General features: G+C 56.9%; 51 protein-coding genes and 1 pseudogene (1 of these 52 cut by a window edge). 29 read left to right on the top strand and 23 right to left on the bottom strand.

The annotated features are described in order from the left end of the window. Window positions 1–583 carry the 3' portion of a hypothetical protein gene (locus IFT80_RS07875; protein ID WP_122477975.1) on the top strand. 119 nt of this gene lie to the left of the window's left edge, so the window shows 583 of its 702 coding nt (coding positions 120–702); its start codon lies beyond the left edge, outside the window; it ends in the stop codon at window positions 581–583. 92 nt (window positions 584–675) lie between these two features. Then, window positions 676–1,230, top strand: coding sequence for a hypothetical protein (locus tag IFT80_RS07870; protein ID WP_244652368.1), 555 nt, complete (start codon window positions 676–678; stop codon window positions 1,228–1,230). Between the two features lie 40 nt (window positions 1,231–1,270). Here the strand turns inward: IFT80_RS07870 and IFT80_RS07865 are convergent, their stop codons facing one another. Beyond that, window positions 1,271–3,199, bottom strand: coding sequence for a sigma 54-interacting transcriptional regulator (locus IFT80_RS07865; protein ID WP_192137186.1), 1,929 nt, complete (start codon window positions 3,197–3,199; stop codon window positions 1,271–1,273). A gap of 229 nt (window positions 3,200–3,428) precedes the next feature. Here IFT80_RS07865 and IFT80_RS07860 point away from each other — a divergent pair, with 229 nt between their 5' ends. The 4 genes from IFT80_RS07860 (at window position 3,429) to IFT80_RS07845 (ending at window position 7,078) form a co-directional block, all read left to right on the top strand. Next, a complete protein-coding gene (locus IFT80_RS07860; protein WP_192137184.1) occupies window positions 3,429–4,310 on the top strand; it encodes a DUF1932 domain-containing protein in 882 nt (293 codons plus the stop codon). 10 nt (window positions 4,311–4,320) lie between these two features. Continuing rightward, complete coding sequence (locus IFT80_RS07855) at window positions 4,321–5,025, top strand: RraA family protein (RefSeq protein WP_192137182.1); 705 nt, start codon at window positions 4,321–4,323, stop codon at window positions 5,023–5,025. 84 nt (window positions 5,026–5,109) lie between these two features. Then, window positions 5,110–6,471: a CitMHS family transporter gene (locus IFT80_RS07850; RefSeq protein WP_122477984.1), complete on the top strand. Its 1,362-nt coding sequence runs from the start codon at window positions 5,110–5,112 to the stop codon at window positions 6,469–6,471. Between the two features lie 214 nt (window positions 6,472–6,685). Beyond that, complete coding sequence (locus IFT80_RS07845) at window positions 6,686–7,078, top strand: VOC family protein (protein WP_192137181.1); 393 nt, start codon at window positions 6,686–6,688, stop codon at window positions 7,076–7,078. A 199-nt stretch (window positions 7,079–7,277) separates the two neighbouring features. On the opposite strand, the gene IFT80_RS07840 is transcribed toward IFT80_RS07845, so the two are convergent. Both IFT80_RS07840 and IFT80_RS07835 read right to left on the bottom strand, forming a co-directional pair. Further along, window positions 7,278–8,174: a carbohydrate kinase family protein gene (locus tag IFT80_RS07840; RefSeq protein ID WP_192137179.1), complete on the bottom strand. Its 897-nt coding sequence runs from the start codon at window positions 8,172–8,174 to the stop codon at window positions 7,278–7,280. A 23-nt stretch (window positions 8,175–8,197) separates the two neighbouring features. Continuing rightward, window positions 8,198–9,094 (bottom strand): AraC family transcriptional regulator, encoded by an 897-nt coding sequence (locus IFT80_RS07835; RefSeq protein WP_192137177.1) that lies wholly within the window; start codon window positions 9,092–9,094, stop codon window positions 8,198–8,200. A gap of 287 nt (window positions 9,095–9,381) precedes the next feature. Here IFT80_RS07835 and IFT80_RS07830 point away from each other — a divergent pair, with 287 nt between their 5' ends. Continuing rightward, a complete protein-coding gene (locus IFT80_RS07830) occupies window positions 9,382–10,692 on the top strand; it encodes an ABC transporter substrate-binding protein (RefSeq protein WP_192137175.1) in 1,311 nt (436 codons plus the stop codon). A 34-nt stretch (window positions 10,693–10,726) separates the two neighbouring features. After that, window positions 10,727–11,500, top strand: coding sequence for an L-iditol 2-dehydrogenase (locus tag IFT80_RS07825; protein WP_192057054.1), 774 nt, complete (start codon window positions 10,727–10,729; stop codon window positions 11,498–11,500). Between the two features lie 31 nt (window positions 11,501–11,531). Here IFT80_RS07825 and IFT80_RS07820 read toward each other — a convergent pair whose 3' ends face one another. The 3 genes from IFT80_RS07820 to IFT80_RS07810 all read right to left on the bottom strand — a co-directional run bounded on the left by IFT80_RS07820 (window position 11,532) and on the right by IFT80_RS07810 (window position 15,453). Beyond that, entirely contained in the window at window positions 11,532–13,658 is a 2,127-nt protein-coding gene (locus IFT80_RS07820) for a TonB-dependent siderophore receptor (RefSeq protein WP_192137173.1), read from the bottom strand. Window positions 13,659–13,754: 96 nt separating this feature from the next. Beyond that, on the bottom strand, window positions 13,755–14,069 hold the full coding sequence (locus tag IFT80_RS07815; RefSeq protein WP_192137171.1) for a DUF7693 family protein: 315 nt from the start codon (window positions 14,067–14,069) through the stop codon (window positions 13,755–13,757). 421 nt (window positions 14,070–14,490) lie between these two features. Next, entirely contained in the window at window positions 14,491–15,453 is a 963-nt protein-coding gene (locus tag IFT80_RS07810; protein ID WP_192137169.1) for a DNA replication terminus site-binding protein, read from the bottom strand. A gap of 112 nt (window positions 15,454–15,565) precedes the next feature. Here IFT80_RS07810 and IFT80_RS07805 point away from each other — a divergent pair, with 112 nt between their 5' ends. Further along, window positions 15,566–15,712 carry a DUF2256 domain-containing protein gene (locus IFT80_RS07805; protein ID WP_122478264.1) on the top strand — a complete coding sequence of 49 codons (147 nt, stop codon included), beginning with the start codon at window positions 15,566–15,568 and terminating at the stop codon, window positions 15,710–15,712. A gap of 20 nt (window positions 15,713–15,732) precedes the next feature. Here the strand turns inward: IFT80_RS07805 and IFT80_RS07800 are convergent, their stop codons facing one another. Further along, window positions 15,733–16,752, bottom strand: a complete 1,020-nt coding sequence (locus IFT80_RS07800; protein ID WP_122478000.1) for a substrate-binding domain-containing protein — start codon at window positions 16,750–16,752, stop codon at window positions 15,733–15,735. Between the two features lie 205 nt (window positions 16,753–16,957). Between IFT80_RS07800 and IFT80_RS07795 the strand changes: the two genes are divergently transcribed. From IFT80_RS07795 to IFT80_RS07785, 3 genes are read left to right on the top strand one after another with little or no spacing between them, the layout of a single operon-like run. After that, complete coding sequence (locus IFT80_RS07795; protein WP_244652366.1) at window positions 16,958–18,133, top strand: Gfo/Idh/MocA family protein; 1,176 nt, start codon at window positions 16,958–16,960, stop codon at window positions 18,131–18,133. Further along, window positions 18,130–19,206: a sugar phosphate isomerase/epimerase family protein gene (locus tag IFT80_RS07790; protein WP_192137167.1), complete on the top strand. Its 1,077-nt coding sequence runs from the start codon at window positions 18,130–18,132 to the stop codon at window positions 19,204–19,206. Before IFT80_RS07795 ends, IFT80_RS07790 begins: the two co-directional genes overlap by 4 nt. A 52-nt stretch (window positions 19,207–19,258) precedes the next feature. Beyond that, on the top strand, window positions 19,259–20,470 hold the full coding sequence (locus tag IFT80_RS07785) for a nucleoside permease (RefSeq protein ID WP_192137165.1): 1,212 nt from the start codon (window positions 19,259–19,261) through the stop codon (window positions 20,468–20,470). Between the two features lie 34 nt (window positions 20,471–20,504). Here the strand turns inward: IFT80_RS07785 and IFT80_RS07780 are convergent, their stop codons facing one another. From IFT80_RS07780 to IFT80_RS07760, 5 genes are read right to left on the bottom strand one after another with little or no spacing between them, the layout of a single operon-like run. Further along, window positions 20,505–22,118 carry an ABC transporter ATP-binding protein gene (locus IFT80_RS07780; RefSeq protein WP_192137163.1) on the bottom strand — a complete coding sequence of 538 codons (1,614 nt, stop codon included), beginning with the start codon at window positions 22,116–22,118 and terminating at the stop codon, window positions 20,505–20,507. Then, window positions 22,111–22,932 carry an ABC transporter permease gene (locus IFT80_RS07775; protein ID WP_192057061.1) on the bottom strand — a complete coding sequence of 274 codons (822 nt, stop codon included), beginning with the start codon at window positions 22,930–22,932 and terminating at the stop codon, window positions 22,111–22,113. Before IFT80_RS07775 ends, IFT80_RS07780 begins: the two co-directional genes overlap by 8 nt. A 3-nt stretch (window positions 22,933–22,935) precedes the next feature. Further along, the gene (locus tag IFT80_RS07770; RefSeq protein WP_192057062.1) at window positions 22,936–23,931 is read right to left on the bottom strand and encodes an ABC transporter permease; all 996 of its coding nucleotides are present in this window, start codon (window positions 23,929–23,931) and stop codon (window positions 22,936–22,938) included. Window positions 23,932–23,936: 5 nt separating this feature from the next. After that, complete coding sequence (locus IFT80_RS07765) at window positions 23,937–25,484, bottom strand: ABC transporter substrate-binding protein (RefSeq protein ID WP_192137161.1); 1,548 nt, start codon at window positions 25,482–25,484, stop codon at window positions 23,937–23,939. Beyond that, window positions 25,477–26,403: a homocysteine S-methyltransferase family protein gene (locus IFT80_RS07760; RefSeq protein WP_192137159.1), complete on the bottom strand. Its 927-nt coding sequence runs from the start codon at window positions 26,401–26,403 to the stop codon at window positions 25,477–25,479. Before IFT80_RS07760 ends, IFT80_RS07765 begins: the two co-directional genes overlap by 8 nt. Before the next feature lie 339 nt (window positions 26,404–26,742). Here IFT80_RS07760 and IFT80_RS07755 point away from each other — a divergent pair, with 339 nt between their 5' ends. Then, complete coding sequence (locus IFT80_RS07755) at window positions 26,743–27,375, top strand: dTMP kinase (protein WP_192137157.1); 633 nt, start codon at window positions 26,743–26,745, stop codon at window positions 27,373–27,375. An 80-nt stretch (window positions 27,376–27,455) separates the two neighbouring features. Here the strand turns inward: IFT80_RS07755 and IFT80_RS07750 are convergent, their stop codons facing one another. The 5 genes from IFT80_RS07750 to paoA form a co-directional block, all read right to left on the bottom strand. Beyond that, a complete protein-coding gene (locus IFT80_RS07750) occupies window positions 27,456–28,616 on the bottom strand; it encodes an acyltransferase family protein (protein ID WP_192057066.1) in 1,161 nt (386 codons plus the stop codon). Window positions 28,617–28,971: 355 nt separating this feature from the next. Further along, on the bottom strand, window positions 28,972–29,886 hold the full coding sequence (locus IFT80_RS07745) for a LysR family transcriptional regulator (RefSeq protein ID WP_122478024.1): 915 nt from the start codon (window positions 29,884–29,886) through the stop codon (window positions 28,972–28,974). 28 nt (window positions 29,887–29,914) lie between these two features. Then, a complete protein-coding gene (paoC, locus tag IFT80_RS07740; RefSeq protein ID WP_192101977.1) occupies window positions 29,915–32,125 on the bottom strand; it encodes an aldehyde oxidoreductase molybdenum-binding subunit PaoC in 2,211 nt (736 codons plus the stop codon). 15 nt (window positions 32,126–32,140) lie between these two features. Further along, complete coding sequence (locus IFT80_RS07735) at window positions 32,141–33,121, bottom strand: FAD binding domain-containing protein (RefSeq protein WP_192137155.1); 981 nt, start codon at window positions 33,119–33,121, stop codon at window positions 32,141–32,143. After that, a complete protein-coding gene (gene paoA / locus IFT80_RS07730) occupies window positions 33,118–33,786 on the bottom strand; it encodes an aldehyde dehydrogenase iron-sulfur subunit PaoA (RefSeq protein WP_185793322.1) in 669 nt (222 codons plus the stop codon). Before paoA ends, IFT80_RS07735 begins: the two co-directional genes overlap by 4 nt. Window positions 33,787–34,088: 302 nt before the next feature. Here paoA and IFT80_RS21575 point away from each other — a divergent pair, with 302 nt between their 5' ends. After that, window positions 34,089–34,382 (top strand): hypothetical protein, encoded by a 294-nt coding sequence (locus IFT80_RS21575; RefSeq protein WP_197975798.1) that lies wholly within the window; start codon window positions 34,089–34,091, stop codon window positions 34,380–34,382. A gap of 211 nt (window positions 34,383–34,593) precedes the next feature. Then, window positions 34,594–34,989, top strand: coding sequence for a DUF1330 domain-containing protein (locus IFT80_RS07720; protein ID WP_192057070.1), 396 nt, complete (start codon window positions 34,594–34,596; stop codon window positions 34,987–34,989). 212 nt (window positions 34,990–35,201) lie between these two features. On the opposite strand, the gene IFT80_RS07715 is transcribed toward IFT80_RS07720, so the two are convergent. After that, window positions 35,202–36,008, bottom strand: coding sequence for a carboxymuconolactone decarboxylase family protein (locus IFT80_RS07715; RefSeq protein ID WP_192137153.1), 807 nt, complete (start codon window positions 36,006–36,008; stop codon window positions 35,202–35,204). Further along, window positions 36,005–36,457, bottom strand: a complete 453-nt coding sequence (locus tag IFT80_RS07710; protein WP_446730985.1) for a (R)-mandelonitrile lyase — start codon at window positions 36,455–36,457, stop codon at window positions 36,005–36,007. The genes IFT80_RS07715 and IFT80_RS07710 overlap by 4 nt, the downstream gene beginning before the upstream one ends. 436 nt (window positions 36,458–36,893) lie before the next feature. Between IFT80_RS07710 and IFT80_RS07705 the strand changes: the two genes are divergently transcribed. The 3 genes and pseudogenes from IFT80_RS07705 (at window position 36,894) to IFT80_RS07695 (ending at window position 41,135) form a co-directional block, all read left to right on the top strand. Next, a complete protein-coding gene (locus IFT80_RS07705; protein WP_192137149.1) occupies window positions 36,894–37,274 on the top strand; it encodes a DUF2255 family protein in 381 nt (126 codons plus the stop codon). Between the two features lie 11 nt (window positions 37,275–37,285). Then, window positions 37,286–38,518 carry a multidrug effflux MFS transporter gene (locus IFT80_RS07700; protein ID WP_192101982.1) on the top strand — a complete coding sequence of 411 codons (1,233 nt, stop codon included), beginning with the start codon at window positions 37,286–37,288 and terminating at the stop codon, window positions 38,516–38,518. A 235-nt stretch (window positions 38,519–38,753) separates the two neighbouring features. Next, window positions 38,754–41,135: pseudogene (locus IFT80_RS07695) on the top strand (membrane-bound PQQ-dependent dehydrogenase, glucose/quinate/shikimate family). A gap of 73 nt (window positions 41,136–41,208) precedes the next feature. Here the strand turns inward: IFT80_RS07695 and IFT80_RS07690 are convergent. Further along, window positions 41,209–42,102, bottom strand: a complete 894-nt coding sequence (locus tag IFT80_RS07690) for a LysR family transcriptional regulator (RefSeq protein WP_192057074.1) — start codon at window positions 42,100–42,102, stop codon at window positions 41,209–41,211. Window positions 42,103–42,235: 133 nt separating this feature from the next. Between IFT80_RS07690 and IFT80_RS07685 the strand changes: the two genes are divergently transcribed. From IFT80_RS07685 to IFT80_RS07665, 5 genes are all read left to right on the top strand, one after another. Continuing rightward, entirely contained in the window at window positions 42,236–43,216 is a 981-nt protein-coding gene (locus IFT80_RS07685; RefSeq protein WP_192137147.1) for an aldo/keto reductase, read from the top strand. Window positions 43,217–44,893: 1,677 nt separating this feature from the next. Then, the gene (locus tag IFT80_RS21760) at window positions 44,894–46,636 is read left to right on the top strand and encodes a Mu transposase C-terminal domain-containing protein (protein ID WP_192137145.1); all 1,743 of its coding nucleotides are present in this window, start codon (window positions 44,894–44,896) and stop codon (window positions 46,634–46,636) included. A 108-nt stretch (window positions 46,637–46,744) separates the two neighbouring features. After that, a complete protein-coding gene (locus tag IFT80_RS07675; protein ID WP_240034066.1) occupies window positions 46,745–47,632 on the top strand; it encodes a TniB family NTP-binding protein in 888 nt (295 codons plus the stop codon). After that, window positions 47,625–48,419, top strand: coding sequence for a hypothetical protein (locus IFT80_RS07670; RefSeq protein ID WP_192137143.1), 795 nt, complete (start codon window positions 47,625–47,627; stop codon window positions 48,417–48,419). Before IFT80_RS07675 ends, IFT80_RS07670 begins: the two co-directional genes overlap by 8 nt. Further along, entirely contained in the window at window positions 48,376–49,368 is a 993-nt protein-coding gene (locus IFT80_RS07665; protein WP_192137141.1) for a hypothetical protein, read from the top strand. The genes IFT80_RS07670 and IFT80_RS07665 overlap by 44 nt, the downstream gene beginning before the upstream one ends. A gap of 597 nt (window positions 49,369–49,965) precedes the next feature. Here the strand turns inward: IFT80_RS07665 and IFT80_RS07660 are convergent. Continuing rightward, the gene (locus IFT80_RS07660; RefSeq protein ID WP_122590096.1) at window positions 49,966–50,460 is read right to left on the bottom strand and encodes a helix-turn-helix domain-containing protein; all 495 of its coding nucleotides are present in this window, start codon (window positions 50,458–50,460) and stop codon (window positions 49,966–49,968) included. Between the two features lie 183 nt (window positions 50,461–50,643). Here IFT80_RS07660 and IFT80_RS07655 point away from each other — a divergent pair, with 183 nt between their 5' ends. From IFT80_RS07655 to IFT80_RS07645, 3 genes are all read left to right on the top strand, one after another. Further along, complete coding sequence (locus IFT80_RS07655; protein ID WP_192137139.1) at window positions 50,644–51,036, top strand: DUF6957 family protein; 393 nt, start codon at window positions 50,644–50,646, stop codon at window positions 51,034–51,036. Window positions 51,037–51,246: 210 nt separating this feature from the next. Continuing rightward, window positions 51,247–51,537 carry a hypothetical protein gene (locus IFT80_RS07650; RefSeq protein WP_244652364.1) on the top strand — a complete coding sequence of 97 codons (291 nt, stop codon included), beginning with the start codon at window positions 51,247–51,249 and terminating at the stop codon, window positions 51,535–51,537. A 91-nt stretch (window positions 51,538–51,628) separates the two neighbouring features. Further along, a complete protein-coding gene (locus tag IFT80_RS07645) occupies window positions 51,629–52,009 on the top strand; it encodes a hypothetical protein (RefSeq protein WP_044392286.1) in 381 nt (126 codons plus the stop codon). Window positions 52,010–52,206: 197 nt separating this feature from the next. Here the strand turns inward: IFT80_RS07645 and IFT80_RS07640 are convergent, their stop codons facing one another. Then, entirely contained in the window at window positions 52,207–53,139 is a 933-nt protein-coding gene (locus IFT80_RS07640; protein WP_192137135.1) for a hypothetical protein, read from the bottom strand. 196 nt (window positions 53,140–53,335) lie between these two features. Here IFT80_RS07640 and IFT80_RS07635 point away from each other — a divergent pair, with 196 nt between their 5' ends. From IFT80_RS07635 to IFT80_RS07625, 3 genes are all read left to right on the top strand, one after another. After that, window positions 53,336–55,171 (top strand): DUF4209 domain-containing protein, encoded by a 1,836-nt coding sequence (locus IFT80_RS07635; RefSeq protein WP_342214336.1) that lies wholly within the window; start codon window positions 53,336–53,338, stop codon window positions 55,169–55,171. A 191-nt stretch (window positions 55,172–55,362) separates the two neighbouring features. Beyond that, entirely contained in the window at window positions 55,363–56,001 is a 639-nt protein-coding gene (locus IFT80_RS07630; protein WP_054069992.1) for a hypothetical protein, read from the top strand. A gap of 324 nt (window positions 56,002–56,325) precedes the next feature. Then, complete coding sequence (locus IFT80_RS07625) at window positions 56,326–56,973, top strand: hypothetical protein (RefSeq protein ID WP_054069993.1); 648 nt, start codon at window positions 56,326–56,328, stop codon at window positions 56,971–56,973. A gap of 95 nt (window positions 56,974–57,068) precedes the next feature. Here IFT80_RS07625 and IFT80_RS07620 read toward each other — a convergent pair. Then, window positions 57,069–57,364, bottom strand: a 296-nt coding sequence (locus tag IFT80_RS07620) for a hypothetical protein (protein WP_244652362.1), incomplete at its 5' end; no start/stop codon positions are given.

Below are 57,364 nucleotides of genomic sequence, written 5' to 3'. Positions count from 1 at the left end.
GGTCGTGGAGAACGTCCTGGCCGGCTATGCCCTGGTCGACGAATACGTGGCAGCAGGGGTTGACCTGTTCGACCTGCAACAGGTCAACCTGATGCTGGAAATCAATGCCACGGTGCTGTGCGGGCGTGACCCGGCGCGGCGTGTGGAGTTTGCTCAGCACCTGGCCGCCACCGAAGAGCATTTCTTCAACAACACCGAAGGTGGCATCAAGGATCTGTACAACTGGTACTGCACGTACCGCAGCGAGTCGGTGTGGAAGCGCGCCGCCGGCGTCTACGTGCGCATCCTCAGCAAGCCGCAGCTGTTCATCGAAGGCAACAACCGCACCGGTTCGCTGATCGTCAGCTATCTGCTGATCCGCGCCGGGCTTCCGCCTTTCGTGCTGTCGTTGGATAATGCGCAGGGTTATTTCAACCCTTCGTCGGTGATCCGCAACTCCGCCAAGCATGGCGTCAAGGCGCTCTACGAATTGCCCAAGATCAAGAAGAAATACGCCGCCTTCCTCGAAGAGCAGGCACCGGACCCGAAGAAGTTCTTCCTCAGCCACAAGCAGCTGGCCATGCACGAGGGCAGGGGTCGATGAACCAGACACAGCGCGCTGACCGATGCGAGCACAGCGCTTCAATTCAACCGTGGCCCAAAACGATGTGGCAAGCGATCACAGGTCTTACTCCGATGAATCCGTTCAACCGTCCGCGCGTGCGTATCTCATTCGACATCGACGACACCCTGGCCTGCCTGCCCCATCACAGCGAAGCCGAACAGAACTGGCTGCCGGGCTTCGTGCACCGCTGGCTGGGCGAGCCGCTGCGCATCGGTACCCGCTCGCTGACGCGGGAACTGCGTCGTCAGGGCTGCAGCATCTGGGTGTATACCTCTTCCGGGCGCACACCGGCCTATATCAAGCGCTGGCTGTTGCTGCACGGTATCCGCGTGGACGGCGTGGTCAACAGCGAAGTCCATAGCCGCGCCCTGGCCAGCCATGGCATGAGCCTCTCGCCGTCGAAGTTTCCGCCGGCCTTCGACATCGACCTGCACGTCGACGACTCCGAGGGCGTGCAGAGCGAAGGCCACGAGCATGGTTTTCGCGTGGTCGTGGTGCGCCCGGATGACCAGAGCTGGACGCACCGCGTGCTCGAGGCGGTCGCCACGGTCCAGGCGCAGCTCGCGCGACAGCAGACGCTGCGCCACAAACAGCCGGTGGGGCAGATTTCCCAAGCCTACTCCTGAGCTATTCCAGCGCCGCAACCTAGCGCTAGGCAGATGCATCCTAGGACCCGCATAGACGGGTCACCGCGAATGCATCCGGGTCCAGGTCCTGGTACTTCTTCATCCGCCGCCACAGCGTGGTGGTACTGATCTGCAACAAGCGGGCGGCCTGTTCGCGGTTGCCCCGCACGCTGTGCAACGCCTCGAGCAGGACCTGCCGTTCGCTGCGGCTCAGCATTGGGGGCGCTTGAGGCAGGGACTGGGCGGGCGAGGGCAGGTCTTCCAGCGCTTCTTCCACCCACGCTCCGGTCATTTCGCGGCCCTGGCCCATGACCGCCAGGCGCTCGACGATGTTGCCCAGCTGGCGAATGTTGCCTGGCCACTCATGCTCGCTAAGGCGCGCCAGCAGGGCTGCTCCAGGAACGGCGGCTGGCATGCCGAAGCTGACCAGCAAGTGGGCCACCAGTTCGGGAATGTCCTGGCGCCGTTCGCGCAGGGCAGGCAGCTGCAGCTTGAGTACGCAGATGCGGTAGAAGAAATCCTCGCGGAACAGCCCCTGCGCCACCAACTGCGGCAAGCGCTTGTTGCTGGCCGTAATGATGCGAATGTCCACTGGCGTGACCTTGTCGTCGCCGATACGCACTACCTTGCGCTCCTGCAGCGTGCGCAACAGCTTGAGCTGGATTTCCGCCGAGGTTTCGCTGATCTCGTCGAGAAAGATCGTCCCGGTGTGGGCCAGCTCGAATACCCCGGCCTTGCCCTCGGTCAAGGCGCCGGTGAACGCCCCCTTCACGTAGCCGAACAGCTCGCTCTCCAGCACGCCGGGGGCGAAGGCGGCGCAGTTGATCGCCACGAACGGGCCATGGCGCCGCTTCGAGGCGTTGTGGATACTCTGGGCGAACAACTCCTTGCCGGTACCGGTTTCGCCTTCGATCATTACCGTACTGTCCACCGCAGCGAAGGTCTGCGCCAGGCGCTTGGCCTTGGCCAGTGCCGGGCTGCTGCCGATGATCGATGCGAAGGTATTCTCGGCCACGTGCTGGCGCGCCAGCTGACGGCGCATCTTCTGCTCGATGGCCTTGATTTCGGTCTGCTTCTGCAGGGTCGCGACGGCGCCGATCACCTGGTCGCCCAAGGTGATCGGCGCGATGCTCAGGGTCAGTGACAGGCGCCCCAGGTTGATCAAGGCACCGCGCACCGCTTCGGCCTTGCCCAGCACACGGCCGAAGTAGTCCTGCGCCAGCAGGCCGGCCACATTGTCGCCACAACGCACGCTGCCCAGGTAGTGGGTGGCAACGCTGTTCATGTTGGTAATCACGCCGTGGCTGTCGATGCTGAAGATGCCTTCGGAGACACAGTCGAGGATGGACCGGATCATCTCGTAGCGTCCCTGCAGCTCCAGACGCTTGTGCAGTCGTTCCTGCTCGATGCGCAGCAGGTGCAGGGCTTCGTCGATGGCATCGAAGGCGGCGTCGGCATCGGCGTCGGACATGATGTAGTGCAGGCCGCGAGCTTTGACGGCCTGCTCCAGGGACAAGCCGCCGATAGCCACCTCGATACCCTGTTCCTGCAAGCGGTCCAGTTGCGCGTCGGTGCTTTGCGCGCTGCCGAAAGGTTCGATCGGGCAGATGGTCACCGCTGGCATGAACGGGCTTGCCTTCGCAAGGATCGCAGCATAGCCGTCGGAGGTGGCCAGGAAGGCGATGCGGTCCGACACCACCAAGGCTTTATGGTAGGCATTGATGCAGTCGAAGAACGTATGGCGCACCTCCACGATCGGTACCTGAAAGTGCTCGCGCAGCACGCTGGCGGTCTTGCCACGGCTGATCAGGACGCTGGCACCTTCGTCGATCACCCGTTGCGCCATCAGTACCGCCTGATGTTGCGCGGCTTCCACCACGGCCACGTGCAGTCCACGTTTCTCCAGCACCTGATTCATCACCGCGGTAAGGGTCGTGGACGGAGAGATGACAGCCAGTTTGCCGAGCATGGAATCGCTCCTGGTGGATGGGCAGTTGTTGGAGCGTAGTCATTGCACGCTAAAGGCTGATGAAAGCTTTTGCAATGAAATGCAATGGATTTGCAATCCGATGGCTAAATAGTGTTCGCGCTTTGTTTCTGCAAGTCATTGATTGCACTGTGTAAAAAGGCTCTCCTCAGAAATTGGCACAGGCCTTGCTCCAGCCCCATCAATAACAATACAAACAAGGAACACGCTGATGGAACTGCTTTTCATCGGGTTTGGCGAAGCGGCCTACCACCTTGCCACCGGCTTGCGCACTCAGGGCGATCTGCAGATTGGCGCCTTCGATGCCCAGGCAGATGACCCCCAGCGCGGCGCGACGATCCGCCAGCGCGCCGAGCACACTCGCGTCACACTCTTCGATTCGCTGGAAAGCGCCTGCCAGGGCGCACGTTTCGTGGCCTGCCTGACCAGTGCCAGCAGCGCACTGGCCGTGGCCGAGCGCGTGTTGCCGCTGCTGTTGGCCGGGCAGACCTATGTCGACATGAACTCGGCCGCGCCCACCGTCAAGCAAGCCATCGCCGCGCTGCCCAGGGCCCCTGGCGTGGCCTTCTGCGACGCTGCGGTGATGGGTACGGTGCCCGGCAACAACCATCGGGTACCCATGCTGCTGGCCGGCGACGGTGCACGTGCGTTCGCCGACGCGTTCACTCCCTATGGCATGCACCTGACCGTGCTGGACGCCGAGGCCGGCGCCGCGTCGGCGATCAAGATGCTCAAAAGCGTGGTGATGAAAGGCCTGCCGCAACTGCTGCTCGAAGCCTTCCAGGCAGGGGAGAAGTTCGGTGTGCTCGACACCCTGGTCGATTCTCTCGGCGAATCGCTCAACGGCAAGACCGTCGAGCAGCTGGCCAACACCTTCACAGCGCGCACGCTGATCCACGCCAAGCGGCGCAGCGCCGAGATGGACGACGTGGTCACCACCCTCGAAGACGCCGGGGTCGACGCCACCATGTCCAGGGCCAGCCACCAGCAGCTGGAAAAGCTCGCCGCCACCGACTGGCAAACCCTGCTGGGCGCCGATGGCAGCGATCTCGGTTACCGCGACGCCATTCGCCAGATGGTCAAACACTCCTGAGGAAGACGCCATGAATACCGAACACTACCTGCCCCTGCCCGAGCTGATTCCCCAGGACCTGCTCGACCGATTCCGCAAGCTCAGCCCCGCACAGCTGTGCGATGGCATGGCCAAGCTCGGCATTGCCCGCAACGGCGCCATGGACGCCGATCTGATGCCGCTGGACGACCGCAAGGTCATGCTCGGCACCGCCTACACCGTGGACACCGAAGATGGCGACAACTTTCCGATCCACGTGGCGGTGTACCAGGGGCAGCCTGGCTATGTTCTGGTGGTCGCTGGCAAGGGTTATCCCGGGCGTGCGTACATCGGTGATCTGATGGCGGGGGCGGCGCAGGCCGTTGGCCTTGCCGGGCTGGTCATCGATGGTTGCGTGCGTGACAAGCTGCCGCTGGCCGAGCTCGACATTCCTGTGTATGCCAAGGGTTTCATGCAGCGCAGCCCCGGCAAGCAGGGGCCAGGCAAGATCAACACCACCGTCACCTGTGCCGGTGTGGAGGTGGCCGCCGGTGACCTAGTGTTCGGTGACTACGACGGTGTCACCGTGGTACCCCGTGCGCGGCTGCTGGAAGTGCTGGAAGCGTCGGAAAAGAAAGGCATCTATGAAGAACAGCGTCGCGAGGTGATCGACCAGTACGTCCGCTGCCGCGACAACGGCGAGCCACTGCCGGAGCTGGCCCCTGACTGGGTCACCCAGTTGTTGCAGGGCCGGTAGGGCCCCGCAGGCTCGGTGGCCAAGACCGAGCCTGCGCAACAGACGCTGCCTCTCTCGATAAAAATAATATGTGGAGACGTTCGGATGCTGACCATTCTGGGCTATACGTTGATCACCTCGTTCCTGCTGCTGGTGATCAAGCAAAAACTTTCGCCCTTTACCGGCCTGATCGTGGTTTCGCTGGCGGTCGGCGTGCTGGTGTGCCTGCTCAGCGGCGTGCCGCTGGACATGATCATCAAGTGGATCAAGGAAGGCCTGTTCTATTCCCAGGGAGCGGACGGCAAGATCTCCCTGGGGACCGTGAACCCTACAGTGATGATTCTGTTCGCGGTGCTGTACTTCAGCCTGATGATGAACGTGGGGCTGTTCGATCCGTTGTGTACCTACCTGATCCGCAAGGCCAACGGCGACCCGCTGAAGATCATTCTGGTGACCGCGTTCACCTCGTCGGTAGTGACCCTGGATGGCGACGGCACCACCACCATCCTGATCATCACCACCGCCTTTCTGCCCCTGTACAAACAGATGGGCATGAAGCTGTCCAACCTGGCCATGCTGATCATCCTGCCTTGCGGGCTGGGCAATTGCCTGCCGTGGGGCGGGCCGCTGGCGCGCGCTGCCGCAGTGCTCAACCTTGAGGTGAACACGCTGTTCGTGGCGATCCTGCCGATTCTCGGGGTGTCGTTCATCTATGTGTTCGGCATGGCGTACCTGATGGGCATCAAGGAGCGCAAGCGCCTGGGCTTCGTCGCTGGCGAGAAAGTCATCGTTACCCCGCAACAGATTGCCGAGATGGTCACGGTCATCGAAGACCACGACAAAGAGCTCAAGCGGCCCAAGCTGTTTCTCTTCAACCTGGCGCTGACGGTGGGCATGCTGGTGATCCTGATCGCCGGCTGGGCCAGTGGCGCGGTGGTGTTCATGCTGGGCACGGCGCTGGCGCTGACCGTCAACTACACCGCGGTGGAACAGCGTGAGCGGATCACTGCCAATGGCGGCGATGCGGTGGCAGTGGCTTCGATCATTCTGGCGGCAGGGTGTTTTCTTGGGATCTTCAATGGCAGCGGGATGGCCGCTGCGGTGGCCGAGCACATGGCCAGCCTGATTCCCGAGTCGATGGGCAGCCACACGGCGCTGATCTTTGCGTTCCTCGGCGCGCTGGCCTGCTATGCGTTGCCGGTGGACGCCTATTACTTCGGCATCCTGCCGGTGGTTGCGCCCATTGCCTACAGCTTCGGCATCACGCCCACTGAAATCGGCGTCGCCTCGTTCATGGGCCAGGCGCTGCGCTACGCCAGCCCTACGGTGGCCTGGCTGTTCCTGCTGATGAACCGCACCGAAATGACCTTCGGCGAATACCAGAAGGAGTTCTTCAAGTGGTCGTTGCCGATGTTCGGGATCTTCCTGGTCACGGCCATCGTCACCGGTCAATTGCCAATCGGTTGAGGCTGCCCATGGACGTTCACCGCGCCGACGGTGAACGTCGATTAAACGGCTGTGGCGGGCGATGGTCTATTGGTAGACATCAAGTGCAGGGATGTAACCTGCGCACTGACTTTGCACGGGTTCGACGCGTTCGGCATGATTGACCAATCGCGGGCCAGCGTAGCGCGATGCGCTGGATCGTTGAGTCAGGTACCGTAAATGAAAAGGGCCCCAGATGATCGATCACCTCGACCACATCGTCCTTACCACCATCGATCTTGAGGCCTGCAAGGGTTTCTACATCGACGTGCTGGGCATGCGACTGGAAAGCTTTGGGGAAGGGCGCGTGGCGTTTGTCTTCGGCCATCAGAAAATCAACGTGCATGTGCGTGGGCATGAGTTCGAGCCCAAGGCGCACTTGCCTGTGCCCGGTGCACTGGACCTGTGTTTCATCGCCAGTTGCAGCCTGGAGCAGGTGATCGAACGGCTTGAGGGTCATCCGTGGCCCATCCTCGAAGGGCCGGTCAAGCGCACCGGTGCCACCGGCCCCATTCGCTCGGTGTACGTCCGCGATCCGGACCTGAACCTCGTCGAGATATCCGAATACCTTCAAGCGCCTTCAGCCTGATACACCGCGCCGGCCTTTTCGCGGCCACAGACCGCTCCTACATGCACACCGTGCATGTGCCCCGTGGGTGTGCCTCCCTGTAGGAGCGGTCATGGACCGCGAAGGGCGCACCCCAATTACCCTGACACACCACGCCGCCCTCCTGTAGGAGCGGCCCGTGGCCGCGAAGCGCGCACCCCGGTCTACCTGACACACCGCTTCAACGCGACAGCAGCTGCTCAACTTCTGCGCGGCTGGGCGCATAGGCCCCGGCATTGGCGCAGGACACCGAGGCACAGGCCGCAGCAAACGCCAGCCGGGCTTGGGGGGCTTCGATACCCAGCAGGCTCGACGCCAGCCAGCCGGCCATGCTCGCGTCGCCGGCGCCAACGGTGTCGGCTACTTCGACGGCGATAGCCGCCTGTTCGACCTTGCTGTCGAGCGTAAACAGCACCATGCCCTCGGCGCCGCGGGTAAACAGAACCTGTGCCCCTTCATTCATCTCGCGCAACTGCTGCAGGGCCTGCTCTTCGCTCAAGCCAGGATAGATCTGCCGCAGATCCTCATCCGACAGCTTGATGATGTCCGCCAGCGCGACCATCGCGGGGAACGTCACCTCGCGGTATCGAGCATCCATCAGGTTGCGCCAGTTGGGGTCATAGCTGATCAGCTTGCCATGCCGCTTCGCCTCCCGCGCCACCTCGACCAGCTTGTCAGCCAACGGCTGCCGGGCCAGGCTGATGCAGCTGAAATGACACAATTGCGCAGCCGCCAGCCACCCCGAGGGCAGCAGCTGCACATCGAAATGCAGATCGGCCTCACCGGCGAAAAAATAACGGGGAGGGTGGCTGGACGGCACGATCGCCACCAGTGGATCGGCCTCGACGCGCTGCAGGTAACGCAGGTCCAGCCCGGCAGCTTCGGACTGTCGGTACAGCTCATCGCCCAGCGAATCGGTACTGATCGACCCCGCGAACGCCGTCGATACCCCCAATCGGCTCATCGCCCGCGCCACGTTCCACGGCGCGCCGCCTGGATAGCCTTGCCAGCGACCGGGCGTGGTCTGGACCAGATCGGTGAGTGCTTCACCGAACACCACCACTGAAGGTAACTGCATGTCGATTCTTGCTCCTGTATGGGTCAGACGGCTGTAAGACGTCGATACTCGCTGGGCGTCTGCTGCATCTCGTGGCGAAAGTGCCGGTTGAAGTTGGACAAGTTCTCGTAGCCGACTTCGAAGCAGATATCGGCCACCGATCGCTGGGTCTGGGCGAGCAGCCTGCAGGCTCGCTGGACCCGCAGCTTGCGCATAAGGTCGATGAAACCATGGCCGGTCATGCGTTTGAAAAAACGCGAGAAACCCGCCTCGCTCATGCCCAGCTGCGCGGCGATCACCGACATGCGTACCTCGGCAGTCAGTTGCCGGGTGAGGTAGTCGAACGCCTGATTGATACGCTGTGTGCTGTATTCGTCGAGGGACGGGGAATAACAGGCGCTGGCCAGAACGCGGAATTCACTGGCCGGCGCGTTTGCCAAGGTATCGATGAGCTGCAGGAACAGCGTCAGGCGCCTGAGGCCATTCGCTTGCCCTATACGTTCCAGCAGGTCCGCTGCCTCGACCGCTGTCGCCGCGTGAAACTCGATTCCGCGCTGAGCTCGGTCGAACAGGCCTTTGAGCTCCGCCAGTTCGGGCCACACACTACGACACTCCAGCAGCGTGGTGCCGTCGAACTGCAGTACGACGTCGCGAGCGACCAACCGTTCACCCGTTGCCAGATCGCCCATCCAGTCGTGGGGCAAACCGGGGCCGATCAGTGCGACGTGACCGGGTCCGAAGGGGCCGATGTAATCACCTGCCACTAGCTTGCCGCTGCCTTGCCGGATCAAATGAATTTCGAACTCGGGATGATGGTTCCAGCGTGCCAGGGAATAGGGGTAGTCATGCTCGTACCAGCGAAAGGTCTGGTCTGGTCGTGCCAGGATCACTTCCAGATCTGGCTGACGGTACTCGAACACAGTGGCGCGGTCATCAGGCATCGAGTGCCCCTTTTATCGTTGTTTTTTTCATGATTCTGCAGGTCGACGGGTTCAACCATACTCTGAAATCCCGCTCCATCGGTAGCCCGTCAATGACAGCGTTCCGATACTTTTTTGCCTCGAAACCCAACGGTGCAAAAGATCAAAAAAGTACCGATCGCCCATTCGCCGTTCGTTTGAGTACAGATCGGGCAGCTGCTTTACTCGACCTGTCGCTGATCCAACGGCTCGGCGCACCAGAACAATAACAACGGCTCCGGTCGAACCGGCTGGACGCGGAGAACTTCATGAAGATTACCAATGCGTTGATCCTGTCCGCGAGTGTTTCATTTGCCGTCGCCGGACAGGCCGCTGAGACGTTGACCATTGCCACCGTCAACAACGGTGACATGATCCGCATGCAGCGGCTGTCCAAGTTCTTCGAACAACAGCACCCCGACATCACGCTTAACTGGGTCGTGCTCGAGGAGAACGTGTTGCGGCAACGCTTGACGACCGATATCGCGACGCAGGGTGGCCAGTTCGACGTGCTCACGATCGGTACTTACGAGACGCCACTGTGGGGCGCAAAAAACTGGTTGGAACCGATGAAGGATCTGCCAGCCGACTACGATGTAGACGACATCTTTCCCGCCGTCCGCCAAGGCCTCTCGGTGAACGGCACGCTGTACGCGTTGCCGTTCTACGGCGAAAGTACGGTCACCTACTACCGGACCGACCTGTTCAAGGCCGCCGGGCTGACCATGCCGCCAGTGCCAACCTGGTCACAGCTAGGCGGTTTCGCGGCCAGGTTGACCGATGCATCCAAGGGCCAATACGGTATGTGCCTGCGCGGCAAGGCTGGCTGGGGCGAGAATATGGCCTTGCTCAGTACCATGGCCAATGCCTTCGGTGCGCGTTGGTTCAACGAGCAATGGCAGCCTCAACTCGACAGTCCCGAGTGGAAGGCGGCTGCTACGTTCTATGTCGAAACGCTGAAGAAGTACGGGCCGCCCGGCGCTTCGAGCAATGGGTTCAACGAGACGTTGGCGTTGTTCAACAGCGGCAAGTGCGCGATCTGGGTCGACGCCAGCGTGGCCGGTTCCTTCACCACCGACAAAGCGCAGAGCAGGGTAGTGGACAGTGTTGGTTTCGCTGCGGCGCCCACTGAGGTGACCGACAAGGGCTCATCGTGGTTGTACGCTTGGTCGTTGGCGATTCCCGCCACCTCTCGGCACAAGGACGCGGCGAAGGCGTTCGTCACCTGGGCGACGTCCAAACAGTACATCCAGCTGGTCACCGACAAGGACGGTATCACCAACGTTCCGCCGGGCACTCGCATGTCGACCTACAGCGACGCCTACCTGGCAGCGGCGCCGTTTGCTCAGGTCACCTTGCAGATGATGCAGCATGCCGATCCTTCGCAGCCTTCCGCCCAGCCTGTTCCATACGTGGGCATTCAGTATGTGGTAATTCCCGAGTTCCAGTCGATCGGTACATCGGTCGGCAAGCTGTTCTCCGCCGCGCTCACCGGACAGATGTCCGTGGATCAGGCCTTGGCGTCCGCTCAGTCAACGACCGAGCGCGACATGAAGCGAGCCGGTTATCCCAAGCCCTGAAGCCCTTGTTTCCACGAACTCGAAGGTTGACTCGATGAACCGACTAAACGGTAAAAGTGCACTGATCACTGGCTCTGCGCGAGGCATTGGTCGCTCGTTCGCGCAAGCGTACATACGTGAAGGTGCCATTGTCGCGATCGCCGACATTGATCTGGACCGAGCCCAGGCAACGGCTATCGAACTCGGCCCCCAGGCTTACGCGGTGGAAATGGACGTCACCCAACAAGCTTCCATCGACCGAGCGATCGCCAGTGTGGTGACACACGCGGGCAAGCTGGACATTCTCGTCAACAACGCGGCGCTATTCGACCTGGCGCCCATCACCGAAATCACCCGGGCGAGCTACGACAGGCTGTTTGCGATCAACGTCGGGGGAACGCTGTTTACCCTGCAGGCGGCCGCGAGGCAGATGATCGGCCAGGGGCACGGGGGCAAGATCATCAACATGGCCAGTCAGGCAGGACGGCGAGGTGAGGCTCTTGTAGGTGTGTACTGTGCGACCAAGGCGGCTGTGATCAGCCTGACCCAGTCCGCCGGCCTCAATCTCATCAAGGAGCGGATCAACGTCAATGCCATCGCCCCGGGGGTGGTCGAGGGTGAACACTGGGATGGCGTCGACGCGTTGTTCGCCAAGTACGAAAGTCGCCCACTGGGCGAGAAAAAGCGTCTGGTCAGCCAGGAAGTCCCCTTCGGTCGCATGGGCACGGCCGAGGACCTGGTGGGCATGGCGCTCTTTCTGGCAAGCGACGAAAGCGACTACGTCGTGGCCCAGACCTATAATGTCGATGGCGGCAATTGGATGAGCTGAAAATCTCGCCCTGGGCAGTCATCGCTCTTGGTCAGAACGTATACGCCACGCCCGCCTGAACCGTACGCGGTGCGCCAGGATACGCGTACGTGTTGAACGCGCCTTCGTCGTAGCCCTTGTTGAACACATTCTGCAGTTCCAAATTCAGGCGAACGTGATCGTTCACCTGATAGAAACTCAGCAGATCGACCACGCTGTAGCGGTCCATGGTGTAGGTCTGGGCTGCGGTCTGTCCGGCGCGGTCATCGATGTATTTCAAACCTACGCCCAGGCCCAGGCCTTTGGCTGCGCCGTCCTGGAACTCGTAGGTGTTGAGCAGGCTGAAGCTGTTGCGCGGAATGTTGGCAAGGCGGGTGCCGTTGGGCAGGTTGTTGTCGTCGGTCACCCTCGCATCGACGTAGGCGTAGCCGCCGATCATCCGCCATTGTGGCGTGAGGTTGCCGGCGATGGTGATGTCCAGGCCACGGCTGGTGACTTCGCCGGCCGCGACGCTGTAGGTCGGGTCGACCGGATCACGGGTGAGCACGTTTTCCTTGACGATGTGGTAGACGGCGCCGTCGATGCTCAGCTGCTGATCGAGGGCTTCCCACTTCATGCCCAACTCGTAAGACTTGCCTTGTTCCGGATCGAAGCCGCCGCCATCGCGGCTTGCACCGCTATTGGGTTTGAACGACCGCGCGGTGTTGGCATACAGCGCCAGCGTATCGGTAAGGTCGTAGATCAAGCCCAGCCGTGGTGTTGCCGAGGTCTGCGAGGCCTTCCAGTCCACAGAGCTTGGCAAGCGGTTGTCGTAGTCCTGTTCGAAGCGCTCCAGACGCACGCCTGCGAGCACTTTGAAGCGCTCGGTCAATGCGACCTGATCTTGAATGAACGCGGCCCAGGTTTTCAGGTTTTCCGTGTCGTGGGTGGTGGTGCGGGTGAGGGCCGGGCGTGGCTGACCGAGCACCGGGTTGTAGAGGTCGATGGGGTAGGTGCCGGTCGCCGCGGACGAGCGCTGGATGATCGAGCGGTAGTCATAATCTTCATACTCTACGCCGGCCAGCAAAGTGTGGGAAAACCCTGCGGTATCAAAATGGCCGGTAAGGTTCAGCTGATAGTCGCGGTCGGTCCATTCCAGCTTGCGGTAGTTGAAGTTGCGCTGCAGGGTACGTCCATCCAGCGGCGCTGCGTTGGCCTCGACCGCATTGCCCTTGAGGCTGCCGTCAAGCCACTGCATCCCGCCGGCCAGGGTCCAGTCGTCATCGAGGCGGTGCTCGAACCTGAGTTGGGCCATGTCGTTGTCGTTGTGCAGCAGGTTGTCACGGCCTTGCTCCCAAACATTGGTGTCGCGCGAAGCGCTGCCCCGCTGGGTAGCGTAGCGCGTCAGGCCGCGATCGAGCGGATGGTTGTTGCGCATGAAATCGCCTTCGAAGACGATTTTGGTAGCGTCGCTGGCTTGCCAGCTGAGCACGGGCGCGATGTCGTAGCGTTCGGTTTCCACATGGTCACGAAAGCTCTCGCCGCCTTCGCCCAACACGTTCAGCCGATAGGCCAGGCGCCCATCCTCGCTGAGCGGCCCGCCGGCATCCAGCGTGGCGCGGTGCATGCCCTGATCGCTCAGCTGGCTGCCAATCGTCACCTTGCGCTCGGCCAGCGGTTGCTTGCTGACGACGTTGAAAGTGCCGCCCGGATCACCGCGGCCATACAGGCTCGTCGCCGGGCCGCGGATCACTTCCAGGCGTTCCACGGTATTGGCGTCCGGCGCATTGGGGTAGCCGCGATTGATTGGAAAACCGTTGCGGTAGAACTCGCCCGTGGTGAAGCCGCGTACGGTGAAAGTGGTCAGGCCCTGACCACCGAAGTTGTTGGCGCGGCCGACACCCCCTGCGTAATCCAGCGCGTCCTGCAAGCGAGTGGAGGCGGTGTCTTCCAATACGTCACGGGGCACGACGCTGATCGACTGCGGCGTCTCGTGCAGGGCCGTGTCGGTGCGCGTCGCACTCATCGAACGGGTGGCTTTGTAACCCGTGACCGGACCGTCCGCGCGCTCATAGTCACTGTTGGCCTCGATGTTCACCGCTTCGAGCTGGAGGTTTCCGCTGGCTTCGACGGGTTCAGAGGCCCAGGCAGACACCGGGGCAGCTTGCAGCAGGCACAGCGAAAGTAACGTGCGACGCATGGGTTCATCGTTCCAGGCAGGGGAGGCTAGCGAAATGGCAGCGGATTCTATCCGCAAACGATTCGCATTGACAGTTGCCGCTATCGAACCCTTGATTTAAACAGTCGCCAGTATTTCCGCCAGCCTGGTGTGCTCCCAGGTACTTAGAAGCTCGATAGGGTCGGTGCCGTAGTGGTGGGATGAATCGAAGAGGTAGGTGCGGCCGTCCGGGCTTTCACAACGCTCGCAATGAAAGCGCCCGTTTTCATGGTTGTGAAAGGTGATGATCCAGCCGTCGGCGCCGACGGTCATCGCTGTGCCGTAGGGATCGGCCCAATCCGTTTCGTCGAGACGGTGCAAGGTGCGAATACCTAGAGCGACGTCACGAAGCAGTTGGCAAGTTTCTCGTGCAGAGAGGGCGGCGGCGGACACTTGAAGAGCCTGATCAAAGTGAAGAGCAGCTTTATAGGCGATGCAGAAGGGGCCGGCAACCTCGTTGAATTAACCGTAAAACCATAGATAACATCATGACGCGCCGTCGCACATGGTTTCCTCCGTGAATCTTCCACAAAGGTGATCAGCTAGGAGCACCAAGCTGCTTTGCTGCGTTCACCAGGATGCCTTTAGCCATAATTAATAACATCATGATGAGGCCCCGCTACGAGTTGCTTTCATTTCCGTATTACCAACCTAGTGATCACCAAGTGGGGCAGGGTGCCAGGCGTAGGTTTTAATTCAATGTGGTTAGGTCGAGAGGGAAGGGGTTAAGTGAACATCTTTACCATATCATGATGTTATTAATAGACAGCACGGCGTCAGCCTTCCTTGCTAGCTGGCTTTAACCATCAACTCCCTAGCCCTCTTCAGCTGACTTTTTTTGCAGAGGCCCATAAACCCGATGCTTATCCTTGTAACGATAGAGATTCATTGCCTCCACATAAGGCTCTTCCTCCAGCAACGCCAAGCGGGTGTTCTTGCGGATCACTACTTTGGGTTCGTAACTCGAGAGCCGCTTTATCTTGGGCGGTGCAATACCCGTTTCATACACGAAGGGCACTGGCGCGATGATGGGTTTGACCTTCGAGTCGCCGTTCCTGACCCGTGCACGAATATGAGGCTGCACCAGGCGGCGAATGGCGACCTGTTCCTGCGGGTCCAGCTTGCCCAGCATGTCGATGCCGTAGACGAGAGCATTCTCGGCAGCCGCTTCCGAGGAGTGGTGCACCGTTGCCTGTTTGTCATGGTATTGGTCGAGTAGCTCGTGCCACTCTTGCAGCAGATCACCAGCCATCTTGCGGGCGCCGGACGAACCGGTGTCATCCCAGTAAAAGTTGATGTTCGACGGCGCAGTGAGCACGTTGGTCAGACGCAGGGCTTGCTTGGGCACGATGCCATTTCCGCTGCCTTTGAAGCGGTTCCACACGTTGCGACGGTCGTTGGTTTTGTCGATGGCACCGATCAACTTGCCCAGTTCGACACGCGTCGCATTGGTCTGCAGGATCTTGTCGATGGCAGTGCGGGGCAGGGCGATGGCACCAGGCACGCGCAATGTTTCCCGCGGGTGCTGACCCACTTTGACCCAGATACTGGTCAAGGCCTCGAACGCCGCCTGTACCGCCTCGTCACCTTCCAGTACACGCACTTCTATGGGTTCGTTGCGCACCGCATCCTCGGGCCTGAAATCCAGACCAAACATGGCATCGACACGTACGTGGTCTGCTGCAGTTCGCAATACTTCGCCCAAATCGGTCAGTTCGGCCTGAAGCCTGTTGACCATAGCGATAGCTGCGCTGGTCTGGCTGAGATGAAGATCCATGCGTATGTCCGGATAATGGGCAGGTGCGCTATTCTAGCTGAGCACTGTATCTTTATACAGCTCTGTCGGTTGGCTACCCAGTTAGTCCGTGAACGTTGCCATGGAGAGGGTCTTGAAGAAAAGTGAGTTACCGGTAAAGCACTGCGTCACCTGTGGTCTTGCGTTCACTTGGCGCAAGAAATGGGCGCGCTGTTGGGACGAGGTCCGCTACTGTTCGGAACGTTGCAGGCGGCAGAAGAAGCCGGTTTCCGGTGGTTGATATTTCAAAGCCCGTGTCTGTCACCCGCTAGCGATATCACCATTGGGCACGCCAGCGGTGCTCTGCCGAACAACCAGGCTGTGGGGCAGCGTTACGTGCCGCACTTCAAGAGGGCGTTTCTCGATCAAACTGATCAGCATGTCCACCGCGTGCTGGCCGAAGCACTCGGCTGGCTGAGCGATGGTCGTCAGCGGTGGGTCGCAATAGGCAGCCAGTTCGATGTCGTCGAAGCCGGCCAGGGAAACATCCTGGGGAACTCGCAGGCCCATTTCCTTGATGCGCTTCAATGCGCCAATGGCCATCTCATCGCTTTCACAGAACAATGCAGTAGGGCGCTCGGGCATGCCGAGCAACTGCAGTGCTCCGTTATAGCCTGCTTTCAGGCTGAAATCCCCTGGGCAAATCAACTTGGCATCGGGTGTGATGCCCGCTGCACGCAAGGCTGCCTCGTAGCCCGCACGCCGATCACGGGTCAACGGGCTGGTGGCAGGCCCGTTGATCAAACCCACACGTCGGTGGCCCAGGGCAAGCAGGTGTTCTGTGACCGCTCGCGCAGCGCCATGGTTATCCAGACTGACGGTGGGATGACGGCCCCCCTCGAGTATTTCGCAGGCGTTTACGATAGGGGGCAGATCGGCTGCGTCGGTAGTCGACGCGAATGGATCATAGGCGCGCAGTTGCAGCACACCGTCGGCTTGATGGGCGTGCACTAGGTCGGCATATTCGCGCTCGGTTGCTTCGCAGCCCAACGTGTCGCACAGCAATACGCGATACCCCGCCGACTGGGCAGCTTTCTGCGCGCCGCTGATGACACGAGCAAAAAAACTGTTGGCAATATGCGGCACGAGGATGACCAGGTTGAACGTGCGTCGCGAACGGAACTGCACGGCCATCAGGTTTGGCCGGTAACCGGCCTGTTCCACTGCAGCATTGACCCGCTCGCGCGTTGCGAGCAGTACCCGTTCGGGCGACTTCAGCGCCCGCGATACCGTAGCCACCGAAACGCCGGCCAGCCGCGCCACTTCACGAATATTCGACACGCCTACCTCGTCCCCGGTAATCCCGACGCAAAGCTTACCTCAGTTTGCCGCTGCCTCCGGTACCGCGATGATCCGCCCGATGGTGTTTGACAGGGGACGCGCTGGCGCCTAGATTCCTTGAATGAATGTAACCGGTTACATCGCCAGGTCATTGATTGCTGATCTGACCAGTGCTGAGCCGATAAGAATCTAGAGGCTGGATGTCATGCAAAAAACCAGAATGGGTTTCGTCGGTGGCGGGGAAGGGTCGTTCATTGCCCTGGCACATCGGCAGGCGGCGGCGCTGGATGGGCGATTCGATCTGGTGTGCGGTGCTTTCAGCCGCGATTCGCTGAACAATCAGCGTACTGGAAACGCGTTGGGGCTCGCGCCACAGCGCGTCTATGGCGACTGGCGGGAGATGATCGACGCCGAAGCGCGCCTCCCCGAAGACCAGCGCATGCAGTTGCTGGTCAACGTCACGCCCAATCATCTGCATGCGCCCGTTGCACAGCGCGCGATCCAGTCAGGCTTCCATGTGTTCAGCGAAAAACCCGCCGCTTTGAACTTGGCCGAGCTGCAGGCACTGGACCAAACCCTGGCCGGCAGTGACCGGCTCTATGGCCTTGCCCACGTGTACCTCGGTTACCCCATGGTCTGGGAAGCCCGCGAGCTGGTGCGCAATGGCCTCATCGGTGCCGTGCGTAAAGTCATCGTCGAATACCCGCAAGGCTGGCTCAGCCAGGACATCGCCAGCCAGGGCAACAAGCAGGCCGACTGGCGCGACGACCCGGAACAATCCGGCATTGGCGGCTGCATCGGCGACATCGGTACGCATGCGTTTAGTTTGGCTGAATTCGTTGCCGACCAGCAGGTGTACTGCCTCAGCGCCATGCTCGGCTCCCATGTCGAAGGTCGCCAACTGGACGACGACGTCAGTGTGCTGATCAAGATGAGCGGCGGGGCCAGCGGAGTTCTGATCGCCAGCCAGGTCTGCGCCGGCGAAGAGAATCCGTTGAAGATCCGCGTCTATGGCGAGTTGGGCGGGCTGGAATGGCGGCAGGAAGAACCGTCCAGTCTGATCCACCGTTCGCTGGACCAGCCCATGCGCATCCTGCGTTCAGGTCTTGGCCAACCTTGGCTCAGCGACGCCGCCACACGCCGGATGCGTTTGCCCGCAGGGCATCCCGAAGGTTACCTGGAGGCGATGGCCAATCTGTACGTGGATTTTGCCGACGCCATCCAGGCGGGTGTGGCCGGCAACCAGGTGCCGGGCGTACCCGGCATGCACATCGGCCTGCGCGGGATGGCCTTCATCGAGGCCGCACTCATCAACCACCGCGGCGACGCCAAGTGGACCGAACTGATCTGCCCATCTTCCTCACGGAGTACCGCACAATGAACCTTCCTGCCGAGACGGGGCTGCGTGGCCCAGGTATATTCCTGGCGCAGTTCATGTCGCCCGAAGCGCCCTTCGACAACCTGGCCAACATCGCTGGCTGGGCTGCGTCACAAGGTTACAAGTCGATCCAACTGCCCACGCTAGGCACGCGCTACATCGACCTGGAGCGTGCAGCGCAAAGCCAGGCGTACTGCGACGAGCTCAATGCCGTCTGCGCCAAAGCCGGCGTGCAGATCAGCGAGCTGTCGACCCACCTGCAGGGTCAACTGGTCGCCGTGCATCCTGCCTTCGACGCGGTGTTCGACGAGTTCGCCCCGGTGCATTTGCGTAATGCTCCACAAGCCCGCACCGAGTGGGCCATCGAGCAGCTCAAGCTTGCCGCACAAGCCAGCCAACGCCTGGGCCTGACCGCCCACGCGACCTTTTCCGGCGCCTTGCTCTGGCCCTATGTCTACCCGTGGCCGCAGCGGCCCAATGGTCTGGTCGAGCAGGGTTTTGCCGAGCTGGCCAGGCGCTGGTTGCCGATTCTCGATTGTTTCGAAGAGGCCGGTGTCGACCTGTGCTACGAGATTCACCCCGGTGAGGATCTGCACGACGGTGCCTCGTTCGAGCGCTTCCTGCAGGCAGTCGACCACCATCCGCGTGCCGGCATCCTGTATGACCCCAGCCACCTGCTGCTGCAGCAGATGGACTACCTGGGTTTCATCGATCGTTACCACGCGCGCATCCGCATGTTCCACGTCAAGGACGCCGAGTTCCGTCCCGATGCCCGCTCCGGCGTGTATGGCGGCTACCAGGACTGGGTCGATCGGCCGGGCCGCTTCCGCTCGCTGGGTGACGGCCAGGTGGACTTCAAATCGATCTTCAGCAAGTTGACCCAGTACGGCTTCAACGGTTGGGCCGTGCTCGAGTGGGAATGCTGCCTGAAGGATTCGGCGCAAGGCGCAGGTGAGGGTGCTGCCTTCATCGAGCGACACATGATCAAGCGCACGCAACGCGCTTTCGATGATTTCGCCGGCGTATCCGCCGACGTGCAATCCAACCGAAGATTACTGGGTTTGCTCGAAGACTGAACCGCCCAAGCTTTCGACCGACACCTGCCATAACAATAAAACGGTGAGCGCAATGAAAACGATGAACGCCCGACTGAGCGTGATGATGTTCCTGCAGTTCTTCATCTGGGGTGGCTGGTTCGTCACCCTGGGAACATTCCTGGCGACGGGCCTGGGCGCCAGCGGCAGCCAGATCGGGCTGGCATTCTCGACGCAATCCTGGGGAGCGATCATTGCGCCCTTCGTCATCGGTCTGATCGCCGACCGCTGGTTCAACGCCGAACGTATCCTTGCCGTGCTGCACTTGCTGGGCGCGGTGCTGTTGTATCAACTCTATCGAGCAGCGGATTTCGCCGCGTTCTATCCCTATGTCCTGGCCTACATGGTGGCCTACATGCCGACCCTGGCCTTGGTGAACTCGGTTGCCTTCCGCCAGATGAAAGAACCGGCTCGCGAGTTTTCCCGCATCCGGGTATGGGGCACCATCGGCTGGATCGTCGCCGGCGTGGTGATCAGTATGGTTTTCGCCTGGGATTCTGCTCAAGGTATCGCCGGTGGCGCACTGCGTAATACTTTCCTGATGTCGGCCGTCGCTTCGCTGCTTCTTGGGCTGTACAGCTTCACCCTGCCCAGCACGGCACCTTTGCAGGCCACCAGCGAGCGCAAGGGACTGAGTCAAGTGCTGGGCCTGGATGCTTTGGGGCTTCTGAAGGACCGCAGCTACCTGATCTTCTTCCTGGCCTCGATCCTGATCTGCATACCACTGGCTTTCTACTACCAGAACGCCAACCCGTTCCTGGCCGAGATCGGCATCGCGAATCCCACCGCGAAGATGGCCATCGGGCAAGTGTCCGAAGTACTGTTCATGCTCCTGCTGCCGCTGTTCATTGCCCGCTTCGGCATCAAGATCGCGCTGCTGGTCGGCATGTTCGCCTGGGTGCTGCGCTACGTGCTGTTCGCCTATGGCAGCGGCGGGGAAGAAGTCGCCATGCTGCTGATCGGCATCGCGTTGCATGGTGTCTGTTACGACTTCTTTTTCGTCTGCGGGCAGATCTACACCGACGCCAAGACGCCTGAACGCTTCCGCAGCTCGGCACAGGGCCTGATCACCCTGGCCACCTATGGGTTGGGCATGTTGATTGGCTTCTGGGTAGCGGGGCAGGTGACCGATCACTATGCAACGGGCATGCAACATGACTGGAAAAGTATCTGGCTGTTCCCGGCGGGCTTCGCCGGGGTGGTGTTGCTGGGCTTTGCGTTGACGTTCAAAGCCAGGCCCAGCTGAACACCTGGCGCACTCTGGGAAAAACGACGCGCTATCAACCGGTCATCTGCGCCAACCAGTCTTGCCGCATTTGCGGTACCGATTCGACAAGGCTCTGTGTGTAGTCATCAAACGGTGCGCTGAGTGCTTCAGCAGTGGGTCCTCGGTGAACGATACGGCCGTTGCGCAACACCGCCACCTCATGGGCAATCTGCTTGGCGACGTGCAGGTCGTGGGTGATGAACAGGTACGACATGCCCGTTTCGGCTTGCAGATGCCGCAGCAACGCCAGAATCTCCTGGGCAACCAGCGGATCCAGCGCCGAAGTGGGTTCATCACAAATGATCAGTGCAGGCTCGGCAGCCAGCGCGCGTGCAATGCATACGCGCTGTTTCTGCCCCCCGGAAAGCGTGTGCGGCAGTCGCTTTGCGATGTCTGCAGGCAGGCCCACCTGGCCCAGCAATGCGATCACCCGTTGTTGCCGCAGCTGTCGGCTTGACCCGGTAAATTTCTGCACGGCGCGATCGAGCTGATCGCCGATCGACAGTCTGGGATTGAGCGCACTATCGGGAATCTGATGGACCAGCTGGACCTGCTGCAGGTGCTGGTGGGCACGCTGGCCGAGCGTCAACGGCAGCGCCTTGCCGTTCAGCGTCATCGACCCGCCAACGTCCGTGAGCAATCCGCAAATGGCTCTACCCAAGGTCGACTTACCTGATCCTGATTCGCCGATGAGCGCCAGCGTGCAGCCTTGCCACAGACGCAGGGAAACGTCGTCCAATACCGGCCGATGGTGATACCTGGCGCTCAGTGAGCGGATGGTCAGCAGTTCTTTCTGCACCGATGGAACAACGCCTGGACCGCGAGAAGTGCATCCGGCATCGAGCAGATCCCGGGTGTAGCGCTGCGTCGGCCTTTGCAGAATCTGCTGCGTCGTCCCGTGCTCCACGCATTGGCCATGACGCAACACCATGATGCGGTCGGCCAGTTGTGCAACCACGGCTAGGTCGTGGCTGATGTAGATGGCGGCTACACCTGCCCGGCGGATGACCTGTGCAATGGCCTGAAGAATGCCCAGTTGGGTGACGACATCCAATGCGGTTGTCGGCTCGTCGAAGACGATCAGCTCGGGCGAACTGCACAGCGCCATGGCAATCATCGCCCGCTGCAACTGCCCACCCGACACCTGGTGCGGATAGCGTGTATAGAAAGTTTCAGGCTCCGGCAGACTGAACTCGGTGAACAGCTGCAGTGCCCGCGCCTTGGCCGTGGCCGCATCCATTGGCCCGTGCAACTTCGCAGCTTCGATCACCTGGGCACCGATGGTCAGGGCCGGGTTGAAGGCCGATCCAGCCGATTGTGCGACGTACGCGATGCGCCTGCCGCGTATCCGTCGCAAGCCAGGTTCGGCAAGGCGCAGCAGGTCCTGCCCATGGAACAGGACACCTCCGCCTGCCAGCGTCATACCTTCACGCAGGTGACCCAGGGTCGCCTGGCCGACAGTGGATTTTCCCGCACCGGACTCGCCGATCAGACCCAGCACTTCTCCGGCATTGAGCGTGAAGGACAGGTTATCGACCAGCATCTGCCCAGGCTCGCCTCTGGCGGCAATTCGTAACTGGTCGACGCACAACAGTGGAGGTGCAGAGGCGTGGGTCAAATCAGTCATGGTTGCGCGCTCCCCACTGGCGTGTGTTGCCGTTCAGCAGCCAATCAGCCAGCGCATTGATGCACAGCGCCAACACGGCAATCGCTGCACCCGGTATCAATGCGGCCCACACACCGAACAACACGCCGTCCTTGTTATCCCGGGCCAATCCGCCCCAGTCTGCCGTAGGGGGCTGAATGCCCAGCCCGAGGAAAGACAACGCGGACAGAAACAGCAGAATGAAAACGAAGCGCAGGGCGAATTCCGCGATCAGGATGGGCAGGGCATTGGGCAGAATTTCCCGCAGCAGAATCCAGGCCATGCTTTCTCCGCGCATGCGCGCCACGTCGATGAACTCCATGGCGGCAATATCCGCCGCCAAGGCACGCGCCACGCGCAGAATGCGAGTGGCCTCCAGCAGCCCGAGCACCAGAATGATCACAGCCAGGGTCTTGGGCAGCGTTGCCAGAATCACCAGCGCCAGTATCAACGTCGGTATCGCCATCAGCACGTCGTTGATACGCGAGATCAGTTGGTCGATCCAGCCCCCGGCAGCTCCAGCGATGAAGCCCAGCGTCGTTCCCCCGACGAACGCCACCAGAGCTGCGGCGGCAGTCACCGACAGCGACGTGCGCGTGCCCCAGATCAGCCGCGACAGCAGGTCGCGGCCCAGATTGTCGGTGCCCAGAGGCGCCAGCGTCGACGGGACATCCCAGGCTGTGCCAATCACCTGGTCGGGAGCATGGGGCGCCAGCCAAGGCGCGAACAAGGCGACGGCCACGAACAGAACCAGACCGACGATGCCGGGCAGGTGAACGATTTTCGGTGCGGGCATGGATTATTTTCCGTGGCGTAGACGGGGGTTGGTCAACAAAGCGATCACGTCGGCGAACAGATTCAGCAGGATGTAGATGGCTGCCAGCACCAGCGCGCACCCCTGGACCACAGGCACGTCCCGTTTGCCGATGCTGTCGACCAGGTATTGGCCCAGGCCGGGATAGACAAAAACGTTTTCCACGATCACCACGCCCACCATCAGGTAGGCCATGTTCAACACGATGACGTTGATGATCGGGCCCCAGGCATTGGGCAAGACGTGCCGCCACAAAACCCGCATGGGTGAAAGCCCCTTGAGCACGGCGGTATCGACGTAGCTGCTGCGCTGGGCATTGAGCAGCGCCGCTCGGGTCATGTTGCTCATGTGGCCCAGCACGGCGAGTACCAGCGTGGCCATGGGAAGTGCGATGGCTGTCAATCGGTCCGAGAACGGCATCCCTGCCTGCACGCTGCTGTTGCTGGGCAACCACGCGAGGGTCATCGAAAAGATGAAGATCAGCAGGTAGCCGGAAAAAAATTCGGGCAAGGCCACTGTGGTGCGACTTGCCAGGCTCAACAGGCCATCGACCCAGCCGCCATGGAAACGTACCGAAACGAACCCCATGATCAGCGCCAGCGGTACCGCGACCAACGCGGTGATGCCTGCCAGGAACAGGGTGTTTTGCAGCCGTTCCAAGAGGGCCGTAGAGATGGTTTCCCGAGAGCTCAGGCTGACGCCGAACTCACCTTGCAGCACCCCACCCAGCCACTGCACATAACGCCACCCGGCCGGCTGATCCAGGCCCAGTTGCAGCTTCAGGGCCTGGATCGCCGCAGGGGTTGCGGACTGACCCAGAATTGCGGTTGCCGTATCGCCCGGTAGCAGGTTCAGGCCGATGAAAATCAACAGCGAAGTCGCCAGCAGCATGACCATGCCGACCGCCAGGCGCCGCGCAATCATGCTTGCCAGCGCGCCTTGCCCCCCCGCGCGAGCGATAACCGAAAGTGTCACCGACATCGACTTTATCCTTCCAGCCAGACTTTCTCGGCGGCTCGGTTGCCACTGAGGGGCACCCCAGGCACCGACGTGAAACCCTTGACGTTCTTGCGCGTGGCTGCCAGCGCATCGGCGTACAGCGGGATGATTTCACTGCTCTGCTCGACCAGCATCACCTGGATGTCGTGGTAGATCTGCCGGCGTTTGTCTTCATCGGTTTCGCCACGCGCCGCTTTCACCAATTGATCGAAAGCCGGGACGCGCCAAGCGGATTCGTTCCAGGGGGCCTGGCTGGTGAACACCATGGACAGCAATGCATCGGCAGTGGGGCGTGCCCCCCAATTGGAGGTGCAGAACGGCTTTTTCAGCCAGGTATCGGTCCAGAATGCGTCGTTTGGCACCCGTTCGATGCCCAGGGGAATGCCAGCCTTTTGCGCCGACTGTTGATACAGCTGAGCCGCATCCACCGCCCCTGGAAAGCCCGCGTCTGCCGCGAAGAGCTTGAGCGGGCCTGCGAACCCTGCTTTTTGCCAGTGGAAGCGCGCCAGATCAGGGTCGTAAGGTCGCTGGGGAATATCCCGCGCGAAGTACCGGTTCGATGGGAAGACTGGATTGTCGTTGCCCAGCGAGCCATACCCGCCCAGGACCGTGTCGATCAACTGTTGCCGGTCTATCGCGTATTTCAGTGCCAGACGCCCATCGAGGGAATCGAACGGCGCCACGTGGGCCAGGCCGGGCAGGGTGAATATCTGACTGTCCTTGTCCCGCACCAGCTGAATCGAGGGCAGCTTTTCGATGCGCCCGACTATGCGCGGATTGACCCGATTGATGATCTGCACGGAACCACTGACCAGCGCCGCGACCCGGGCTGTCGAGTCATTCATGGCCAGGGTTTCGACGGAGTCGACATGGCCCCGTGAAGGGTTCCAGTGGTTGGGGTTGCGCTTGACCAGCATGCGCACGCCCGGCTGGAAGCTTTCCAGAATGAAAGCGCCGGTGCCGATGGCTTTTTCGAAGGCCTCGTTTTCGGCCGTGATCACGAAATGCACCGCTGACAGCAAGGCGATGAACTCGACGTTCGGCTCCGCCAGCGTGACAGTGACCTCGTGATCCGCAGTGGCTCTCAAGCTCGTGACCGGGTCCAGATAGACCTTGACCGGGGAGGACGACTTCTCGTTGCGGTGGTGGTTGAGCGACCAGACCACGTCCTTTGCACTCAAGGCGCGTCCATCATGAAAATGCACGCCATTGCGGATGTTCAGGACCCACTTGCGGCCACCGTCATCGCTGGACCAGGATTCGGCGAGTGAAGGCACGATTGCTCCGCTATCGTCGACTTCCACCAAAGCATTGAACAGCTGACTGCCGGTGAAATACATCCAGCTTTCGAACCAGAAGGCCGGATCCAGGCGGTCTGTGGTCGACGCGTTGTCCAGGCCGATTGTCAGGTGGCCGCCTTTTCTGGGGGCCTGTGGCTCCTGCGCGAAGGCATTGGCCAACGGCCAGGCGGAGGTCATGGCCGCTGTCATCGCGGCCGCTCCGGTACCCTTGATGAACGAGCGACGATCAAACATGCAGGGCATCCTGGGCAACGGGTACGAAGTCGGAGCCGGCGAGGGCGGTCGACAGTGCGCGAATGTGTTCCGGACCGATGCCACAGCAACCGCCGACGATACTGGCACCCTGATCGACCCACTCACGCGCCCATCGCAGGTAATTGTCCGGCTGGGTGTCGCGGCGCAGTGCGCTGATGCCGACGTTGGCACCCCGTTTATGGTCCGACGGTTCGAAGGCATTGGCATAGATGCCGAGCGGTAAACTGCTGTGTGCGCCAGCCTCGAGCAAGGCAGCGCTCATGACTTCCGGCGGGCTGCAGTTGAACAGCACGGAAGCCGCGCCCAGTTCGACTGCCGCCAACACGGCGTCGGTGATGCTTTCGCCAGATCGCAGGCGAGCCTTGCCCTGGGCGTCCAGCGCGTCATCCAGCGTGAAGGAAAACCAGCGTGGTCGCGGGTCGTCTTTCAATAACTCGGCCACCAGCCTGACTTCCGCAATGGAGCTTTGCGTCTCTGCCAGCCATAGATCGACATGCTCGCTCAGCGCGTCGATCAGCACCCGCAGGACCTTGCCAGCCTGCACCGGCTCGAACAGATCCGGGCGGTACGAGCCAAGCGGGGGAGGCAGCGACCCGGCGACGCGAACGGCGTAAGGACTGGCATCGGCAGCGGCGCGGGCGAGGGTGCCCGCCAGCTGCGCCAAAGCGGTGCCGTCGTTCTCGAACCGCGCTTCGCCGATATGGAAGGGCACCACGGCATAGCTGTTGGTGGAAATGACCTGCGCACCGGCAGCGATGAACGCGTCATGTGCCTGGCGGACATATTCCGGGGCTTCGATCAGCGCCAGCGCAGACCACTCGGGTTGACGAAACGGTGCACCGTTTCGCGACAGCTCTCGGCCCATGCCGCCGTCGAGGATTTGAATGTGTTTTGCCATCGTATTCACCAGAGCGCCAAAAGATGGCTGTGTTGTAGTGGACACTCAGTCACAAACCCACGACCGAGCAATCGCGAAGAACGCATTCGAACGCAGCTTGCCATTCAGGATTTTCAACCAGACAAAACGAGCGTCGAAGTGCAGCGTCCTTAGATTAAATCGCACTATAAAAACCATCGCAACGATCACAATGGAATAGACTGCTCTGATTCAGATATATATTTTCCAACTGTTTACGGAGCAACAGTCATTCAACAGTATGACTTCGACACTCACCCCGGCATGATGGGCAGTGACATCTGAGAGCAAATGAACCGTATATCAATCGTTACGTGAACAATGAATCTTCCATTATTCGTTTCTCTCGACGGGCCCAAGGGCACCGGTAAAACCACGCTGTTGGAGGCCGTGACCAAAATATTGAGGGCCGACGACAAAAAAGTGATCCGGTTATGCGAGCGCAAGAGCGATCCGCTCAGGGCTGGAACCATGATTCTGGTCAACCAACTTGCGAGAAGTCCCCGTGAGGATCTGGAGTGGGAGATCTGTGAGCGTTTTGCCCAGAGCCGGGCCTGGATCTCCCAAAACGTGCTGACTCGGCAGCCACGCGACAGCATCATCCTGATCGATCGCTGGTACCCATCGGAGGCCGCTTTTCGCCGGATGGTCCCATTCGCAGACATTCTGCAGCTGAACATCGATCGAAACGTGCGAGTGCCCGACCTGCATGTCGGGGTTGTTACAGACCCTGATATTTCATGGGCGAGGGCAGCTGCTCGACGGCGCGGACTCAGCAGTACGGTGATCCATACCTTGCAAGAACATGTCGCTTGTACCCAGGCGTTCGAACGGGCGATTGCAGATCATGGCTGGGTTTGCTGCCGTAATGACGGCAGTGTCGAACAGGCAGCGATGCAGGTGGTTGCCGAGGTTTACAAGGTCCTTGGCATGAAGTGGCCAGGGAAAAGCTGATGGGGTTGGTTAAGTGGGTTGTCGTGGCACATGGCACGTGGGCCGTCCCTAAGAGGCACGGCCGGAGGATACCTGAGAGGTTACTGCACGGTGCCTTGCAGGGTAGGGCCCGGCGTTGCGCCTTTGCGGCGAGTCAGTCGCTTGCCCAATTGCACGCCCGGCATCTCGACATACTTGTAGGTCAATGTCGAGACAAGCAGTACCGCCGCCAACTGTAAGACCACGATGCCGTTGTCGAGCCATATGCTGTGGGTCGAGATGTACTTGACCATGTTGGGCATGTCATGGCCCTGCAGGGTCTCTGTCAGGTCGGTGTGCAGCACTTTCGACAGCACGATCACGGCGCTCTTGAAAACAAACAGAATGGCTGCGTGCGTCAAATAGATGGAGAACGACAGGGCGCCCAGCCAGACGAAAAAGCGCTGGTGCAGCAGTCGCGAAACCACGCCGCGCTCGAACGCAAATACCAGAATCAAGACACAGAACAGCAGGCTGGCATACACGCCCTTGTGATCGATGTTCGACACCAGCAGACGATAGCTGCCCAGCACCAGGGCAATCTCCAGCAGATTGAAGTCCACGGCGTCCAGGTCCAGGTCCTTGATGCGATCGTAGAGCACGTACAGGCATGCACCGGCGAAGAAGCACGAAGCGCCGCGGAAGATTTCCAGCTTCAGCCAGGATTCACCATTCCACAAGGTGATGAAGGCCGCCAGAGACACCATTGCGAAGACCTTGACCTTGCTGGTGCGCGCCAGCACTGCCATGACGCCAAATATCAAGTACAGGTAGTACTCGATGCTGATACTCCAGGAGGGGTAATTGAACGAGCCGGTCATGGCGCTGTTCAGCCAGGATTGCAGCAGGAGCAGGTTGGGCAGAAATTCGTCCATCGACGTGGCGCCGCTGAACGCCGGTTCGTTGAAACTGAAGCCCTTCCTCTCAGCCAGCGAGCGACCCATTTCCAGCACCAGGTAAACGCCCAACATGGTCAGGTGCAGGGGATACAGGCGAGCCGTACGACTGATGAAGAAATTTTTATAATCGGTCGCGTTGTTCAAACGCTGGCCATAGGTGTGAAACAAGACAAAACCACTGAGGATAAAAAAGAACTCCACAAGCAGGAAGGCGTTCTTGAAAAACTCGAGTTCGGCAATGCTTTGCACCACGTAAGTGTGGAACAGCACGACGGCAACCGCGCAGAGGCCGCGGAAACTGTCGAGTACGACAAATCTTTTCATGGGTAGTCCAGGGCGTTGTAAGTATTGCTACCCGGTGTCATGCCGAAGAGGCATGGCCCGTAGCCATCACACGAGCTAAGCTAAAGCAAGTCATCGGTAGGCACAAGGGCAATTTGGTCGATTCTATAGGCCAGGTAAAAAGTATGGATCTGACCAACAGCGCCTTCTTGGGATTGAGCAGGCCGCCGTTCTTCTGGATGCTCCTGAATCAATGCTTTGCCCAACCTGTGTCAGTCATTTTGTGGAGAAGTAGATCCCTGTATAGCTTAAGAGTCGGTACAAGCAGTCAGTGACCTCCAAGAGTTTTCGTCGAGTATCAAGCACGACTTATCCTCTATGGATCAACGAGTAGCGGCTAGGGGAGTGGCCCCATCGGCTCAAGCTCACGTATGAGGTCAATGAGCAGGCGCAGACCAACAGGTATCTGTCTGAAACTTGAGTAGTAAATGTGAAAGCCTGGGTCATAGTGAGTCCAATCCACAAGGACCCGCTGCAGAGATCCTTCCGCAATCTGCCGCTCGACTACCTTCTGCGGGACGTACATCAAGCCTACGCCGCGCATAGCCATCGCCACACCGACGCGACCCTCATCAATAGTGATGGGCCCCGGCACATCTATCTCCATCTGCTGACCGCCTTTCGAGAACTGCCAGTGGTAGATGCGTGCATTGCCCAGGCGCACACGCAGACACCGATGATGGTGCAGGTCGTCCGGATGCATCGGAATTCCGAAACGCTGCAGGTAATCCGGCGCGCCAACGACGGCCCAAGCGACATCGGGAGAGAGTCGCTGGGCGATCATGTCTTCGGGCACCGTCCCGCCGTAACGTATCCCCGCATCATGGCCGTCACCAATGACATCTACCATTCGATTCGTGACGGTGAGGTCAACCTCTATATCCGGATAGCGATCAACGAAGACTGGGAGGACCGGGCCGAGGATGAGTTTCGCGCCGTCGCTCAAGACGTTTAGTCTGATGCGTCCGGCAGGCTCGTCGCGCAGCCGGTTCAGGGCCTCCAGCGCCTGACCGATATCATTTACCGGCGCGCTGATGAGGCCCTGCAGCTCTTCGCCAGCTGCCGTAAGCGTCACGCTTCGTGTTGTGCGGTTAAGCAGTCGAACGCCCAACCGTGTCTCTAGCCCTTTCATGGCATGGCTTAGCGCAGACGCGCTGATCCCCACGTCCAGCCCAGCTTTCCTGAAGCTCTGGTGCCGAGCGATGGCAAGGAAATAAATGATATCTGCCAGGTTCGTGCGGCTCAGCTGCATTGATGACTCCGATGGTAAAGCGTTAAGGTCAGCCGACTTCCGGCAAGTGGTCAATCAGCTTATCGAGCGTAATGGGATAGTCACGGACTCTAATGCCGGTCGCGTTATAGATAGCGTTGGCAATCGCCGCAGCGGCGCCAGAAATACCTAGCTCGCCGACGCCTTTAGCCTTCAACGGCGTGGCATAGGGATCAACCTCATCCAGGAAAATAACCTCCTGATGGGGGATGTCGGCATGTACCGGCACTTCATAGCTGGCCAGATCGTGATTAACAAAAAAACCTAGGCGATGATCCACGACCATTTCCTCCATGAGCGCAGCACCGGCGCCCATGGTCATTCCCCCGATGATCTGACTTCGTGCCGTTTTTGGATTGAGTATCCTGCCCGCTGCGCACACTGCCAGTTGACGACGAATACGGATCTCGCCAGTGGCAGCATTTACTCCAACCTCAACGAAATGGGCGCCAAAAGTTTGCTGAGCGTACTCCTTGGCGAGGTCGCCAAACTCCATGAAGTCTTCGGACACCAGCTCGCCGTTCTTTGTCGCAGTGGTCAATGGCAGACTTATCGACCCTTGACGAACGTGGCCAGCGACAAATTCGGTGAGGGTCGGATCAAGGCCCAGCTTCATCGAAACGGCTTCCCTGAGCTTCACACAAGCAGCGTAGACGCCTGCCGTAGATGAGGCAGCGCCCCATTGACCGCCCGAACCGGATGATTCCGGGAAGTGCGAGTCGCCCAAGTTTACGTTTACCTTGTCCATATCCACGCCCATCATTTCCGCAGCAGTCTGGGCAATAATCGTGTAAGAGCCGGTGCCGATGTCGGTCATGTCAGTTTCGACGGTGACTATGCCTTCGCGGTCAAGCCGGACTCGAGCAGCGGACTTTGTCGTAGGTGCACCTCGGATCGCGGAGGCCATTCCCAAGCCAACCCACCATCCGTCACGGAGTTCTTTGGCCGGATGGGTGTTACGTCGCGCCCAGCCGAAATGATCAGCCCCCTTATTCAGGCACTCTACTAACTGGCGTTGAGAGAACCGGCGATCCGGCTGCTCGGGATCTACTTGGGTGTCGTTGATAACACGAAATCTTACGGGATCCATCCCCAGTTTCTCTGCCATCTCGTCCATGGCAATCTCCAGAGCCATCATGCCCGGCGCTTCACCGGGCGCACGCATGGCGCTCCCTTCAGCAAGGTCGAGTTGGGCAAGATAGAGGCGGGTCATGCGGTTAGCACCCGCATACAATGTTCGGGTCGATGCGGTGGCGGCTTCAGTGCGCCCACCTCGCAGATTGCCCGACCAGCTCTCATGACCAACGGCAGTGAGCTTGCCGTCGGAGTTGGCACCGAGCCTGATTCTTTGAATCGTCGCAGGCCTATGGGTCAGGTTGTTGAACATAAGCGGTCGGGGAAGTGCGACCTTCACCGGGCGTCCAGCCTCTTTCGAGGCAAGAGATGCCAATACCGCGTCGCACAAGATAGTGCCTTTGCCGCCAAAGCCGCCGCCGATGTAGGGCGAAATGAGGTGAATGTTCCCTTTGGGAATCCCCAGTGTTTTAGCCAGGTCTCTGACGCCCCAATTCATCTGTTGGATCGACGTCCAAAGCGTCAGTTTGTCACCCTGCCATTGAGCAATGGTAGCGTGAGGTTCCATCATCGCGTGCGCATGATCCGGAGTGGTGTAATGGCCGTCGAGTGTCACTGCGGCCTGCGTAAATGCGCCTTCAAAATCCCCGATCTCAGTGTGTGGGGGAGGGCCAAACGCGCCCGCCGCTGGCGTAGTGGCAGACGCTCGCTGTGCTGAGAGGTCGTAGGCGCCAGTTTCTCTGACGTAGTAGACCCTCAGCAATGCCGAAGCCGCCCTGGCTTGTTCGAACGTCTCTGCCACGACGATTGCTACGGCTTGGTGATAGTGATCGACTTTCGGCCCGGCAAGTGCCCGATCAACGTAAAATTCACCCCTGTCCAATTGACCTGCATTTTCGTGGGTGACGATGGCGATGACACCGCTGGCTTGCCGTGCCTCGCTTGAATCGATAGACGATATCCGACCTTTGCCGATTGCCGAGCCGACAACATAGCCGTAGGCGGGAGGGCTTAGTGCGGCTCGTTGTTCGTAAGCATAGGTGGCTGTGCCGGTCGTCTTCAGTTTGCCCTCAACACGATCCTTTGGCTGACCGATCACCTTCATCTGATCTATCGGGTTTGTGCTCGCGGGCGTATCAAACTTCATTAGGCATACTCCTGGTCAATCGACCGCAGCCGTGCGAGGCCGTTGTGAAGAAGACGAACTGGACAAAGCCAGACCGATCGTCCGTTCCGCCAGTTTGATTTTGAAAGCGTTTTGGGTAGTTGGATTAGCGCCAGCCAGCAAGTGTGTTGCTACGGCTTTAGCGCCGTCAGGCAGAAAAGCGTCGGCCGCTTCACTTCGCCAGGGCTTGTATGAGACACCCCCAAGGGCTAGTTGCCCCGTCCCATCGGGCAGCACGATCGCAGCGACTGAAACCAGCGCAAACGCATAAGACGCACGGTCACGAACCTTGTAGTAGATGTGCTCGCCGCCAACAGGCTTGGGCAAGGTCACAGCGGTAATCAGCTCGCCTGGCCCAAGGACGTTTTCGATATGAGGGGTGCTCCCTGGGGCACTGTAGAGGTGGTCGATCTCAATCGTTCTGACGTGACCGTCTGAATTGAGTGTTTCTACCTTGGCGCCCAATGCTCGCATCGCCACCGCCATGTCGCTGGGATGGCTGGCAATGCAGGCATCGCTGACACCTATGACCGCTTGTTGCCGACTGGCACCGCCCATTGCAGAGCAGCCAGTTCCCGGGCGACGCTTGTTGCAGGGCTGATTAGTGTCGTAGAAGTACGCACACCGGGTGCGCTGTAACAGATTGCCTGCCGTCGTGGCTTTGTTGCGCAATTGTCCTGACGCGCCGGCAAGCAGCGCCCTGGAGAGGACGGCATAGTCTCGACGCACCTGTGGCGCAGCCGCCAGATCAGTGTTGCGCACCATGGCGCCAATCCTTAGCCCGCCTTCGTTCGTCGCGGTGATTTTGTCGAGCGCCAATCCGTTTACATCAATCAGATGCTGCGGGGTCTCGATCTCCAGTTTCATCAGATCGAGCAAATTGGTACCACCGGCGATGAATCGGGCTCCCTCGTGGCTTACGCAAGCGTTAACCGCTTGCTGCATAGATGCGGCGCGTTCGTACGTGAAGGACTTCATGCCTCGCCTCCTGCTGATTCCTGGATGGCGTCGACGATGTTGGAGTACGCACCGCAACGGCAGATATTCCCACTCATGCGCTCCCGGATTTCGACGGCGCTGACTTGGCTCTTGGCAATCAGATCACCGCTGACGTGACTGGGTATGCCGGCTTTTATTTCTTCAAGCATCGCGACTGCCGAGCAGATCTGGCCAGGCGTGCAGTACCCGCACTGGTATCCGTCATGCTTGATGAACGCTGCTTGCAGTGGGTGCAGGTTGTCCGGGGTACCGAGGCCTTCAATGGTGGTGATGCTGTCGCCTTCGTGCATGACCGCAAGTGTCAGGCACGCGTTGATTCGTCGACCCTCAACGATCACCGTACAGGCGCCGCACTGGCCGTGGTCACAGCCTTTCTTGCTGCCCGTCAGATGCAGCCTTTCTCGAAGGGCGTCCAGAAGCGTGGTGCGGTTGTCGACATCCAGGGCAACTCGCCGCCCGTTGAGGGTAAACGTCACATGACTGACTGGCGGAGTTTGCGCTGTCGATTTGATATTGGCGGTCGCTTGGGCGTGATCGACCTTTGCCAAAACCGCAGTGACCGCAGTGCCTGCGGTGCCAATGAGCACTTGTCGGCGGGACATCTCTATTCCCGCTCCGGATGCGGTGGGATTTTCGGGGTTCATGAACGTCTCCGATCGCAATGTGTGTGGCATAAGCGGGTATCAGTTACTGATGACTTACCGGCGCACGTCTAATGTGAGGGCAATGACGGCACGCAGTGCCGTATTTTCATGACTAGAGCCTATGGCACTGCGTTCTAGCTGATAACTGCGATTTTAAGGATGAATCCATGAGTAGCGCTCAGTAATGTCCACAAAGGCCCGGAATTGGCGGGTACTAAGGTATCGGGGATTGAATACAGCTGCCGGCCGCGGCTTGACCACTCCTAACGGTTATCTGGTTTAATCAGGGACAATCGTGAGCGATGGCTGAGGCAAGGCTTCGCAGTCCTTCATCAGAGAAGTATAAATGCGAATATCAATCCTCAAGGCCATGTTTTTTTAGTGGTGTTTGGGTGGGATCAGCGGTTGCCGCACCACCTTCTGAGCAAATTGTGCGTATTGCGCAGCTTGTCATCGATCCTTCTCAACTGGCGGCTTGTCAAGTTGCCGTCAAAGAGGAAATGGCCGACTCCGTCCGTCTTGAACTGGGTGTGCTGACTCTCTACTCAGTTGCAGAAAAAGGACACCCGAATAGGCTCCATTTCTTTGCAATCTAATCGGATGGAGCGGCATATCAAAGCCATATTGCTTCACCGCATTTTCAAGAATACGTGAAAACGACTCAGTCGATGATCCTGTCTAAAGAGTTGATCGAGACCTTCCCGGTTTAACTCAGCATTCAGCCGGGTCGATGATAGATCTGTTCGAACTGACGGGTCATTAGGGAGTCGTGCGCAGAGCCAAGTTTTTTCAAATGGGGGAAATGTGATGAAGAGTTTAAGAGTGATGGCGCTTGCAGCAGCGGGTCTTGCGTTTGTCTCAATGAATAGTTTTCAGGTAATGGCGTCTGAGGCTTCGTACGCACATGCCCCGGCCTACTATGTCGGCGAGTTTGAAATTACCAATCCAGAAGGTATGAAGCCTTACAGCGCAGGGGTTGAAGCCACCTTCAAACCCTATGGCGGGCACTTCGTCGTGCGTGGCGGCAAGACTATTTCGCTTGAGGGTGTAGCGCCGAAGCGGCGACGCGTTGTTATCGAATTTGAAAGCATCGAAAAGGCCCAGGCTTGGTACAACTCTGCGGAGTACACCGAACTCAGGAAAATCCGCCAGCGATCAGCTAACACAGATGTTTACTTGATTGAGGGAGTCCCAGCCCAATAACTCACTCCTAACCCAGGCGCCGCGTGAGCAGCCACTCGTGTTCAACGCGGCCGCTGGGGAAGGAAGTAATACTAAAGCCACATGACTGCTTTTGCGTGGCAGACACTGCAGGACTAAATCTGCCGTAGGCTACAAAAAGGCGCCGCTACAACGCTCCGCCTTCCAGTATCATTTTACGGCGGCCCACGTTCGCAAGCCCCGACCAGCTATCTTTACCCATCCCTTTGCATCTGAGGTTTTTGTCGGCTCGTGAACACCTCATGCACTACCGGCACGGCGGTGAACACGTTGGGCCACCCGGCGTAGAAGGCCAACTGAGTCAACATTTCCGAGGCTTGAGCCTGCGTTAGGCCGTTATCCATCGCACGATTAAGGTGAGCGGCCAGCTGAGCCACTTGTCCCGTGGCGATCAGGGCGCTTACCGTGACGAGGCTTCGATCACGTGGGGCCAGGCCTGGGCGCAACCACAAGTCGTGGAACAGAGAAGCGCTGGTGTAATGGACAAGACCCGCAGACACAGGCCCTACATTCTTATCGACATACGCCGTACGAACCTTTTCGGAAGCCTGGTCGATAGCGAGTAGGGGAGGTGAGGCAGGCGGCAATTGATCCGGAGTGGTCCCGCGCCGGGTGAATACCTCTTTGGTGACAAGAATCGTAGCGGTTGCGTTGCCCCAACCGGTATAGAACGCCAGGTGGTTGATGACTTCGGAAATCTCCGAAGGCTTGACGCCGTTGTCCAGTGCCAGATTGAGGTGATACGCCAACTCGACCGTTTGCTGCTTGGAAATCAGCACCGCCAGTGTGGTTAGGCTGCGATCGCGGGGCGATAAGCCCGGGCGTTTCCACACCTCACCCAGGAGGGTGGTCTCAGTGTTATGAGCCAGCGCGGGAGATACTGCACGCATGTCCTCAAGAGTCGGCACTTCCGGAGAGCGATGTGCGGACATGGGGTCTTTGGTCGAGCACGCGACTAGTAACAGGGTCAGGCAGGCGACGCCTGCTTTTGCCCAGCTCATCGGGAAGCCTCGTACTGCGCTTCGCTGACCAGTTCCATCCACTCGACGTTTTTCCCGTCGACAGCTTCCTGGATGGCCATATGAGTCATCCCTGTAATCGCGGTAGCCCCATGCCAATGTTTGACGCCGGGCGGTGTCCAGATGACGTCGCCTGGTTTGATAACGATCTTCTCTCCGCCTACCTGTTGTACCCAGCCGGTACCCGCCGTGACTATCAAGGTTTGGCCTTTGGGGTGGGTATGCCAGGCAGATCGTGCTCCGGGCTGGAAAGTGACTGCGCCTGCCGAGACAGTCGAGGGTGCGCGTGCCGGAAAAAGAAGGTCGATGCGCGCGTTTCCAACAAAGTTGGCTGGCGCTCCCATCATCGAAGGTTGTTCACCATTTCGCGTGACGGCCATTACCTGATCGTTTGGAATCTCGGCGCTATGGGCAGAGATGGCGGTACACATCACTACGGCCAACGAAGACGTCTTGATAAATCCTCTCATAGACAAGCTCCTGCTAGTGGGCGTTCAAGCGCACAAGCTAGATCAGCATTGCCTTCTGTACTACCACCAAAACCAACATGATCCGGTGAGCCGAGCTCAGCAGTCCGAAAGTTATCCGGGCGGTCGCTCTACCCCGGCTCTCCTAACATTAATGAGTGCTGCTCAGTAGAGCATCCTACTTAAGCCCGGTATTCAAGGGCTGACTCAGTGATTAGTTTTAGCACACTCGAATTTTATACGCATGTCAGCCACCGCAACCGTCGCTGAGGAGGAATCAAATATGAGCACTCGACTACTTCCAGGCATGGCATTGAGCTCGTTGTTTATCTGCAGTGGCCTCAGCACTGACGCCGCAAGCGCGGATGCGGTCAGCACATCGCAGCAAAAGGAGGCACCCATGAAGTGGGATCAGCGTGAGCTTGGCACTATCGTCAAAGCAGACGACTTACATATCTCGGTATTTCGACAGGACATGGTGAACTACGGTACGCCGACATTTATATGGTGCGTTGAGGTGGAAGGTGACCTCTATGTGCGTGCTTACAACGGCGTTCAGTCCCGTTGGTACCAGGCTGCACTTGAACAAAGGGCCGGTAGGATTATCACAGCCGGCAAGACGATCGACGTCAGGTTTGAACCGGTTAGCGGTGACGTCAATGATCCCATCGACGACGCCTACCGAGCCAAGTACAGCACCAGCAGCTATCTGGCTCCTATGATCAGCGAGCGCTCGCGAGCTGCGACTCTTCGAATTTTTCCTGAAGGCAACGCGCGGTGAGAGAAATAGCATTGGCTGAGCCTCGTTCTGGAGAAGCGCAAACGGGGCACGAACCGCGGCACGGCATCCGGATTCTGTTGATCCTTAGCGCCTTGTTGGCCTTCGCGTCGATTTCTACCGACCTCTATTTGCCAGCAATGCCAATTATGGCGACCTCTTTACACACAGACGGCGGCACGATGGCGCTGACCGTGAGCGGCTACCTGGCTGGGTTCAGCGCAGGGCAACTGTTCTGGGGGCCGTTCAGTGACCGCTATGGCCGAAGGCTGCCTGTCGCGCTTGGCTGCTTGCTCTTCATCGCGGGATCCGCCGGCTGTGCGCTGGCCAGTGATGGCACCACCCTGGTCGTCTGGCGTGTGGTGCAAGCATTAGGGGCCTGTGCCAATGTGGTTCTCGCACGGGCCATGGTGCGTGACCTTTATGAAGGCCGGCAAGCCGGCCAGAAAATGTCCACCTTGATGACCATCATGGCGGTCGCACCACTGGCGGGCCCTACGGTTGGCGGGCAGATTTTGCATTCGTTCTCCTGGCAAGCCATCTTCTGGACCCTGGTAGTGCTGGGGGTGGCCACGCTAGCTAGTCTGGTACTTTTACCCGAAACCTTACCAGCCTCCCGGCGCAGCCACACTTCGCTACAAACCATCATCCAGCGCTATGGATTGCTGCTGCGCACGCCCAGGTTTCTGGCCTACGTTGCCACTGGCGGGTTTTTCTACGCGGGTACTTTCGCCTACATCGCGGGCTCGCCCTTTGCGTACATCGCTTACCACCATGTTGATCCGCAGTGGTACGGCGTGCTGTTCGGCGCCGGCATCATTGGGCTTATGGTCACCAATCAACTCAATGCTCGATTGCTCAATCGCTATGACGCCGACGCAGTGCTGTTTGTGGGCGGGGTCATCTCGGCCAGTGCCGGAGCCCTGATCGCATTCACCACCTGGGCTGACTGGGGCGGACTGCCGCTGCTCATCTGTGGCTGTTTCGTGTTCGTCACTGCCACAGGCTTTGTTCTGGCCAACGCCATCACGGGAGCATTGAACTGCCTTCCCCAGTTTTCTGGCACTGCATCAGCACTCGCCGGCGCTATGCAGTACGGAGCCGGTATTTTGGGCTCAGCACTGGTGGCACGGTTTGCCGATGGCACTCCCTGGCCCATGGGCTCGGTCGTGGGCATGTGTGGCTTTGGCTGTCTGCTCGCCGCAGCCTGCGTGCTGTGGGTACGTCCTGTATCTGATCACCTTTAAAGTTGAGGATCTTCGATGAGTTTTTCATTTGAAAACCAAGTTGCACTGGTCACAGGTGCAGGCTCTGGAATTGGTTGGGCAACTGCCAACGCGTTCGCTCAGCTATGTGACAGGGCAATCCATTTCTGTGGACGGCGGTTTCATCATGCGTTGACCTCCGAGCTTCGCCACGCCCACTTGTAGCAATTCAATGCCACGAGTGCCAACGCTCTCCCCAGTATCAAGGAAATGATCTATGCCAGAAATGAAGCTGTCCAGGACACCCCGTGCGCTGCTTATCGCACTGGGCGTAATTACCTTGCTACCAGGGTTGTTCATGCTCATCGCTGGAATCTATCTGATTAACTTGGGAGGCTCCCGGTACTTTGCCGTGGCAGGCTTGGGCATGACCGCATCCGGGGGACTTCTTTTACGTGGGCGTCTGTCAGGATCGTTGCTTTATCTTGCCCTGTTCATTGCGTCTATAGCGTGGTCGGTATGGGACGTGGGTTTCGCATTTTGGCCTCTGTTTTCAAGGTTGATGGCGCTGGCTGCCTTGGCTTTCCTGATACTGCTAGGCACCCCAAAGCTACTTTCTGGTGGCACGCCTTTGGTGGCCAGGCTTTCATACGCTGGCGCGTTTGTTGTTGCTGTCGCGCTCGCGGGAACATTCTATGCAGCACTGCAGCCGCAGCCTATTCAGACTGCTGACGCTGCACCGAGTCCAGTCCCCGGTAAAGCGGTTGGCATAGTCGAACCTGCCGCCGACTGGCGGCACTTTGGGCGTACACCTTCCGGCACCCGGCACGCTGTTTTGGATACGCTCAACCCGCTGAACGTAGCTGAGCTCAAGGTTGCCTGGACATACCGAACGGGCGAGATTCCTAAGGAGGCTAAAGAGGCCCATGTCGTGACGCCACTGCACGTCAACGGCATGCTTTACGGCTGCACTCAGTCCAGCCAGTTATTCGCCCTAGACGATGAGACGGGGAAGGAGATCTGGCGCCATGACCCCAGGGTTGAGGCCAATAACGTGTACCCACGCTGTCGTGGTGTGGGTTATTACGAGGACACCGCTGATGTAGCAACGACGGACACCCAAGTACCTGTGGCGGCTTGCGCGCGTCGGATCATAGCGACAACGGTGGATGCCCGCTTGATCGCGGTGGACGCTTAGACGGGTGAGACCTGTAAAGATTTTGGTGACAATGGCAGCGTCAGCTTGCGGATTGGCATGGGGAGCCCGGACAAGGAACTCTATTTTCCGACCGCAGCACCCACCGTTGTCCGAGACCTGGTCGTGGTCGGTGGGCTTGTGTGGGACAACCAGAAAACGGGGGAACCGTCCGGTGTTGTGCGTGCCTTCGATGTTCGCTCAGGCGCGTTGGTCTGGGCATGGGACTTGGGTAACCCCACGATTACACGCGAGCCTCCAGAAGGACAAAGCTATACCTCAGGTACTCCGAACGTGTGGTCGATACCAGCGTTTGACGATGAGTTGGGGTTGATCTATCTGCCAACGGGGAACGCGACGCCTGATTTCTGGGGCGGTCATAGATCTCCCGCTGATGACCAGTATTCGTCGTCCATCGTCGCACTTGACATCGCTACAGGCCGTGAGCGCTGGCACTTTCAGACCGTGCATCACGATCTATGGGACTATGACGTGCCCTCCCAGCCAGCCCTTTATGATGTTCCGGACGGCCATGGAGCTATGGTGCCGGCGTTGATCCAGACGACCAAGCGCGGGCAGATCTTCATGCTTGACCGGCGCACCGGTACTCCGATAGCCAGCGTTGAGGAGCGCCCTGTTCCTCAGGGGGGTGTACCGGATGATCGCAGTTCACCGACCCAACCCTATTCAGTAGGCATGCCCGCAATCGGCACTGAGCCGCTTAGTGAAAAGCGCATGTGGGGCCTCACACCGGTAGATCAACTCATCTGCCGAATCGAGTTTCGTAAAGCACGCTATGAGGGCGAGTTCACGCCGCCCAGTGAGCGCCTGACGATTCAATACCCGAGCTGGCTGGGTGGTATGAATTGGGGTTCGGTTTCAATCGCTGAGAACCTCGGCTATCTGATTGTGAATGACACTCGGGTTGCCATCTGGAATCGCATGATCCCCCGCAAAGCCTACGACGAAGCAAGCGTAAAAAATGGCGGCCACGAGGGTAACGCTCCGCAGGCAGGCACGCCCTGGGGTATCGAGATGGGGCGTTTCCTGTCGCCCTTGGGCATTCCTTGCCAGGAGCCACCCTATGGGACAATCAGCGCTATCGATTTGGCAACGCGCAAAGTCGCTTGGTCAACGCCGCTAGGAACGACTGAAGACACCGGTCCTCTGGGGATCGCCACACACTTGCCCATGCCTATCGGCATGCCCACACGTGGAGGGCCGATAACAACCTCTACAGGTCTGGTGTTCATTGCAGCGTCGCAAGACTTTTATATCCGCGCGTTTGACGTGCGCACCGGCAAGGAGTTGTGGAAAGGGCGCCTGCCTGTTGGCGCGGAAGCAACGCCGATGACTTACATCTCTCCGAAAAGCGGCAGGCAATTTGTGGTTATCAGCGCGGGCGGAAACTCCGCCACGACTTCAAAGGGGGATTACGTGGTGGCCTACGCACTGCCTCGATGATGCGCGAACCCTGCGCTACATGAACTGAGTGAGCCACACGCTCAATTGGCGGCGCAGGCAAATACTTAGTCGTTTAACTCTTGTAGCGGAGCGCATTGACTATCAGTGCAAAGGCTGGCAATGACTGCCTGCGGCTCGGATAATATAGGTGATATCCAGGAAAAGTTGGCGACCAGTCTTCAAGAACACGGATCAACCGACCATCCTCGACATATGCCTGGACAAGATCCTCCGGTGCATATGCCAACCCGTATCCTTGCAGAGCGGCGGCCATTATTTGGGGTGAATTGCTAAAGATCATCTGGCCAGACACCTGAACCTGTAGCGCCTTGCCGGCCTTGGAAAACTCCCAGGCATACAAACCACCATGAGTGGGCAAACGCAGGTTCGCGCAGTTATGAGTTGTCAGGTCTTGGGGAATCTGTGGTTTCGCACGATGAGCAAAGTAACTCGGCGCCCCCACCACAGCCATTCGAAAGTCAGGGGAAATCCTGACTGCGATCATGTCCTTTGCCACTTGATCGCCTATACGCACTCCGGCGTCGAAGCGTTCAGCGACGATATCGATTAACCGGTAGCCGATGTTGATCTCTAGAGTCAGATCGGGATATTCCGGCAGCAACCTAGAGAGTTTCGGCCAGAGAATGGTAGATGCCGCATGGTCGGGCGAGGTGATCCGGATAGTTCCGGCCGGTTTGTCACGCAGCTCTCCTAACGCGGCAATTTCGGCTTCTATCCCCTCGTAGTAGGGCACAAGGCTCACAAGCAATCGCTCGCCGGCTTCGGTCGGCGACGCGCCGCGTGTGGTTCGAGCCAGCAAGCGAATACCAAGACGTTCCTCAAGACTGCGAATGCTATGGCTAATAGCAGATTGGGACACGCCCAAATGGGCCGCAGCCTTGGTGAAACTGCGCTCGCGCGCAACGGTGATGAACACCGCAAGGCTGTTGAAATCGTTCTGTGGCATTATGAATTAACCTCATACCGGTTATCGCAGTATGCCACTTCTTTAATGGGGGAGATGTTTATAAAGTCGCTGAATCCCCAATAACCAAACAATTTGTGGGTTGATTTCCAACACCCACAAAAGGAGATGGATGATGCATAAGCGCAAAATCGGCAGCAACGGCCTCGAAGTGTCAGCCATTGGCCTGGGCTGCATGGGCCTGACATTCGGCTATGGCACCGCCACTGACAAAGCGGACGCAATCAAACTCATCCGGGCGGCCTTTGAGCGTGGCGTCACCCACTTCGATTCGGCAGAAGCTTATGGGCAAGTCAACGAAGAAATGGTTGGCGAAGCCGTTCAACCATTTCGCGAGCAGATCGTCATTGCGACAAAATTCGGTTTTAAGGGCGGCACTCCCGCCGCAGGGCTGGACAGTCGACCTGAGCGCATCCGCCAAGTGGCGGAAGAATCACTCAAGCGCTTGAAGACCGACTGCATTGACCTGTTTTACCAACATCGCGTCGATCCAAACGTGCCTATGGAAGATGTTGCCGGGGCCGTGCGCGACCTCATCACCGAAGGCAAGGTCAAGTACTTTGGCATGTGTGAAGCCGGCGTAGATGCTATCCGTCGCGCCCATGCGGTGCAGCCGCTGTCGGCACTTCAAAGTGAGTATTCAATGTTCACCCGTGAGCCTGAACAGGTAATTATGCCAACCCTCGAAGCGCTCGGGATTGGCTTCATTCCCTTCAGTCCATTGGGCAAAGGTTTTTTGACCGGGAAAATTAATGCCGGCACGACCTTCTCCAACGGCGATGTCCGGAACAATCTGCCTCGTTTTGCTGACGGTGCCCGCGAGGCCAACCACCATCTCGTCACCCTGATCGGTGAAATCGCCCACCGCAAGCAAGCCATCCCCGCCCAGATTGCGCTGGCTTGGCTGCTGGCACAAAAGCCGTGGATTGCGCCTATACCAGGTACTACCAAGCTGCATCGCCTTGAAGAGAACGTAGGCGGAGCAACCGTGGAGTTGACCGTAGAAGACCTTCGCGAACTTGGTGAGGTTCTGGCCGAGGTGCCTGTACAAGGTGAGCGTTATACCGCGCAAATGATGAAAACCATCAACCGTTAATCGTTCTTCAGCGCCTGACGGTGTTTCTTCGGGGCACCGTCACACCCTCGTTTCCCAGTTATCTGGACGGTGCCAAAAGAAAGGCCCCTCATCGCCCTTGGCTTGCGCGATGCTCGCTAGATCTCGGTGCCGGTTACCACGCCCAGGACTGCGTGTTTATTCATGGCGAGAACTAATACCCGACTGAAACGAACTACGAGTGGGCGGAAACCGTTCAGGATTTCTCTCGCGTGGAGGATTTGTCTACCATTTTCAAAGGCAAGCTGATGCTGGCGGTAGAAAACACCCCAAGGGCTGGCGAAATCACCCATTGCGCGCAGGATTTAGCGTTGAAGCTCAAGCGGTAAACGGGCAGGGGGCCTTTCTGTCGTCAAACTTCCTAGTAATGACGCTGGCGGCCCGGAACGTCCAATGGATTTCAGATCGACTATTCAAAAGCTAGGTGCACGCTAGCGACCCTTGGGGGGGCGCCTCATTGATCCATCACTGCGGCCGACGTAGAGGAGGGTGCCAGGCCATAGGCTCAGATAGCACGGTAGGAGGCGAACCAGTCGCTTCGGTTCCCATGCTTTGACAATCTACTCTGTACACCTCAGTAAGTCTGAAACCAGTGGAATTTGGATATGTCTTGGCAAATACCGATATCTGGCCAAACACTGTCGTTAGACCCGACATCCTGCGAGACGAAGCTGTTGGGAATAAGACCTGCGCGCTTTGCCGATTCTTTTCGATGAGGCTGCCGTAACCATAAGCATCGACGCCGCGCATCAAATCCGATGGTGTTTAGAGCTCAGACCTGGATCATCGCCAGAGAGAGTCTGTCGGATGATCGGACGCCATAGCGGATCAAGAGGCTTGGCTGCAAAATTCCCCCGAGTCTTTTTGGAATACCGACTACAGCCCGGTGTCGTGACCCAGGCAATGGGCGGTCTCATGATGAACTCTATAAAAGCTCATGCGTCGGCGCTGCCCCAATCAGCCAAGGCTATCCTTCGGATTGACCAACTCCAGTGCATCATCGACTCTATGATCGGGCAAAGCATCTTGTGGTGACGATCTTGGAATCCAGTCTGCTGGGTTAGCCAAGTAACCAAGTCATGGCTGCCAGGTCAGCCGGGGCAGTGCAGAGGGCCTAAAAACGTCATGGGGGATTCATCGTGGAGATGTGACGGTCGCGAATTGAAGAGACTCGGGTAACCTACTGATTCTATGTAGAAAATATTAATATTTTTCAATTGGTGAGACTTCACTTGCACGTAGTCGCACTATATCTGCATAAAAATACACGAAGTCTCACATTTACTTCACCATAATTCGGCTAGTGGGAAACGTTGCGCCCTGCGACGAACACCGTGAATCGCCAAATCTGCAAGAAATTCGAAGTCCGCGAATTTCACGCCTTTTAGATATAAACTCCTTAATCAAAGCCTGTTGCCAGTCATAATTGACAATACAACGTCAAAACATATCAAGCAAATTGTCACCCCTATAGGCCTCTGCCCCGGAAAGCCTAGGCGGGGCAATCCGTCATTCAAGTTAAAAACAGTTAGTATATATAAATACAACTCTCGCTATATATAAATGACAATACTTGACTAATTAAAAAAAGCTACGAAAGTTCTTGCCTTTCTTTACTGGAAGTCTATTATCGCTCCGCATCAGGTCAGAACGAAGTGCGTGGGGTTCAATGACAGAATGAATGATTCAGGGAGTAAGCGGCCCAACTCGCAGTCGTCAACGAAAGAGCTGTATGAACTTAGATTGGCGGCTGAGCGTTATAATGTAGTACAAGATTACAAAAGCAACCTGATCGATAGAAAAACTGCGATGCTCAGGCTTGGGCTGAGTCGTGCTCAGTTTCATAGGCTGTGCAAACGCATAGCCATGAAAGGGAGTATTGAGGGAGCAAGACGGCTATCTCGAGGGAGAAAGGTCGGCGCTCAGCCAATATCAATAAAGCTGGAACGAATTTTCAGCGATAAGTTTGATAAGCATTTTCAAGGGGCAGCCGCTACCTACGCCGAGGTTTGGAGACAGATTCAAGCAGTGGCTGATACCGAGAATGTTGCCTGTCCGAGCTACCACACGGTGCGGCGCTGGATTAAAGAGAACAAGAAACAACGGGATATTGATCGAAGGCGGTTAGGGGCTGAAGCAGCCGCGCAGATCTACGGTGCCAAGCCTGGATTATATCCATGTAAAAGTCCTTTGGAGTGGGTGCAGCTTGACCACACTCTCATGGATGTACTTGTCGTTGATAGTGAAGACCCTACGGTTATTATTGGTAGGCCTTGGGTAAGTTTCGCAATCGATGTATTTACGCGCGCCGTGGTAGGGTTTCATATCGCACTACTGCCGCCAAGTAGTATGACAGTTGCGATGCTGATTGCAAATGCTGTACTACCAAAGCAAAATTTGCTGAGCCGTCTCAACATGCGCACTGACATGCTTCCTATGCATGGCGTAATGAAGGCAATCCATATGGATAATGCAAAGGAGTTTTGGACAGAGCTGCTGCACACGGCATGCGCGATGTACGGTATTGGGGTACATCATCGGGATATTGGTAAAAAACATCAGGGTGGACATGTAGAGCGACTGATTGGGACAATGATGACTACGCGCGTTCATTTTTATCGGGGTACTACTTACTCTAATGCAATCGAACGGAGAGGCCAGTCCAGTGAGAAGAAAGCGGCTCTGAATTTTAGCGAGGTTCGAGAACTTTTAGTGCATTCCATCAATACATATCATGGCACAGTGCACTCCGCTTTGAAAATGTCCCCGTTCGACAAATGGAATGAATATTACAAGTCGCATGACGCACCCAAAACTATTGCTGCAGCGGAGGAGGATTTTTTTAGGATCGATTTTTATCCTGAAGAAGTGAAGAAGATTCACCCTTGTGGCATTAAGATTTTAGGGAGAGTTTTTCACGGAAGATGCTTAAATTCCCTTATCGGCGAGAAGTGTCTCGTGAAATATGATCCATATGATACAAGTCAAGTCAAGGTGTTGATTGCAGATTCGTATGTAGATGTGCCTTGTTCCCAAAATGTTTCGGATCGGGATACAGACTATGAAGTATATCGATATCAAAGAAGTAAAAAAGGCACTAGGCCTGGGACTATCACATCTGCATCCTCTAGGCAGTCAGTGGTTGAAATGAATGAGATCCAGCAACACGCTGTTACCAAAACAGAAAGGGCTAAACGCCGCAAAAACAAAGAGGCGCGGGAGCAACATTTCGCCTACAAAGAAATGGTTTCACCGGTCATGGGCACTGTGGTCACCGCCGAATCTGATCAGGCGAAGACTGTAGCAGTTCCGAAAAAGAAGTTTTCCGTAACTGTCGATTCAACAGTTAACTCAAAAATCGATTTCTCTACCGACCCAATCATTTTTGACGCTGACTTTTGAATCTTTAGATCTTCGGCGCCGGGTGAGCGCCCATGTCGCCGCAGATCTTTATCAAATTGTATAAACGCCAAATATAAATCCTCCTCCTCTAACTTAAAGGTTGTTCCAATGGCTGATATCGTCAACTCCTCGTTCGCACACGTTAATCCGAAAAGGCATTACATCTTTGACCTTCCTGACGAAGAACGCGCTGATGTTTGTCGCGAAGATTTTTGGGTGCCGCACCCTGCTGCAACTTCTTTGATTCAAAAAATTAAAATGATGCTTCGAGTCAAAAATAAAACTCAGGCCCCGTGCATGCTCTGCTGTGGTGATGGAGGTGCTGGAAAAACAAGCCACGTCCTTCGCTTGGAACAGGAAGTGAAAACTTGGGAGCAAAAACTGATTTTTGTGAGCATGCATCAAAATCCTAACAATTATAGTCTCAAGCAACTTATTTTGGATAAAATGGGCGTAGATTTTAGTCGTCAGGCGCGAGCCGCCACCAATATTACTCCGCAAATGCAAGCAATCATCAAACGCGACAATATCAAAGGTGTCGTGATTGATGAGGTTCATGATGCCCTGACTCTTACAGACCTGCAGCAACGTATCAACCTTTCATTGCTCAAGAATTTGTCTGGCAGTGAATATGGGCTTTCGGTTTTCGCATTTGGGATCGCCAGTGCACAGAAAGTGCTTCGCGCAGATCCACAACTTGAGAGGCGCTACGCGATTCACGACATCAAGGCCTTCAGTTACGGTGAAGAGTATCGTAACTTCGTCAGTTCATATATCTATAACCTCCCCTTGAAATCTCGCTCCATCATCGACGGAGAACTTCTGCTCGCGCTCCATAAGAAAACTAATGGACTTGTCGATAATGTTGTTAAAGCGCTTCAAGCATCTGCCTCATATGCGGTTTTGAATGGTGATGAGCGTATCAAAAAAGAACACATCGCGAATGTTGATGCGTTGTTGGATATGTTTGGCATGGCAATGAGCTCTTATGATTAATATCATTAACATGGTGAACGCAGCTGCGACTCGCTTAGAAATCACGGAAGCTGGATTGCAGTTTTTTTTAGATGAAATCCACAAGTCCTTGGCTAATGGCAGAGACGGCAAATTAGTCGTTATTACTGGCCCGCCGGGGAACGGTGCGACACACATACTAAAACAGCTATCGCTGAGGTATCCCGATAAATATTTACGTTTGAATCATGACTATTTCTCATATCCACTGAATTTCGCAGAGCGCGTCGCCGATGCGTTAGGCGTTCTTCAACCCGAATTGGGCTTGCGACGTACACCGCGCTACATCCTTGAGATGGTTAAATGTAGCGGTAGGACGATTATGATCGATGATTTTGATGCTTATGTAGGCTCCATCTATGGAGTCCCGAGGCTTAGAGAGGGTTTGATTAACTTTATCGCGGGGATGGCAGAAGCGAAGATTCTGGTCGCCACAAAGGATAATAAGTTCATTAGAAAGCTGATCAGACCGCCATTAAATCAGGTTCAGTTTTTTTCCGTGCCTGGTTTACTTAGCCCAAACGCAGTCGTGAGCTTCGCAGGCATGTATTCACAATCGTTGGCAAGTATTCTAGAAGTCGAAGTTGAAGTGGTTGCCTGCGAAAAGTTTAAATCATTACCAGTCGCTGACATGGTGGCTGTAATTAAAGTCGCGATGGCTGTTGCAATGACAAGAAACAACGTCAAGCTAGATTTGAGTCTGGTTGCGAAGGAGACAGATAGCTATGAGCTTAAAAGATTTCTGGAGTTTGCCTCCCCTTACAGATGAAGTTTTTTCTTCATGGCTTTTTCGTAGAACTTTGAATGATCGGTGGATGGATAGTAACGCGCCGTTAATGAACCTCTTTACAGTTCGCGAATACGCCGAAAGCTACTTTGATCCTGATTACGGAATCGGTGGCGCTGATTTTATTTCTTGCTGCCAAGCGATTGGTGAAATTCCAAAAAAAATTGGCAAGTTATTTGAAACGCCTCAAGGATGGGTCATTCCACGTACAGTCAGACGCTCCTATTGCATTGAGTGTATGAAGGAATCAATCGGTGTTTGTGGACTCCCAGTTTATAGACGGTCTTGGGGGCTGGTAATGATGCCGTTTTGCAACCAGCACGGAGAGCTGTTGCATCAAGGGGCTTTTAACTCAGAGAATAAAATGAGCCTAGGCTTGGATCTATTTAGAAAACACTGGGATGATAGGCTTCATGACATTGATTCAACGTTGTTGAATGATACCTTCCCGTGGCTACATCTCTCTCGAAACATCCAAGCAGCCCTCAGCACCGCACCTCTGAAGCAGTCACAATCGCTACAGAAGATCCTGATGCAGCTATTTCTCAGTCGTCATTACAGTTTTACTAGCTATGAGGCTGAACAAAACCTGTGGCGATCGACCGGTGGCTTTTTTGAGCCCAGCAAGCACAGCTCCAGAAGCGCACTACACTACGACGCGCTGATGGCGTGCACCATTATTCGCGCCAAGGCACTGCTTTATTTAGGTCGTGTTCTAAACCTAATATCTGACGAAGAAATGGCAGCCTCTCTGTGGGGGTGCTATTTTATGCCAAAGAGCCTGGCAGAAATAATTTCTCATATTGGAAGAGCAAAAAAATTTGCTCATCCTCATATAGTTTCTCGCAGGCTCCAATGTTTCGTGGATGATCGCACTCCCAAAGAAATAATTACGTTTATAGAAGGTTTAAAGCATGTCCTCAAGACTTAGCCTCTTGATCCCTGTTAGTTTCGTACCTAATTTCACGGTCAGCGACCGGCTCCCATTGATTTCGATGCTGATCTGCTCTAAAACAGGGGAGATCATGTCATGTGTATATTGTTATGGTGACGCAATTATTATCAATCGTGTTCGGGTGACGCTCAATGCAATAGCAAACCTAAACCTCACCCAGCCCTTCCGTTTTTCTACTGGAATGTTTTCTATATCTAGTGTTGTCGTAGGCCCGCTTGGCAGAGCGCACATGTCTTTCGATGAGTGGTCTACCGGCTATCATTGGAGGAGAGATTTGCACGGTGCATATTTGAACCCCGAATGGTCGGAGGTGTTTTTTTATTTTCTCTATGATAGACCTTTGGATTGCTATCCAAGCTACGGAGTGAGGGACATTAGCACTGTGCTTTTCAGAAAGTTACTACGCGTCACTCTTAGCCGATATGACGTATATGTATTAACGCGAAGTCAAAGCAAGAGACTACTACTGTAAAAATCCTCAAAGGCTCGACCCCAGCTTGGTTGAGCTCTGATGTGCTTGGTGTCGATAGTAAAAGGTGCTTTATATCGACATCATTTATCGAATATGCGGGGCTACGTATTTTCAAAGGATTGGTCGGGAGTTCTCTTCCAATAACGATTCACAATGGTCGCGGACAGTCCAAGTTCGCGAGCAATCTGCGCCTGTGTCATCCCTGAGCTTTTGAGTCGTTGAACGGCATCTAGATTTTCGTTATTCACAGGCTTTCCGCGTGTCCGTTGAACGAGAGCACCAGCGGAGAACTGCTCAGAAAGTAGCCCCATGCCTCCGTCAGCCTCAAAAAGCCGAAGCTGCTCATAAGCATCCTCTATGAGCTTCTGGTAGGGCGTATCGAGCCGGGCGGACATGCACAAAGCCATAAGGGCTAAAGGATTTATTTCGAGAGCTTCAGCCAAGCTTTCGAATTTTTCGAGCGTGATGCTTGTCTCGCCTCGCTCCAGAGCACTGATCTTCGACCTACCGCTGGCCTCAGATAGCTGCTCATACCGCATGCGTCGGTTCAGCCGAAGGGCTCGAAGGGTGCCGGCTAGGGCGATTTTAATATGCATTCCAGGGCCAAAACTCAGGATATAGCCACAACACAGGCTTCCTGATAAACGCCAATATGAGGTATTATTGTGTATGAATCGCATAGCCTCAGCCCTTCACATGGTCGCAACGCCCACCAGAGGGGAGGATGCAGTAAAGATCGCTGACAATTTCCGATTAATGCTCCACGTGGGTGAATAGATATGGATAGTCCCATTCAAGACGGCCTGCTGGGCCCTGGTGTCAATCTGATGGGGGCAGAGCTGAGCCTCGAGGGAGCACTCAGCGCGGCTCGCGAGCACTATAAAAGGTTGCCTCTCTGCGTCGTAGAAGATTGGATCATCCTCGACGCTATCCTTTCAGATGATGAGCGAGAGAAGGTCGCAGTAGCGGGTTGCCAGCCCATGTTCTTGTTTGCCCATAAAGTAGTGCATGACGAACAGAGGCGGTTCGAGCCGGGTCACTGGGTACGCTCAAGCATGGGCACTACCTTTAAAGAGGGCTTCCTGTTCGCTACGCGGAATTCAGTTTACGTTTTGCTCGGGCCCGGCCATCGCAAGTCTTCCTCCATCGAAGCGATATTTTCCCTTTTCTGATTATCAACCGGCTTGTGGAGGGCAACTGACGCACTCCATCAGCGCGAGGCACACATGTTTAGAACCATAGACAGCGACCTCATAGGCGTCCCAGGTATTTTTGGCCAAGGCGTATCTCACTGGCGTGGAGTCTCAAGGCTGTTGCGAACGCCTTGGTACCACCTCACCCTGAGCGTAGAAAACGAGGGTCGGCTCAGCGAATGCTCGGTAATGATTGACGACACGCGCCAACTTCAAGAACTGCTGGTGAATCAAGGTACCGACTTAGCTATCACCGAGATCATGGCTGTGACCCCCTCCTGGATGAATAAGACCGGGGGTTGGCAAATGGAAAGGTTAACCAGGTTGGCTGTAGGCGAGGACAAGATCGGCGCTGAGGTTTGCTTGTTGGAAGTGGCTAAGGGGGCGGTGTATCACACCTCGCACCAGCAAGGATTCGAGATCGAAGCGCTGGCAAATCTGAGGCCCATATTCCTCTCGAACATGATTCAAGGGCATTGAGATTACCAACAATCTTGCACGCTATCAGCAAGCCTGGTGTCGTGCGCAATTCCTGATATCGCCTTATGTACTGCCCTAGGGAGGAGCAATGATGCTCGACACGGTTGATGTAAATTTTCACGGTAAACGCCATACAGATTTTGATCTTCTGCGGATCCTAAGAGCCCAAGAGCAAGGTTTTGACGAACCCGTTACGGCGTACCTCTGCGGGGTTTCCATAAGGTCATGCGCGGGTATCGGCGTGGTCTTCGGTCATGCTCGGAAGGATCAGTACGGTCGGTTCGAGGATGGTCATTTGATTCGGACTTCTGACGTGTTGAAAGTCGAGCGCGAGGGGAGGTTTTGGGTGATGACGACTGAGAATTCGCGCTACGTGCTCGCCACGTTTCAGCGGGGGAATGGTCGTGCGAGTCTGCGTGAGTATTTGCGTCTTCGTGGGGGACTGCACATTACTCCACGAGTGCTGCAGTGATCATTTGATGGTGCGGGGAGGGTGAGGCGTGCCGCTTTGCGGGCGGCTGTCGTAAACCGAGCCCATACGGTCTCGGCCCTGCGGGCTTCTATCCTCACGTCTACGGCCTAGCGGCCTGCGCGCTCCGCTTGCTTTGACTCGCAAAGCCACATATGCGACCGAGTGACTTTCAAAGCGGGCCGCGCGCCGATCCGCATCTATTTCTGCTTGCTTGCTTCCGGACTTACACCAGAAGGTGTTTTGTATTGAAATTTCAAAGCAAGCTGCAGAGCTAAGTCGAAGCCAATTTCAGCATCCTTTTCAACCTTGGGGTGCCCATCAATGTCGAAGGTCAAACGTGATGGATTGCCGTGAACGAGTTCCGACCGAACGTCATAAAGTCGATAGAACTCTTTGGCTGGACGAACACCAAGATACTCTTTGACAACTCGCTTACAGGCTTTGGAGATCGTCTCTCTTTTAGCGCTCTCTAAGACCTTCGCCAGCACGTCTTTCGTCGTGTCTGTAGCCTCAACCAGATTGATATGACTCTTTAGTTCGTCAAGCGCATCTTTTATTTCCTGACCAACATCACCTCGATCACTGAGGACTTCTATCGCAGTCATAGACAGAATCAGCTTCGACTTTGCGTGTGGCGACGCTAAAGCTAGACCCAGAACGCTCAGTGCTTCTAGGACTCGCACGGTATCGTAGTTAAATGAGGTGTCGGGGAGGGTAATATCCTTAAGCGTTGCCAGCTCAAAGGCAACAGCAACGGGTTGTGCTCCGGGCCAATGCTGATGACGTGACGATTCATAGGCTTGGGGTTGGAAACTGAGTGGAACAATGTTGGCTTTGTCAAAAATGCTACCGATGACGCTCGTTGCAAGCCGCTGTCCGGTACTGAACGATAGCCAATCTTCATGAGGAATCTTGAGCTTAAGCAACGCGATTTTCACCTTCATGAGCAAGGTCGCAAGCTGCCTGAGCGCATCTTCTTTGGTTTTATACCCCTCCGACGAGACAAGGAAGACGTTCTCCTCCTTCTGCTCGACTGTGAGGTCTTCGCCATCGCACTCAAACAACGCAGGAGAGGACGAGGCTAGAATACTGCGATCTGTCAGCTTTATTGCGAACGAGTAGGAAAACACTTTGATCCCTCAATGAATAATCCCACCAAAGCGGCGGTTGTCATATGGCCGAACCGTCTAGGATGCGGGTTTGGAAGCGAGTCTTTTATACTCTAGCGTTTGCTTGCTGGCGCACAATGCTTTTGGCCAAAACCTTTTGCTTTTTTAAATATCGCGTCGTAAACATTGCTCTGCCATCGTCCTATGAGCGACCGTCGTGTCAGAGCGAACTCCTCGTTGTCCTGAAAACACCCCATTGCGCCTCGGCGCATTTAGCCAGTCCGATTTTGAACGGGCCACATCCGGCATTGAGCCAACTTACTCTGCCCTTTCCGGAGCGCTGACAGGCTTGGCGAAGGCCGCCTCGGAGGCCCAAGAGTTCGAAGCCGCGAGGGTCTGGTGGCTGCTGGCGGATCTTTGCAAGATGATGCTGGACACCAGCAACAGGAATGAGCCCTTCAGGCCCTACCTACTCATTGGCGACCGGCATTCGATATCACCGGCAAGCATGGTCGAGGAAGAGTACGTGTTCTTCAAAGACTTGGTCGACTGCCTCCCCAACGGCCTCTTGAAGGCGAGGGTCTCCGATCTACTCTGGATTACACCTGGCCTCAAACACATTCGGCATGCCCGAGCCGCTATTGACTGCTATGCGACGGCTCCCCTCAATGATCAGGTTTGGTACCAAGAGGGTCGTGAGTGTTTCCAAAGAGCGCTGTCCCTGGCGAAGATGATCGGGCCTGGGGCTGAGGGGCGGCTTACGACCCTTACTCAGATGATTGTTGATGCAACCACGCAGGCGATTGAGCAAGAACTTGTGTTTGCCGTGGGGCTGGTCGAGACGGTCATTGAGTACCGGCTTGAACATCCCGAGGTGCCAGAATTACCTGAGAAAACGGCTGAACTTGGCCATCACTTCCAGAGCAATAATGATGTGTTCAGCGCTCGTAAGTGTTTCGAGACAGCTAGCAAAGGTTTTGCGTTGTTCAACCGCGACCTGCTTGCTGCAAAAATGACGGTCGCCGTAGCGCAGACGTGGATATCAGAGGCAGAGCTTAGGGGTGAGCAAACTCACCCGATTGTGGCACAAAACGCGTTAGAAAATGCTCTTCAAATTTACCGATCTATTCCAGGAGCATTTCGAGCCGAACTCGATGTAGGCAAGGTTCTGCCCGTTCTGCGCAAGAGAATTGCTGAGGCTGGTGCCCGCGTGGTGGAGCAGATGCATAAGCTCTCAACTCGGACTGATATCACTAAACTGGTTGAGCGTACCAAGCGCCTCATAGAAGGCCAGTCCTTTGGTACTGCCCTCTATAATCTCGCAAATATGTACCCGTTTTGCTCTCCTGCTGAAGCCCGGCAGGCAGCGATAAAGTCACTGCGTGCAGGCATAGTGAGCTCCCTGACAGAGGCAGTCTTCTTTGATGAGACTGGCAGAGTGATTGCGAGACGACCTCCGCTGTCCTTCGGCGGCGAACTGACTGAAGAGGATGAACACACAATCCAGGCCAAGATGGTCAGCGAACACTTGCTCACCATCAAGCTTACGGTAAGGGGTGGAGTTTTGCCGGCGCTTGCGATCATCTCAGAAGCACACTGTGTCAAAGAGATCGACATGGTTGAGCTGTCCAAAGCATCTGCTCTCGTTCCTCCAAATCGAGCGCAGATGATCGGTAAGGGGTTGTACTGGGGATTCGTAGGAGACTTTGGTATGGCAGGTCATTTCCTCATACCGCAGATAGAAGCAATCATTCGACACCGAATGAAGGGAGCCGATCTCAATACTTCGACGTCCAGTGCTGACGGGATCGTTACCGAAAATGGTTTGAGCACCCTAATGGATGTCGAAGGTGTCACCGAACTGCTTGGCCATGATGTAGCTTTTGAAGTCAAAGCTGTGTTCTGCAGCCCGTATGGCCCGAACCTTCGAAACACCTTTGCGCATGGGCTACTTGACGATGACCAGTTCTATTCAGAGTCGATCGTCTACGCCTGGTGGTTCATGCTCAAGTACATCTCAGGGCCATTTTGGGAGACAGTACCCAGGGCATAGCGCAGCCCAAACTGATGGCTCAGTCGCATGCTGCGGCTGGATCCGCAACATGAAGCGACAGCTACACGCGGGGAGGTGCAACACGATTGTGCCTTTACCGTTTAATTCCTGTTATCGGGGCAGCATTGATCGGCACGTTGTCGATAAGACCCTGCAAGCGGGTTTGATTTTCGGAGTTAAAGAGGACATTGATGAAAGCTACACTCAAAGCCCATTTGCAGTTGTGGATGAGCCGACTCGATACACAGCAGGATCCAGAGCGCGACCGTTCTTCGGATTATGACCCCTATTCGGATTACGACTTTTTCCTGGAGTATAAGGTGATGGGGATAGCGACATTTCTGAAGCAAGTCGCCTATCAAGAAGACGATCCCGATCTGCTTGCATTCGCGTCGAAAGCTGAGATGCACGTCGAGAGCATGATTAGTGCTAACGAAGCAGCTGATGAGGCTGCCGACCGCGAGCATAATGAGCAGCAACAGGCATACTATGAGCAAGATGAGCGCATTCGGAAGGCGTGTGCCTACCATTTCTACACTGTCCCCGCGTTTTCGGTAGATACGTCGAAATACGACGTGATGGTTCAAGATGCGGAAGCTAGATTTACTGATCCCTACAAGCTTTCTAGCTTGAGAAGGTATCTGGAGAGCGACCAGGTGCTCACCAGAGTCTACGAGAAGGTGAAATCCCGCCTAAGACGCACGTTTGACCGAGTGGGTGACTCTCCAACCCTAGAAGAGATATCGCAGGCCTTTGATGTTGAACTGATGAATATCTATCGGCTAGCCGATGCCCATGTAGAACGTACGATTGCTCAGTACGCTCCATAGGAGCAGCCCCGGCGGCATGGTTGGTCGAGATGACGCGGAGACTTGCGGCGGGCTTGATGAGGAAACACCATCAGCATCTTGGGCTACATTTGAATTCCGGACGACAAGCAGTCATTAGATTCTGGTTTTCATAGTTCATTTAAGGTCTTGTGGGGCATCACCCCCTCGGATACGATCGGCTTTGGCTCTCCGCCAAAGCTCTGGTCGGCTTGAACAAGAGAACTTCATAACCGCCTCAAATATTTTGCTATCGGCATCCGGATTTCCCGGTTATTCGCTAGCGACAAAACGCCCAGCGCAGCGACAAATCCTGGAATTTTTCAGATGACTGACTTCGTCAAGACAGCTGCATTTGCAGCTAAAACATCCCTCGCTTTGAAAGGCATCAAAGTCCAGCACGGTATCGCTCTTGAGGTTGTTGCTGCGTTTTTGGGCTACAAAACATACGCCGCGCTTGTGGTAGAAGAGAATCGCGAGGATATGCAATATCACTTGGCTGATGCCGAGATCATCGTTCTCAACTACTCGGGCGGTCTCGCCCGGCTGACTGAACTCGGGGTGTTGCAGGCCTCCATTGTTCAGGATTTCATCGATGCTCTAGTCAACTGTCGCGACGGTGTGTTTTCGGATCTGCCAGATTTTCTCGATGACTACATTCAACAAGAGCTTCGGAATGTGATTCTTTCGGATGAGAGTGTCGTAGCTGCTGTGGATCGGGCGACAGGATCTGAGCCATTTTCGGTCGAGCTGGATGAAAGAAAGTCGTTCAGCGAGCCCCTTTGGGGGGCTTCTGATACTTGGGAAGTGTCAGGTTTTGGCACAGTCCGTGGACTGGATGATCGGGCTGATGCCGACGATGAGAATCATGAGGGCGAGGAAGCTATCCACTGTTTTGGCTGGGTCAAGTTTTCTAAAGCGGGGAGGGCTGGACTGAAACTTCAGCGGAGCGGCGGTGAGTTTGTCGAGAGGTGATCTACCGGCTGCCTTAGCCGTGAACAATGACGTTTACCCGGCCCGGGTCATATAGGGTTGAGACGGTTTGGGAGAGGAGGGCGAGTTCCTACGTCTCAAACCAATCTCAAGCCACCGGGTGTGTCGACGTCGACGGCCTCATCCTTTTCTCGCCTCGCTTCACTCATGCGCATCAGCAGACTCACTGCTCCTTGGCGGGTGATTACTTCACAGATTTGTAGAGTCGTGATTTGGCTTTCCAGTATCCCTTGGAAACGGTGATACATCGCATCCGCAGCGTCCAGTTTCAGCCAGTTCGCAAGGTTTCGTTCGAAACGTTCAATTTCGCTTGCTCGTAACGGATGTGGCGGTTTTTTAGCTGCCATGCATGTGATCCTACTGATTAAGGGTA

It is taken from the genome of Pseudomonas sp. CFBP 8771, assembly GCF_014841695.1.
Taxonomy (GTDB): Bacteria; Pseudomonadota; Gammaproteobacteria; order Pseudomonadales; family Pseudomonadaceae; genus Aquipseudomonas; species Aquipseudomonas baltica.
Note: the sequence above shows the minus strand (reverse complement) of the source record. Positions and strands in the feature narration are given on the sequence as shown.

What these genes read in the sequence shown, in the direction of transcription:
- IFT80_RS07870 (WP_244652368.1), top strand. Translation starts at nt 676, where the DNA reads ATGAATCCGTTCAACCGTCCGCGCGTGCGTATCTCATTCGACATCGAC.
- IFT80_RS07865 (WP_192137186.1), bottom strand. Translation starts at nt 3,199, where the DNA reads ATGCTCGGCAAACTGGCTGTCATCTCTCCGTCCACGACCCTTACCGCG.
- IFT80_RS07860 (WP_192137184.1), top strand. Translation starts at nt 3,429, where the DNA reads ATGGAACTGCTTTTCATCGGGTTTGGCGAAGCGGCCTACCACCTTGCC.
- IFT80_RS07855 (WP_192137182.1), top strand. Translation starts at nt 4,321, where the DNA reads ATGAATACCGAACACTACCTGCCCCTGCCCGAGCTGATTCCCCAGGAC.
- IFT80_RS07850 (WP_122477984.1), top strand. Translation starts at nt 5,110, where the DNA reads ATGCTGACCATTCTGGGCTATACGTTGATCACCTCGTTCCTGCTGCTG.
- IFT80_RS07845 (WP_192137181.1), top strand. Translation starts at nt 6,686, where the DNA reads ATGATCGATCACCTCGACCACATCGTCCTTACCACCATCGATCTTGAG.
- IFT80_RS07840 (WP_192137179.1), bottom strand. Translation starts at nt 8,174, where the DNA reads ATGCAGTTACCTTCAGTGGTGGTGTTCGGTGAAGCACTCACCGATCTG.
- IFT80_RS07835 (WP_192137177.1), bottom strand. Translation starts at nt 9,094, where the DNA reads ATGCCTGATGACCGCGCCACTGTGTTCGAGTACCGTCAGCCAGATCTG.
- IFT80_RS07830 (WP_192137175.1), top strand. Translation starts at nt 9,382, where the DNA reads ATGAAGATTACCAATGCGTTGATCCTGTCCGCGAGTGTTTCATTTGCC.
- IFT80_RS07825 (WP_192057054.1), top strand. Translation starts at nt 10,727, where the DNA reads ATGAACCGACTAAACGGTAAAAGTGCACTGATCACTGGCTCTGCGCGA.
- IFT80_RS07820 (WP_192137173.1), bottom strand. Translation starts at nt 13,658, where the DNA reads ATGCGTCGCACGTTACTTTCGCTGTGCCTGCTGCAAGCTGCCCCGGTG.
- IFT80_RS07810 (WP_192137169.1), bottom strand. Translation starts at nt 15,453, where the DNA reads ATGGATCTTCATCTCAGCCAGACCAGCGCAGCTATCGCTATGGTCAAC.
- IFT80_RS07795 (WP_244652366.1), top strand. Translation starts at nt 16,958, where the DNA reads ATGCAAAAAACCAGAATGGGTTTCGTCGGTGGCGGGGAAGGGTCGTTC.
- IFT80_RS07790 (WP_192137167.1), top strand. Translation starts at nt 18,130, where the DNA reads ATGAACCTTCCTGCCGAGACGGGGCTGCGTGGCCCAGGTATATTCCTG.
- IFT80_RS07785 (WP_192137165.1), top strand. Translation starts at nt 19,259, where the DNA reads ATGAAAACGATGAACGCCCGACTGAGCGTGATGATGTTCCTGCAGTTC.
- IFT80_RS07780 (WP_192137163.1), bottom strand. Translation starts at nt 22,118, where the DNA reads ATGACTGATTTGACCCACGCCTCTGCACCTCCACTGTTGTGCGTCGAC.
- IFT80_RS07775 (WP_192057061.1), bottom strand. Translation starts at nt 22,932, where the DNA reads ATGCCCGCACCGAAAATCGTTCACCTGCCCGGCATCGTCGGTCTGGTT.
- IFT80_RS07770 (WP_192057062.1), bottom strand. Translation starts at nt 23,931, where the DNA reads ATGTCGGTGACACTTTCGGTTATCGCTCGCGCGGGGGGGCAAGGCGCG.
- IFT80_RS07765 (WP_192137161.1), bottom strand. Translation starts at nt 25,484, where the DNA reads ATGTTTGATCGTCGCTCGTTCATCAAGGGTACCGGAGCGGCCGCGATG.
- IFT80_RS07760 (WP_192137159.1), bottom strand. Translation starts at nt 26,403, where the DNA reads ATGGCAAAACACATTCAAATCCTCGACGGCGGCATGGGCCGAGAGCTG.
- IFT80_RS07755 (WP_192137157.1), top strand. Translation starts at nt 26,743, where the DNA reads ATGAATCTTCCATTATTCGTTTCTCTCGACGGGCCCAAGGGCACCGGT.
- IFT80_RS07750 (WP_192057066.1), bottom strand. Translation starts at nt 28,616, where the DNA reads ATGAAAAGATTTGTCGTACTCGACAGTTTCCGCGGCCTCTGCGCGGTT.
- IFT80_RS07745 (WP_122478024.1), bottom strand. Translation starts at nt 29,886, where the DNA reads ATGCAGCTGAGCCGCACGAACCTGGCAGATATCATTTATTTCCTTGCC.
- paoC (WP_192101977.1), bottom strand. Translation starts at nt 32,125, where the DNA reads ATGAAGTTTGATACGCCCGCGAGCACAAACCCGATAGATCAGATGAAG.
- IFT80_RS07735 (WP_192137155.1), bottom strand. Translation starts at nt 33,121, where the DNA reads ATGAAGTCCTTCACGTACGAACGCGCCGCATCTATGCAGCAAGCGGTT.
- paoA (WP_185793322.1), bottom strand. Translation starts at nt 33,786, where the DNA reads ATGAACCCCGAAAATCCCACCGCATCCGGAGCGGGAATAGAGATGTCC.
- IFT80_RS21575 (WP_197975798.1), top strand. Translation starts at nt 34,089, where the DNA reads ATGGCTGAGGCAAGGCTTCGCAGTCCTTCATCAGAGAAGTATAAATGC.
- IFT80_RS07720 (WP_192057070.1), top strand. Translation starts at nt 34,594, where the DNA reads ATGAAGAGTTTAAGAGTGATGGCGCTTGCAGCAGCGGGTCTTGCGTTT.
- IFT80_RS07715 (WP_192137153.1), bottom strand. Translation starts at nt 36,008, where the DNA reads ATGAGCTGGGCAAAAGCAGGCGTCGCCTGCCTGACCCTGTTACTAGTC.
- IFT80_RS07710 (WP_446730985.1), bottom strand. Translation starts at nt 36,457, where the DNA reads ATGTGTACCGCCATCTCTGCCCATAGCGCCGAGATTCCAAACGATCAG.
- IFT80_RS07705 (WP_192137149.1), top strand. Translation starts at nt 36,894, where the DNA reads ATGAAGTGGGATCAGCGTGAGCTTGGCACTATCGTCAAAGCAGACGAC.
- IFT80_RS07690 (WP_192057074.1), bottom strand. Translation starts at nt 42,102, where the DNA reads ATGCCACAGAACGATTTCAACAGCCTTGCGGTGTTCATCACCGTTGCG.
- IFT80_RS07685 (WP_192137147.1), top strand. Translation starts at nt 42,236, where the DNA reads ATGCATAAGCGCAAAATCGGCAGCAACGGCCTCGAAGTGTCAGCCATT.
- IFT80_RS07675 (WP_240034066.1), top strand. Translation starts at nt 46,745, where the DNA reads ATGGCTGATATCGTCAACTCCTCGTTCGCACACGTTAATCCGAAAAGG.
- IFT80_RS07670 (WP_192137143.1), top strand. Translation starts at nt 47,625, where the DNA reads ATGATTAATATCATTAACATGGTGAACGCAGCTGCGACTCGCTTAGAA.
- IFT80_RS07665 (WP_192137141.1), top strand. Translation starts at nt 48,376, where the DNA reads ATGAGCTTAAAAGATTTCTGGAGTTTGCCTCCCCTTACAGATGAAGTT.
- IFT80_RS07660 (WP_122590096.1), bottom strand. Translation starts at nt 50,460, where the DNA reads ATGCATATTAAAATCGCCCTAGCCGGCACCCTTCGAGCCCTTCGGCTG.
- IFT80_RS07655 (WP_192137139.1), top strand. Translation starts at nt 50,644, where the DNA reads ATGGATAGTCCCATTCAAGACGGCCTGCTGGGCCCTGGTGTCAATCTG.
- IFT80_RS07650 (WP_244652364.1), top strand. Translation starts at nt 51,247, where the DNA reads ATGATTGACGACACGCGCCAACTTCAAGAACTGCTGGTGAATCAAGGT.
- IFT80_RS07645 (WP_044392286.1), top strand. Translation starts at nt 51,629, where the DNA reads ATGCTCGACACGGTTGATGTAAATTTTCACGGTAAACGCCATACAGAT.
- IFT80_RS07630 (WP_054069992.1), top strand. Translation starts at nt 55,363, where the DNA reads ATGAAAGCTACACTCAAAGCCCATTTGCAGTTGTGGATGAGCCGACTC.
- IFT80_RS07625 (WP_054069993.1), top strand. Translation starts at nt 56,326, where the DNA reads ATGACTGACTTCGTCAAGACAGCTGCATTTGCAGCTAAAACATCCCTC.